General features: G+C 41.1%; 48 protein-coding genes and 2 tRNA genes (2 of these 50 only partly in view). 25 read left to right on the top strand and 25 right to left on the bottom strand.

Annotation, left to right across the window (positions count from 1 at the left end; genetic code table 11):
* Positions 1 to 485 carry the end of an aldehyde dehydrogenase (NADP(+)) gene (locus ACST13_RS01235; protein WP_459521399.1) on the top strand. The gene continues 874 nt to the left of window position 1, outside the view, so the window shows 485 of its 1359 coding nt (coding positions 875-1359); its start codon lies beyond the left edge, outside the window; it ends in the stop codon at positions 483 to 485.
* Between the two features lie 153 nt (positions 486 to 638).
* Here ACST13_RS01235 and clpB read toward each other — a convergent pair whose 3' ends face one another.
* Complete coding sequence (gene clpB / locus ACST13_RS01230; RefSeq protein WP_459521398.1) at positions 639 to 3242, bottom strand: ATP-dependent chaperone ClpB; 2604 nt, start codon at positions 3240 to 3242, stop codon at positions 639 to 641.
* Between the two features lie 112 nt (positions 3243 to 3354).
* Positions 3355 to 6522, bottom strand: coding sequence for a PAS domain S-box protein (locus tag ACST13_RS01225; RefSeq protein WP_459521397.1), 3168 nt, complete (start codon positions 6520 to 6522; stop codon positions 3355 to 3357).
* 72 nt (positions 6523 to 6594) lie between these two features.
* On the opposite strand from ACST13_RS01225, the gene rsmA reads away from it, so the two are divergent.
* Genes rsmA through ACST13_RS01205 form a run of 4 tightly spaced genes read left to right on the top strand, consistent with a single transcriptional unit; the run spans position 6595 to position 9586 of the window.
* A complete protein-coding gene (gene rsmA, locus ACST13_RS01220) occupies positions 6595 to 7377 on the top strand; it encodes a 16S rRNA (adenine(1518)-N(6)/adenine(1519)-N(6))-dimethyltransferase RsmA (RefSeq protein ID WP_459521396.1) in 783 nt (260 codons plus the stop codon).
* 52 nt (positions 7378 to 7429) lie between these two features.
* Positions 7430 to 8806, top strand: coding sequence for a magnesium transporter (gene mgtE / locus ACST13_RS01215; RefSeq protein WP_459521395.1), 1377 nt, complete (start codon positions 7430 to 7432; stop codon positions 8804 to 8806).
* 1 nt (position 8807) lies between these two features.
* Complete coding sequence (dtd, locus tag ACST13_RS01210; protein ID WP_459521394.1) at positions 8808 to 9257, top strand: D-aminoacyl-tRNA deacylase; 450 nt, start codon at positions 8808 to 8810, stop codon at positions 9255 to 9257.
* Positions 9258 to 9259: 2 nt separating this feature from the next.
* Entirely contained in the window at positions 9260 to 9586 is a 327-nt protein-coding gene (locus tag ACST13_RS01205) for a nucleotide pyrophosphohydrolase (RefSeq protein ID WP_459521393.1), read from the top strand.
* Here ACST13_RS01205 and ACST13_RS01200 read toward each other — a convergent pair.
* Complete coding sequence (locus ACST13_RS01200) at positions 9583 to 10242, bottom strand: hypothetical protein (protein WP_459521392.1); 660 nt, start codon at positions 10240 to 10242, stop codon at positions 9583 to 9585. The genes ACST13_RS01205 and ACST13_RS01200 overlap by 4 nt on opposite strands.
* A 150-nt stretch (positions 10243 to 10392) precedes the next feature.
* On the opposite strand from ACST13_RS01200, the gene ACST13_RS01195 reads away from it, so the two are divergent.
* The 3 genes from ACST13_RS01195 (at position 10393) to ACST13_RS01185 (ending at position 13794) form a co-directional block, all read left to right on the top strand.
* Positions 10393 to 11280, top strand: a complete 888-nt coding sequence (locus ACST13_RS01195) for a hypothetical protein (protein WP_459521391.1) — start codon at positions 10393 to 10395, stop codon at positions 11278 to 11280.
* Between the two features lie 70 nt (positions 11281 to 11350).
* The gene (locus ACST13_RS01190) at positions 11351 to 12553 is read left to right on the top strand and encodes a DEAD/DEAH box helicase (RefSeq protein ID WP_459521390.1); all 1203 of its coding nucleotides are present in this window, start codon (positions 11351 to 11353) and stop codon (positions 12551 to 12553) included.
* A complete protein-coding gene (locus tag ACST13_RS01185; RefSeq protein ID WP_459521389.1) occupies positions 12550 to 13794 on the top strand; it encodes an alkaline phosphatase family protein in 1245 nt (414 codons plus the stop codon). The genes ACST13_RS01190 and ACST13_RS01185 overlap by 4 nt, the downstream gene beginning before the upstream one ends.
* A 6-nt stretch (positions 13795 to 13800) precedes the next feature.
* Here the strand turns inward: ACST13_RS01185 and ACST13_RS01180 are convergent, their stop codons facing one another.
* The 7 genes from ACST13_RS01180 to rpoN all read right to left on the bottom strand — a co-directional run bounded on the left by ACST13_RS01180 (position 13801) and on the right by rpoN (position 18973).
* Complete coding sequence (locus tag ACST13_RS01180) at positions 13801 to 14673, bottom strand: bestrophin family protein (protein WP_459521388.1); 873 nt, start codon at positions 14671 to 14673, stop codon at positions 13801 to 13803.
* Between the two features lie 9 nt (positions 14674 to 14682).
* Positions 14683 to 15894, bottom strand: coding sequence for a PQQ-dependent sugar dehydrogenase (locus tag ACST13_RS01175; RefSeq protein WP_459521387.1), 1212 nt, complete (start codon positions 15892 to 15894; stop codon positions 14683 to 14685).
* A gap of 79 nt (positions 15895 to 15973) precedes the next feature.
* Positions 15974 to 16047, bottom strand: a tRNA-Arg gene (locus ACST13_RS01170).
* A 74-nt stretch (positions 16048 to 16121) separates the two neighbouring features.
* On the bottom strand, positions 16122 to 16898 hold the full coding sequence (locus ACST13_RS01165; protein WP_459521386.1) for an enoyl-CoA hydratase/isomerase family protein: 777 nt from the start codon (positions 16896 to 16898) through the stop codon (positions 16122 to 16124).
* Between the two features lie 3 nt (positions 16899 to 16901).
* Positions 16902 to 17195 carry a HigA family addiction module antitoxin gene (locus tag ACST13_RS01160; RefSeq protein WP_395617774.1) on the bottom strand — a complete coding sequence of 98 codons (294 nt, stop codon included), beginning with the start codon at positions 17193 to 17195 and terminating at the stop codon, positions 16902 to 16904.
* A gap of 1 nt (position 17196) precedes the next feature.
* The gene (locus tag ACST13_RS01155; protein ID WP_459521519.1) at positions 17197 to 17478 is read right to left on the bottom strand and encodes a type II toxin-antitoxin system RelE/ParE family toxin; all 282 of its coding nucleotides are present in this window, start codon (positions 17476 to 17478) and stop codon (positions 17197 to 17199) included.
* A gap of 67 nt (positions 17479 to 17545) precedes the next feature.
* Positions 17546 to 18973 (bottom strand): RNA polymerase factor sigma-54, encoded by a 1428-nt coding sequence (rpoN, locus tag ACST13_RS01150; protein WP_459521385.1) that lies wholly within the window; start codon positions 18971 to 18973, stop codon positions 17546 to 17548.
* Positions 18974 to 19106: 133 nt separating this feature from the next.
* On the opposite strand from rpoN, the gene asnS reads away from it, so the two are divergent.
* The 5 genes from asnS to ACST13_RS01125 are packed head-to-tail and all read left to right on the top strand — an operon-like array spanning position 19107 to position 24244.
* Positions 19107 to 20537, top strand: a complete 1431-nt coding sequence (asnS, locus tag ACST13_RS01145; protein WP_459521518.1) for an asparagine--tRNA ligase — start codon at positions 19107 to 19109, stop codon at positions 20535 to 20537.
* A gap of 1 nt (position 20538) precedes the next feature.
* The gene (locus ACST13_RS01140; RefSeq protein WP_459521384.1) at positions 20539 to 20889 is read left to right on the top strand and encodes a diacylglycerol kinase family protein; all 351 of its coding nucleotides are present in this window, start codon (positions 20539 to 20541) and stop codon (positions 20887 to 20889) included.
* Between the two features lie 12 nt (positions 20890 to 20901).
* Entirely contained in the window at positions 20902 to 21570 is a 669-nt protein-coding gene (locus ACST13_RS01135) for a DUF4290 domain-containing protein (protein ID WP_459521383.1), read from the top strand.
* 6 nt (positions 21571 to 21576) lie between these two features.
* Positions 21577 to 22884: a UDP-N-acetylglucosamine 1-carboxyvinyltransferase gene (murA, locus tag ACST13_RS01130; protein ID WP_459521382.1), complete on the top strand. Its 1308-nt coding sequence runs from the start codon at positions 21577 to 21579 to the stop codon at positions 22882 to 22884.
* A 1-nt stretch (position 22885) separates the two neighbouring features.
* Positions 22886 to 24244 carry an MATE family efflux transporter gene (locus ACST13_RS01125; protein WP_459521381.1) on the top strand — a complete coding sequence of 453 codons (1359 nt, stop codon included), beginning with the start codon at positions 22886 to 22888 and terminating at the stop codon, positions 24242 to 24244.
* A gap of 170 nt (positions 24245 to 24414) precedes the next feature.
* On the opposite strand, the gene lpdA is transcribed toward ACST13_RS01125, so the two are convergent.
* The 4 genes from lpdA to ACST13_RS01105 all read right to left on the bottom strand — a co-directional run bounded on the left by lpdA (position 24415) and on the right by ACST13_RS01105 (position 31316).
* The gene (lpdA, locus tag ACST13_RS01120) at positions 24415 to 25821 is read right to left on the bottom strand and encodes a dihydrolipoyl dehydrogenase (protein ID WP_459521380.1); all 1407 of its coding nucleotides are present in this window, start codon (positions 25819 to 25821) and stop codon (positions 24415 to 24417) included.
* A 46-nt stretch (positions 25822 to 25867) separates the two neighbouring features.
* Entirely contained in the window at positions 25868 to 27430 is a 1563-nt protein-coding gene (gene odhB, locus ACST13_RS01115; protein ID WP_459521379.1) for a 2-oxoglutarate dehydrogenase complex dihydrolipoyllysine-residue succinyltransferase, read from the bottom strand.
* A gap of 10 nt (positions 27431 to 27440) precedes the next feature.
* On the bottom strand, positions 27441 to 30170 hold the full coding sequence (locus tag ACST13_RS01110; protein WP_459521378.1) for a 2-oxoglutarate dehydrogenase E1 component: 2730 nt from the start codon (positions 30168 to 30170) through the stop codon (positions 27441 to 27443).
* Between the two features lie 252 nt (positions 30171 to 30422).
* Positions 30423 to 31316 (bottom strand): type IX secretion system membrane protein PorP/SprF, encoded by an 894-nt coding sequence (locus ACST13_RS01105; protein ID WP_459521377.1) that lies wholly within the window; start codon positions 31314 to 31316, stop codon positions 30423 to 30425.
* An 87-nt stretch (positions 31317 to 31403) separates the two neighbouring features.
* On the opposite strand from ACST13_RS01105, the gene htpG reads away from it, so the two are divergent.
* Positions 31404 to 33221, top strand: coding sequence for a molecular chaperone HtpG (htpG, locus tag ACST13_RS01100; RefSeq protein ID WP_459521376.1), 1818 nt, complete (start codon positions 31404 to 31406; stop codon positions 33219 to 33221).
* A gap of 37 nt (positions 33222 to 33258) precedes the next feature.
* Here htpG and ACST13_RS01095 read toward each other — a convergent pair whose 3' ends face one another.
* Positions 33259 to 33609 carry a T9SS type A sorting domain-containing protein gene (locus ACST13_RS01095; RefSeq protein WP_459521375.1) on the bottom strand — a complete coding sequence of 117 codons (351 nt, stop codon included), beginning with the start codon at positions 33607 to 33609 and terminating at the stop codon, positions 33259 to 33261.
* A 51-nt stretch (positions 33610 to 33660) separates the two neighbouring features.
* Positions 33661 to 35196, bottom strand: coding sequence for an OstA-like protein (locus tag ACST13_RS01090; protein ID WP_459521374.1), 1536 nt, complete (start codon positions 35194 to 35196; stop codon positions 33661 to 33663).
* A gap of 56 nt (positions 35197 to 35252) precedes the next feature.
* Here ACST13_RS01090 and tilS point away from each other — a divergent pair, with 56 nt between their 5' ends.
* The gene (gene tilS, locus ACST13_RS01085) at positions 35253 to 36587 is read left to right on the top strand and encodes a tRNA lysidine(34) synthetase TilS (protein WP_459521373.1); all 1335 of its coding nucleotides are present in this window, start codon (positions 35253 to 35255) and stop codon (positions 36585 to 36587) included.
* Positions 36588 to 36792: 205 nt separating this feature from the next.
* On the opposite strand, the gene porD is transcribed toward tilS, so the two are convergent.
* From porD to ACST13_RS01045, 8 genes are read right to left on the bottom strand one after another with little or no spacing between them, the layout of a single operon-like run.
* A complete protein-coding gene (gene porD, locus ACST13_RS01080) occupies positions 36793 to 37695 on the bottom strand; it encodes a type IX secretion system protein PorD (protein WP_459521372.1) in 903 nt (300 codons plus the stop codon).
* A gap of 31 nt (positions 37696 to 37726) precedes the next feature.
* Entirely contained in the window at positions 37727 to 38053 is a 327-nt protein-coding gene (locus ACST13_RS01075) for a DNA-directed RNA polymerase subunit omega (RefSeq protein ID WP_459521371.1), read from the bottom strand.
* Between the two features lie 48 nt (positions 38054 to 38101).
* Complete coding sequence (locus ACST13_RS01070; RefSeq protein WP_459521370.1) at positions 38102 to 38992, bottom strand: outer membrane protein assembly factor BamD; 891 nt, start codon at positions 38990 to 38992, stop codon at positions 38102 to 38104.
* 17 nt (positions 38993 to 39009) lie between these two features.
* Positions 39010 to 40761, bottom strand: coding sequence for an ABC transporter ATP-binding protein (locus ACST13_RS01065; RefSeq protein ID WP_459521369.1), 1752 nt, complete (start codon positions 40759 to 40761; stop codon positions 39010 to 39012).
* Complete coding sequence (locus tag ACST13_RS01060; RefSeq protein ID WP_459521368.1) at positions 40748 to 40912, bottom strand: FeoB-associated Cys-rich membrane protein; 165 nt, start codon at positions 40910 to 40912, stop codon at positions 40748 to 40750. The genes ACST13_RS01065 and ACST13_RS01060 overlap by 14 nt, the downstream gene beginning before the upstream one ends.
* 1 nt (position 40913) lies before the next feature.
* Complete coding sequence (locus ACST13_RS01055) at positions 40914 to 41714, bottom strand: inositol monophosphatase family protein (RefSeq protein ID WP_459521367.1); 801 nt, start codon at positions 41712 to 41714, stop codon at positions 40914 to 40916.
* Positions 41714 to 43816 (bottom strand): carboxy terminal-processing peptidase, encoded by a 2103-nt coding sequence (locus tag ACST13_RS01050; RefSeq protein WP_459521366.1) that lies wholly within the window; start codon positions 43814 to 43816, stop codon positions 41714 to 41716. Before ACST13_RS01050 ends, ACST13_RS01055 begins: the two co-directional genes overlap by 1 nt.
* A 4-nt stretch (positions 43817 to 43820) precedes the next feature.
* Positions 43821 to 44558: an FKBP-type peptidyl-prolyl cis-trans isomerase gene (locus tag ACST13_RS01045; RefSeq protein WP_459521365.1), complete on the bottom strand. Its 738-nt coding sequence runs from the start codon at positions 44556 to 44558 to the stop codon at positions 43821 to 43823.
* Between the two features lie 256 nt (positions 44559 to 44814).
* On the opposite strand from ACST13_RS01045, the gene atpA reads away from it, so the two are divergent.
* The 6 genes from atpA (at position 44815) to ACST13_RS01015 (ending at position 51118) form a co-directional block, all read left to right on the top strand.
* Positions 44815 to 46395: a F0F1 ATP synthase subunit alpha gene (gene atpA, locus ACST13_RS01040; protein WP_459521364.1), complete on the top strand. Its 1581-nt coding sequence runs from the start codon at positions 44815 to 44817 to the stop codon at positions 46393 to 46395.
* 12 nt (positions 46396 to 46407) lie between these two features.
* The gene (gene atpG / locus ACST13_RS01035; protein WP_459521363.1) at positions 46408 to 47286 is read left to right on the top strand and encodes an ATP synthase F1 subunit gamma; all 879 of its coding nucleotides are present in this window, start codon (positions 46408 to 46410) and stop codon (positions 47284 to 47286) included.
* Positions 47287 to 47290: 4 nt separating this feature from the next.
* Positions 47291 to 48112 (top strand): DUF2911 domain-containing protein, encoded by an 822-nt coding sequence (locus ACST13_RS01030; protein WP_459521362.1) that lies wholly within the window; start codon positions 47291 to 47293, stop codon positions 48110 to 48112.
* A gap of 60 nt (positions 48113 to 48172) precedes the next feature.
* Positions 48173 to 49444 carry a GTPase HflX gene (hflX, locus tag ACST13_RS01025; protein ID WP_459521361.1) on the top strand — a complete coding sequence of 424 codons (1272 nt, stop codon included), beginning with the start codon at positions 48173 to 48175 and terminating at the stop codon, positions 49442 to 49444.
* Positions 49445 to 49468: 24 nt separating this feature from the next.
* Positions 49469 to 49545 (top strand) — tRNA-Arg (locus tag ACST13_RS01020).
* 442 nt (positions 49546 to 49987) lie between these two features.
* Positions 49988 to 51118, top strand: coding sequence for a hypothetical protein (locus tag ACST13_RS01015; RefSeq protein ID WP_459521360.1), 1131 nt, complete (start codon positions 49988 to 49990; stop codon positions 51116 to 51118).
* On the opposite strand, the gene ACST13_RS01010 is transcribed toward ACST13_RS01015, so the two are convergent.
* A complete protein-coding gene (locus tag ACST13_RS01010; protein WP_459521359.1) occupies positions 51115 to 51813 on the bottom strand; it encodes a 6-phosphogluconolactonase in 699 nt (232 codons plus the stop codon). The two genes, ACST13_RS01015 and ACST13_RS01010, sit on opposite strands and share 4 nt — an antisense overlap.
* 266 nt (positions 51814 to 52079) lie before the next feature.
* On the opposite strand from ACST13_RS01010, the gene ACST13_RS01005 reads away from it, so the two are divergent.
* The 4 genes from ACST13_RS01005 to traF form a co-directional block, all read left to right on the top strand.
* Positions 52080 to 52754 (top strand): hypothetical protein, encoded by a 675-nt coding sequence (locus tag ACST13_RS01005; protein ID WP_459521358.1) that lies wholly within the window; start codon positions 52080 to 52082, stop codon positions 52752 to 52754.
* A 2-nt stretch (positions 52755 to 52756) separates the two neighbouring features.
* A complete protein-coding gene (locus ACST13_RS01000) occupies positions 52757 to 56236 on the top strand; it encodes a hypothetical protein (protein ID WP_459521357.1) in 3480 nt (1159 codons plus the stop codon).
* Between the two features lie 114 nt (positions 56237 to 56350).
* Positions 56351 to 57007, top strand: a complete 657-nt coding sequence (locus tag ACST13_RS00995; protein ID WP_459521356.1) for a fibrobacter succinogenes major paralogous domain-containing protein — start codon at positions 56351 to 56353, stop codon at positions 57005 to 57007.
* A gap of 6 nt (positions 57008 to 57013) precedes the next feature.
* Positions 57014 to 57671 carry the 5' portion of a conjugal transfer protein TraF gene (traF, locus tag ACST13_RS00990; RefSeq protein WP_459521355.1) on the top strand. The gene runs 20 nt beyond the window's last position, so the window shows 658 of its 678 coding nt (coding positions 1-658); the start codon lies at positions 57014 to 57016; its stop codon lies beyond the right edge, outside the window.

The following is a 57671-nucleotide window of genomic DNA, read 5'->3' as shown; positions in this document are numbered from 1 at the left end:
TAGATAAATTACCTTTAGGCCCGTTTTTAACGTCTGGAATTGCTGCGGCTTATACTTCCGGCGTTGCTAACCTTGCGAAACACGCAAAGAAATTAACCTCGCGCGAGCTCCCTTCCCCTGCCCTATTTGTTGCAGATGCTGCCACCTTAAATCGGGAGATTTTAGAAGAAGTTTTTGGTCCTTGCAGCGTGGCTATTTTAGTGGAAAATGAAGCAGAAATGCTGACATTTATCGAATCAATAGACGGACAATTAACAGGAACTATACATGGGACTAAAGCCGAGATTTCGGAAGAACTCGTAGATGCCTTGCTACAAAAAGTGGGTCGTTTACTTTTCAATGGTTTCCCCACAGGCGTCGAAGTGTCAGGCGCTATGGTCCATGGAGGGCCTTTCCCTGCGACAACCGACTCACGTAGTACCAGCGTGGGAACGCAGGCGATTTATCGGTTTATGAGGATGGTGTGTTGGCAAAATAGAGTATAGATTAGAGAGTAGAGATGAGTCGCCTGCGGCTTAGTCAATAAGTCGCCTACGGCTTAGTCCGGAGGAGGACTAAGCGACGAAGTCGCGACTAAGACGAAGTCGACTAAGCCGTAGGCGACTCATCTTTATTCTTTGTGCTTTATGCTCTATGCTTTACACTTCTAAAATAACGTTTTCAAATGTAAGCTCTCCTGAAGCATCCAATTCCATCATCACTGCAGAATCCTTGACGATTTTGCCGGCTAAAATAGCCTTAGACAATTCGTTCAGCACTGCTTTTTGAAGCACCCTTTTCATAGGACGACCACCGTAAATAGGATCGTAACCATCTGAAGCAAGCTTATTCAAAGCCTCTTCTGAGGCATCTAAGGTGATGTGTTGATCGGCTAAGCGTTTTTGAACTTCTTTGAACTGAATCGCTAAAATTTTGCGCGCATGTTCTAAAGTCAAAGGTTCGAATAAGACGACTTCATCCACCCGGTTCAAAAATTCAGGACGAACGACTTGCTTTAACAAAGTCATCACCTCTTCTTTAGTCTCTTCTAAAATCAGCGCATTGTTCCAGCCTTCCATCAACGCCATTTTCTCTTGAATCAAGTGGCTGCCGATATTAGAAGTCATAATGATGATCGTGTTCTTGAAGTTTGCCGTGCGACCCTTGTTATCCGTTAATCTACCTTCATCTAGCACTTGCAATAAGATGTTCCAAACATCTGGATGCGCCTTTTCAATCTCATCTAATAACACGACCGAATAAGGTTTGCGGCGTACGGCTTCCGTTAATTGTCCGCCTTCATCGTAACCCACGTATCCCGGAGGCGCTCCCACTAGACGACTTACGGAGTGTCGTTCTTGAAATTCGGACATGTCAATGCGTACCATGGCGTTTTCATCGTTGAATAAGTAGGAGGCCAAAGTTTTGGCTAATTCCGTCTTACCCACACCCGTCGTACCCAAGAAAATGAACGAACCAATCGGACGTTTGGGGTCTTGCAAACCTGCTCTAGAACGGCGAACCGCATCCGAAACCATCTCAATGGCTTGGTCTTGACCTGCCACCCGCTTATGTAATTCGTCTTCCAAATGCAATAATTTCTCCACCTCCGTTTGCAACATGCGACTAACGGGAATTCCGGTCCATTTGGCCACCACCTCTGCTACATTTTCTGCTGTCACTTCTTCTTGCAGCATCGAGTTTTCTCCCGCTGACTGCGCTTGCATATCTTTCAACTTTTGCTCCGACTCGACTAATCGACCATAGCGAATCTCTGCTACCTTGCCGTAATCGCCTTGGCGCTCCGCTTGTTCCGCCTCTAGCTTCAAACGATCAATTTTTTCCTTTTCAGCACGAACTGTATCTAGAACAGATTTTTCTGCTTGCCATTTAGCCTTCAAGGCATCTCTTTTCTCTGATAAATCTGCTAAATCGCGCGTTAAGATCGTCTCCTTCTCCTTATTATTCTCCCGGCGAATCGCTTCGCGTTCGATCTCTAATTGCATGATTTTGCGCTGTATGTCATCGATTTCCTCTGGAACGGAATCAATCTCTAAACGCATTTTGGCGGCTGCTTCATCCATTAAATCGATCGCTTTATCTGGTAAAAAACGATCCGAAATGTAGCGATTCGATAATTCCACCGCAGCGATAACCGCGTCATCCTGAATACGCACGCCATGGTGTAATTCGTATTTGTCTTTTATACCACGAAGAATAGAAATCGCATCTGCGACATCGGGTTCTTCCACTAAAACGGATTGAAAACGACGCTCGAGGGCTTTATCTTTCTCGATGTATTTTTGGTACTCTTTCAACGTAGTCGCTCCAATCGCATGCAGCTCGCCACGTGCCAAAGCGGGTTTTAACAAGTTTGCCGCATCCATCGCGCCTTCGCCTCCACCACCAGCACCGATCAAGGTATGGATCTCATCGATAAAAAGAACGATCTCCCCATCAGAATCAGTGACTTCCTTTATGACGGCTTTTAAACGCTCCTCAAATTCCCCTTTGTACTTCGCACCTGCCACTAAAAGTCCCATGTCGAGTGACATGACAATCTTAGATTTTAAATTTTCAGGTACGTCGCCAGAGACAATACGTTGGGCTAAACCTTCTACAATGGCGGTTTTACCTACTCCAGGTTCTCCTAAAAGAATGGGATTATTCTTCGTCCTACGGGATAATATCTGTAAGACACGGCGAATTTCTTCGTCCCGTCCGATGACCGGATCAATTTTTCCGGCTTTCGCTAAATCATTTAAATTCTTACCGTATTTTTCCAAAGACTGGTAAGTTCCTTCTGCATGTGGATCGTTCACTTTTCTATTTCCTCTTAGTTCTTTGATGGATTTTTTAAAATTTGCACTCGTGATGCCTAAAGACTTCAATAAGTCAGTAATGGCATCTTTGGATTCGATTAAAGCCAGAAATAGAATTTCTACGCTCACATACGAATCTCCAAATTCCGATTTCAAAGCCTCCGCTTTCGTAAACACTTGCTGCAAGGCATTGCTAGCATAGGGCTGTTGTGCGCCTGATACTTTGGGGTAAGACGAAAGGATGGTCTGTAATTTCTCCTGAATTTGAGGAACAGTCACGCCATTTTTCTTGAGTAAAAAGGCGGATGTTTGGGTGTCGTCCTGCAAGATCGCTTGCAAAAGATGCCCCGTTTCGATGGCTTGCTGGCCATTCTGGCTCGCGATTTCCATCGCGTTTTGAATGACAATTCCAGCTTGTGATGTGTAATTATTTGGGTTCATATCGGCTAGGTTTTACTCCTAACAAGCAAATGAATACCCAATCGAAAAAATCGGAAAAAATGACATTAAATTTAAAGCAAATCTATAGAAAAACACGCCAAAATGGCGCATATTAGGCGAATTTGGCTTTAATGGCGTCCTCGAAATTCTTCAAGGCAATTTGCAAATCAACAATCTCCTTAGCGAAGTGTTCGAAATCACATACCTTCGCCTTTATTTCGATCTTCTCACAAAGGGAGTGCACCTGAGAAGCGCCTAAAGTACCCGAATTCCCTTTAAGGGTATGTAGTTCGGATTGAACACCTTTGCAATTCGACTCAGAATGAAAAAGAATAGCAGCGGCTACTTGTTCTTTGGCCTCCACAATAAACTCTTCCAGCATACTTTTCACGAAAGCGGGATCGCCGCCCACCGCATCAGAAAGCGAGGCAAGAACCTCTTCGTCCACGACAAAACTAGATACCTCTAACGCATCTTCGACGGAAGCATGTCCATCAGATACCCAGCGCGACACCGTTTGAATCAGCTGTTGTGCACGGATCGGTTTGGCTAAATAATCATCCATTCCTGCAGCTAGGAATCGCTCCCGGTCTTCCTTCATCGCATAAGCCGTCATCGCCACAATCGGAGGAAGGGAGGCTAAACTCAGGGCTTTTAAACGGCGAGTCGTTTCCATTCCATCCATCTCTGGCATTTGGATATCCATTAATACTAAATCGAAATGAATGTCATTTTGCAGTACAGAAATCGCGTCCTGGCCACTAGGCACCATAATTACCTCGCAACCGGCCTTCAGTAGAATCTGACCTGCCACCTTGCGATTCGTGGCATTATCATCCACTAATAATACACGGGCGTGTACCGAATGCAGACTACCCGAAATTGAAAGATTATCCGATTTCTTCGTTTTAGTAGCTAAAGCAGAATCCCCTGCAGCAAGTTTGATGGTAAACCAAAACGTACTTCCCTTACCCTCTTGTGACTCTACACCGATCTCTCCGTCCATCATCTTACAGAATTCACGAGAAATGGCTAATCCTAGACCGGTCCCTCCATAATTTTTCGAAGTAGAATTATCTACTTGTTGGAAAGCATTAAAGAGTTTTTCTAAATTGACTGCACTAATTCCGATTCCATTATCGCTCACACGTACTTCTAATTCTGTACTATCTTCCTTTAGCGATTTAACTTTCACCGCAATTTTCACGGATCCGTTTTCGGTAAATTTCAACGCATTCGAAGTTAAATTCGAGAGAATCTGCAATAAACGTGTTTCATCCACCTTGACATAAGCCGGAACTTTGTCGTCTAACTTGTACGAAACTTTATTCCCTTTCTGATGCGCTAATGGCGTAAACAAAGCCATCAATCGATCAAACACATCTTCTAACAGAATATCTGTTGGATGCAGCACCATCTTGCCTGCCTCAATTTTGGCGAGATCCAGAATATCATTCAAAATATGTAAAAGCGTTTCGGACGACTTGCGAATCGTTTGCAAGTAATCGCGCTGATCTTCATCTAATGAAGTGTCACACAAGAGATCCACCATCCCGATTACTCCATTCATCGGAGTACGAATTTCGTGGGACATATTCGCTAAAAACTGCTCCTTCACCTGCAGCGAGTGCTCCGCCTGTTCGCGTGCCTCGACGAGTTCAATTTGGTACTTCTTCAAATCCGTAATGTCGCGCGCAATACCCGAAACCTCGGAAATTATCCCTTGATCTAAAATCGGGTTTAAATAGACCTCTAACCAACCATCGGAGTCGTCTTTCTTGTGAATACGTAATTCAAAATGCTGCTTAGCCCCCTTAAAAGCTAATTTATAATGATCCTCTAACACTTTTCGCTCCTCTGGAGACATAAGCTTGAAGCCCATCGTTTCCGAGCTAATATTTAATTGAGGTTTCATCCCCAGCTCTTGCTCTAATAAATCGGAGTAATCGTGGTTAAAACTCATTAACATTAAACGCTTATTCACGGACCACATTAAGTGGGAGGAGCTATCGAAAATAGCATTTAAGCGAGCTGTTTCTCTTCCCAAAGCTTCTTCCGCCTGCTTCCTCGATATCGCAATCGCCACTTGCCCCGATATAAAGTCTAATAATTCTAAATCTCGGTTCTCGTATTTATTCGCACGCTCATACGATTTAACCCCAATGATTCCAGTCACTCGGTCCCCGATGCGCAGGGGAACACACAGCATAACTTTGGGAACCACCCCATAGAGGTAAATCTTCTTCTCTGCAGCGAGCTGGTGAATATCGTCATCGTGCAAAATCAGCGGCTTATTTGCCATCAAAGCATATTCCGTCAAGCCATTCCCTAAACGGCGCTTAGTAAAATGCACACGGGAATTAAAGTATTCATCGATGTAGTAAGGGAAATAAATAAAACTCTTGCCTGGATCGTATTGTGCAATAAAGAAGTTCTTCACGTCAATCACTTCCCCTAATTGCTTGTGAATGTTCACAAACAAATCATCTAGATTAGACGAATTAATTGCCACCTGGGAGATGGAAGAGAACAATTTATTTGCTCGCTCTGCCCGTACTTTTGCCGTTGAATTATGTAAAATACAGCGATAAGCTGTAGGAGTACCCCGCTCAAAACGACAGGTGGCTGAACCTGTTACATATAAGCGACGTCCATCTTTACGTCTAAAAACAGCCGTAAATTCCGGAATATCCTCTCCTTTCGCTAAAGCATCGAATTGTTTCTGAGTCTGGTGTGCAAACTCAGGATGCAGCACATCCTGAATTTTTAAATCCTTCGCCTCTTCCTCGCTATAACCCATCGTCTCTAACCAAGCTCGGTTAACAAACAGAAAACGTCCGGTCACACCGGTGATTTGGATTAAGTCAGTCGTATTATTAATTAAGTCTTGTAGTTGAGCGTTTGAACGAGTCAGGGCTTCTGAGACCTTCTTCTTTTCGCTGACATCCTCCCCTATAATACTGAGAAAATTATCACTCACCACGGTAGAAGCAACTTCTACCCATTTAATGGACCCAGATTTTGTCTTATAATTCCGCTCTCGCTCTTCGAATACCCCCCCCGTCTGAATTGCTTTGTTAAATGCGACGCGACGGGTTTCACTCTCTCCATCGGGAACTAGTGTCGTAAAGAAGTCCTTTCCATTTAATTCCGATGGCTTATAACCTAGCAATTGATGCGTATACTCATTCGCATGCGTGATGGTTCCATCTAGCGCCATAATGATGCCAAAAAGCTTCAGGGAATCCAATGTTTTAATCAGGGCATTCCTATCCTCCATACCTTTAATCGGGAATTTTGCTTAAATGTACGAAAAAGGGCTTAATTTTACCCCTTAAACCCCAGAGACCCGGTGCAAGTAAGAGCAAAAAAGAGTTTAGGACAACATTTTTTAAATGATTTAGAGGCAGCGAAGCGCATCGTAGATGGCTTGCAGCCGGCTGGAGCATACACAAAAGTGTTAGAGATTGGTCCTGGAATGGGTGTATTGACTCAGTTTTTGGTCAAAAAAACCGAATACAAAACCTCGCTCATCGAAATCGATAAAGAATCTGTCGACTACCTACGTAAAAACTATCTAGAGTTTACGGGTCCACGATTAATCGATGGGGACTTTTTACGTTATCCTTTGGAGAATATGTTTGGGGAGGAAAAATTCGCCATCGTAGGTAATTTTCCCTATTTCATCTCCACCCAAATCTTCTTCCGCGTATTAGAATACAAAGACCAATGCATCGAGGTGGTGGGAATGCTGCAAAAAGAAGTAGCTGTCCGTTTAGCCGCTAAACCAGGCAATAAGGATTACGGTATTTTAAGCGTGCTTTTACAGGCCTACTACGATATTGAATACCTATTTAGTTTAGGACCAGAAGTATTTACTCCCCCGCCTAAAGTCAACTCAGGCGTCATTCGCCTCGTGCGGAATTGGGATAAAAAACTCGATTGCGATCCGGCTAAATTCAAGTCTTTGGTAAAAATGGCCTTTAATCAACGACGCAAAACATTACGCAATGCGCTAAGAGCCATGCAATTACCTGAGCATCCACTTTTATCTAAAAGAGCAGAACAATTAGGGGTTCCCGAATTCACTGAATTGACCAATTTATGGAAAGATAATGGCTACCAAGGCGCTTAATCGATCTAATTTTAGTAATTTGCATTGTTTAATTTAAAAATCACCTCAAACCATGGAAGTAGTAAACACACAACACCTTCCGTTTGAACTTACAAAAGAGTTCATAGAGGACATCCGCCTGCTGATCGAAAATCAGGCGAATGAGGAAATCTTATTGAAGCTGGATGAGCTTTTCCCAGCCGATATCACCCATATTTTAATTGAATTAACGACGGACGAGGCAAGATATCTTGTCCTGTTAATCGACACAAAAATTGCGGCTGAAATCATCTCAACACTCGATTCAGATGACCGCAAAAAATTCCTAAAGAACTTCACATCGAAGGAAATCGCCTCTTACATTAATGTAATCGATTCCGATGATGCCGTAGATATTTTAAACGAACAACCGGTAAAAGTACGCGAAGAAGTTATCGCCTTGTTGAAAGACCGCGAACAAGCTCGATTCATTATCGACTTAATGCATTACGACGAAGATTGTGCGGGCGGTTTAATGCAAAAAGAATTAATTAAGATTAATATTAGCCAAACAGTGACCGAATGTGTGGAGGAAATCCGGAAACAAGCGGAGGATGTGGAGAAGGTGTATTCGGTTTATGTAATTGATGATGATGGGCTTCTTTTAGGAACTGTTTCTTTAAAGAAAATTATCTTAGCAAAACGTGGTTCTAAGATTGCGGATGTCTACGAAGATGATGAAATCGTTTCTGTTCAGACGTATGCGTCTGGAGAAGAGGTGGCTGACTTAATGCAGAAATACGATTTAGAAGCTATTCCAGTGATTAACATTCAAGGGCGCTTATTAGGTCGAATTACGATCGATGACGTGGTCGATTTTATTACGGAATCCGCACAGGAAGATATTCAGGTCATGGCCGGTATCTCGGAAGACGTAGAAGAAGATGACTCTGTTTGGTTATTAGTTCGTTCCCGTCTTCCTTGGTTAATAGGTGGCATGGTGGGTAGTTTTATTGCGGCTAAGATCATTGACCGATTCGATGATACGATCGCGATTTTACCAGCCATCTCCGCTTTCATTCCCTTAATTGGTTCGACGGGTGGAAATGTGGGCATTCAATCATCGTCCTTAATTGTACAGTCCTTAGCAGATAAAAGTGGTTTGGATACCAGCTTAGGAAAACGTCTTCAAAAAGTACTCGTTGTCGCCTTAATCAATGCATTAATCGCTGCCATTTTTGCTTTTGGATGTTCCTTATTAGTCGATTCAGGAGAAATAATGCTATCGGCAACCGTTTCTCTTTCTCTATTTGCCGTGGTAATGCTGGCTAGTTTAATGGGAACCATTACCCCTTTGGTATTAAATCAATTGAAGATTAATCCAGCAGTGGCCTCTGGTCCTTTCATCACGACTACGAACGACATTTTAGGCTATGGAGTCTACTTCCTAATTGTTTACTGGTTGTTATAAGATGTTAGCGGTCATCCAACGCGTTAGTCAAGCTAGTCTGCACATCGATGGGACCTTATATTCCTCCATCCAACAGGGTTTTTTAGTCCTATTAGGCATCCACGTGGATGATACACCGGAAGATGTAACTTATTTAGCTGGAAAGATAGCAGGTCTGCGCATTTTCTCTGAAGAGGACGGCAAAATGAATCTCGATTTAAAGGCCGTTTCTGGTGAGCTTTTGCTGGTGAGCCAGTTTACGCTCTATGCGGCTACTCGAAAAGGCAATCGCCCTAGTTTTCTTGAATCGGCTAGACCAGAACAGGCGATACCGCTTTATGAAATGATGATTACTTCTTTATCAGAGAGATTAGACAAAGAAATACAGACAGGCTTATTCGGTGCAGATATGCAAATCAATTTAACAAACGACGGACCCGTTACCCTTATCATCGACTCTAAAAATCCCTAATTATGACGATTTCAAACGCACAACAACAAGTAGATGAGTGGATTAAAACCGCAGGCGTTCGCTATTTCAGCGAGTTGACGAATATGGCGATGCTGACAGAAGAAGTGGGCGAAGTGGCGCGCATCATCGCAAGACGCTACGGAGAACAGTCCGAAAAGGAGTCGGATAAAAACAAAGACCTGGGGGACGAAATGGCCGATGTTCTTTTTGTTTTGATTTGTTTAGCGAATCAAACGGGTATAAACCTAGAAGAGGCGCTGAAGCAGAACCTGCTAAAAAAGACGGAACGCGATGCGGACCGCCACAAGAATAACCCTAAATTAGCTTAGCGAACAGGTATTTGGCTTGATTCGATCTTCTTTGCAATCCCCTTCCCCTCTTCTTTCGTGGGGATATAAGGTTTTAAAATCGTGATTTGCTCCAGGGCTGGATTCATTAGTTGAATAAGTGCATGACGCACATCAAATTCCGCTTCTCCCGATACTTTTTTAAATTCCTCGATGGAAATATTTTGGCGCTTATTTCGAAACGATACTAGGTGAGTCAAGGTACTATCTCCGGCAAGCTTTCCACCTTCCCACGAAACGACTGAACCTCCATGTGCCCAGCCAAAACCTGAAATCGTAAAATTCTTTGCATTAATTTTTTCCACTTCTTGTAAGCTTAAGCCTAAGTAAAGTCCTGAAGCCGTTTTCCATACAGAATTCTCCCCCTGAACACTCACGTCTGAAATCTTTCCCTCATGAAAGAAAACATTCGCCTGTTTCGCCGTTCCTGGAAAAATAATAGCCCCTCGTAAGGTGTCATCGCCTGTAACTATGGACGTATCTACAATGACAGACTTTGCTCCGTATTTAGCAATTAATCCCTTTGCATCCCCGCAGGCTAAAACTTCATTTAAGTTTTCGGTGGGTAAGCTCACTTCGGAATTAGAACTGCAGGCCCCTACTATGGTAAAGGACAAAAGAAGAAGGATTTTTTTCATGGTTACAGAATTATACTTAAAATTACCTAAGCTAAAGGACAGAAGCAAGTTAGAAATATTCCAAATTAGCTTTGCAAAATAATTGCAAGCTTCGAGCGTTTATTGATTTATGAGTATATTTGTTTTTGACGTTTAAAAAATTCGCATCACATGCTACGAATAAGTTCATTTATCCTACTAATTACCTTGACTTTCAGTTCAGCAACTCACGGTCAATTTTGGAAAATAGGTAAAAAAGGAGGAACAGGTTTCAAAAAATCGACATTTAACCCACACACATCCATCGGCTTCGGAGCTGGTAGTTCACATTATTATAGTCTAAATGATGAATTGCCGATATTTAACCGATTAGTCAATGACCAAAGTCGATTTAATGTAGGGGCGCATTTAACGCGACACGTCAGCAAAAATTTTAGCATAAAGGGTAATTTGAATTATATCCGTCTAGCGGGAAATGATTATACCTTTGATAATACGGCGCTAATCCCTAGAACACCTGATTTGCGATTTCGATTCAGAAATGATATAGTAGAATTTGGTATTTCTGGACTCCTAGAATTAAATGGTAACCAACAAAATTACATGAAGCGTAACCGCTTCTCCCCTTATTTATCTGCGGGCCTGGCCTTGGTTTCAAGTAATACAGAGCTTTATCAATTAGATTCTTTAGGAGGAGCAGGAATACCGGGCGCTTCCTGGAGAAGCTATTCGGATATCATTGCGAGTGATTACCCCACTAATCCGATTCGCAATTTCAATGAAACGATTCCATCCATTGGTTTTTCAATACCCGTAGGCGTTGGATTTCGGTATCGCTTAAATGACTTTATGGATTTTGGATTTGAAGCAAGCCTAAGAACGCAACTAGGGAATCTATTTGCAGCGCCTAAAAATCAACCTCCTAAGACCGAATTAACCACCCGATTACTCATTCCGTCAGAATATGCGACGAACTTAGTAGATCATTATTTTGTTACTCAATTTCAGTTAATCTTCCATTTAGATCGAAGTATTGATTGTCCACCTATCAGAAGGTAAAATAAACACACATACTTTGACATTTGAAGAACTCGGGCTCAGCCCAAAACTATTAGACGGTATCAGTTCAATGGGATACAAAACCGCCACACCGGTGCAATCCCAAGTTATACAACCCATTTTAGCGGGCCGCGACATTTTAGCCTCAGCCCAAACAGGAACCGGCAAAACCGCCGCTTTTTTGCTTCCCATCATACACAAATTAATCACTGAACCTCACCCAGAGGACCATATTAATGCGCTTATCATTGTTCCTACCCGTGAACTAGCTATTCAGATTGCAGGCAATATGGAAGGTTTAGGCTATTTCGCAAACGTTAGCTCGATCGCTATTTATGGTGGTGGAGATGGTAATTCCTTTACGACAGAGAAAACGGCTTTGACCAGTGGTGTGGATATCGTTGTATGTACTCCAGGTCGCATGATTGCCCATTTAAATATGGGTTACGTGAACCTAAAACATTGCAGTTATTTAGTACTAGACGAGGCGGACAGAATGCTCGATATGGGATTCTCAGATGATTTGATGAAGATCATTTCCTTCTTGCCAGAAAAGAGACAGAATCTATTATTCTCGGCGACTTTTGCGCCTAGGATGAAGACTTTGGCCCAAAAACTATTAGATAATCCGGTCGAAATCAATATCGCCGTTTCAAAACCACCTGAGCAAATTGTTCAAGAGGCTTTTGTGGTGTATGAAAAGCAGAAGAGTCCGCTGGTAAAGCATTTATTAAAACTTCAGGATTATACTCGCGTGATTGTTTTCTGTTCTAAAAAGCAGAATGTCAAATCCCTTACTTCGGATTTAAAGCGTGCTAGATTCTCTGTAGAGGAGATTCACTCTGATTTAGAACAAGAGGTGCGGGAGCAAGTGATGCAGGACTTTAGAAATAAGAAGACGAAGATTTTAGTGGCGACGGATATTTTGAGCCGTGGTATTGACATCGACGAAATTGAATTAGTCATTAATTACGATGTGCCAAATGACGGAGAGGATTATATACACCGCATCGGTCGTACCGCGCGCGCACAGACAAAAGGAACGGCTTATACGCTGATCACGGAGGCTGAACAACGCAAATTTAAGACCATTGAAGATTTATTAGAGAAAGAAGTGACGAAGGCGGCTGTTCCTGAAGAGTTTGGGGAGACGCCGGAATATAATCCAGCGGCACAGAAAAGTTCTTTTGGAGGATATAAGGGTAAATCAGGCGGCGGAAAGTCGAGTGGCGGAAAGTCCGGCGGCGGAAATTTTTGGAAAAAGAAATCATGAGATTGATTGCTCTATTGTTGTTTTTCAGCTTTTCTGGCTGGGCTCAAGATACCACGCAGCATATCATCGCGGGTCGTTCTAATTCGAAAATTCAACAGGAGAAACCCTACGTTATTTTAATTTCAGCGGATGGATTTCGCTCTGATTTTTCGCATAAATACGAGGCTAAACACCTGCAATCAAAAGAATCGACAGGTGTGAAGGCAAGCTATATGCAGCCGTCCTACCCTTCTTTAACCTTCCCTAATCACTACAGCATCGCTACGGGTTTATACCCTGCGCACCACGGCTTAGTAGATAATACCTATTTAGATGTTGCTTCAGGACAAGAATACCGCCAGGCTAACAAAAAAATGGTGGGTGAAGGAAAATGGTATGGTGGAACTCCGCTTTGGGTATTAGCTGAAAAACAGCAAATGGTCTCAGCTAGTTTCTATTGGGTAGCCTCGGATGCAAACATTCAAGACACCTATCCGTCTTATTACTATGTTTATAATGAGTTGATCGATATCAAAACCCGTATCGCTCAGGTTAAGCATTGGCTTTCCCTACCGGCAGAGAAGCGACCTCATTTAATTACTTTTTATTTTCCGGAAGTGGATCACGATGCGCATGAATTTGGGCCAGAAGATCCTCGGGTAAAAAGTTCGGTGCAGTTTGTGGATCAGGCCATCGCGGATTTAGAAGCAGCTGTAGCTCCATTAGGGCTTCCGATCAACTTTATATTTGTTTCAGATCACGGAATGAAAGAGGTAGATAATGTGAATACCATCGGCAAACCTGCTCCATTGAATACCACAGCTTTTCAAGTGCCTTATGGAGATGCCTTGTTGCACGTTTATGCGAAGGATCCTTCGAAAATCGACTCGACTTATCAGGAATTAAAAAAGGACACGCGTTTTACGACCTATAAGATGGATGAAACTCCGGCACATTGGCATTACCGTAAATCAGATGATAAATTTAACCGTTTAGGGGATCTATTATTAGTGCCAAAACTCCCACAAGTATTTAACCTGTCTACCCAAAAAACCTCGAAAGGCAAACACGGTTTTGACACCGTTCTACCCGAAATGCGCGCTAGCTTTCAGGCATGGGGTCCTGCCATTAAATCAGGACTACAACTGGACGGATTTGAGAATGTGAACGTTTATCCTTTCGTGGCTAAAATCCTCGGATTAACTTACGATCCTAAATCCATCGATGGAAATGGTAAGGTATTGCAAAAAGCTTTGAAGTAAGTTAATTTATTTCGTAACGAATATTTCGTCCACGTGCTTTTTAATATTAGCAGCGATCTTTCCCATAGGCAAATCATTCGCGTCGTTACCAAACGGATCCTCGATTTCATCCGCAATTAATTCCAAACTAGCTAGTACGTAAAAAATAAAAACTACCACAGGAATCACATAGTAGCTCAGAATAAAGGTGTAGCTAAATGGCAAAGTCATCACATAGAAGAAGATAAATTTCTTAATGAAAGCACTATAGGAATAAGGGATAGGTGTATTTTTGATACGCTCACACGCACCGCATACGTCTGTAAAAGATTGTAATTCGGTATTTAAATAGAGGAGTTGATGTCCGGAAATTTTACCCGATTTATATAATTCATCTGTCTTTTTAAAGAGCATTTTCGCCACCTGATTAGGTTTATGTTTCGTGTGGTCAATATCTAAATCAAGACCTTCGAAAAGGACTAAACCTGCCTCATCATCCGCTAAATATTTTTGAAGAATGTGCGCATACAAAGGGATCACTTTTTGGAAAAAGTGACGATCTATTTCATTTTCTAAAATGACGGCTATTTTTAAGGCTAAATTTCTACTATTGTTTACTAATGATCCCCACAATTTTCGTCCTTCCCACCAACGATCATAGGCCGTATTCGTACGGTAGGCTAGCAATAAAGAGATAACAAATCCTAACATACTGTGCATTACAGAAATGTTTTTGACTAAACTGTCTTCTCCAAGATGAAAAACCTCTTCTTCTAAAAAGCAAACCAAACCTGAATACACTCCAATCAGAACCATTAATGGCAATAATTTTCGAAAAGTATCCGATTGATGAAAACGAAAAATAAAGGTTATCCAGTCTTTTGTATTGTATTGAACCATTTTAAATATTTATTTCTTGTAACTTATTTTCCAAATACTCCCATTCAAATCATCACTCACAAACAGCGATCCATCTGGCCCTTGTGCTAGTCCGCAGGGACGGTGTTCGATAGGACCAGTCGGTTTCGTTAAATCTTGTCCAGAAAAATTATCTGCAAAGATTTCCCAAGGACCCGACGGCTTTCCATTTTTAAAGGGAACAAAGGCGACAAAATAACCCTTCTTTAATTCGGCTGATTGACCATGAAAAGCGATAAATGCACCATTTTTATAACGGGCAGGAAAACTGTTTCCTGTGTAAAAAAGCAGATCATTCGGTCCCATGTGAGCTGGAAAAGCTACCACCGGATTCAAAGCATTTTCTCCTCCTGTTTTCTTTCCATCCCCACCATACTCTGGAGCGACAATTTTCTTCTTTTGAATATGATCATAATATATATAAGGCCAGCCGGCATCGTCCCCTTCTTTCTTGAATTCATACATCGCTTCTGAAGGAAGTTCTTGGCTTTGTTTTGGCGTATAATATTGTGGGTAAAAATCATGGAATTGACCTCTTCCGTGTGCCATCGCAAACAAAGACTTCGTCGAATTATTCCAAATAATCCCTACTGCATTTTTCAAGCCAGTCGCAAAACGAGTTCCATCTGCAAAACCTTGGTTCAATTTATTCGCATCAAAACGCCAAACACCCCCAGCAGAATCCAAAACCGCACACGGACTCATTCCTTTCCCAGTACCTTGCTCTCTGCACGGATCATTCCAAGAACCAATCGTCACATAGATATTTTTGCGCTCCTGATCAAACACAAAGGTCTTCGCATTATCCCGACCATGATCCGGCAAAGCATTCACAATCGTTTCGAATTTATTCCAATCCGCCACCTCACCAGTTGCATTCAAAGCATAGCGAAAAACACCCTTATTCGATGAAGCATAGAAATAATCATCGTGGATGGCGATTCCGGTACCCGTATAATTACCAAACATCGCCTGCTCCTCATATACCCCATCTTTGTCCTTATCCTTCAATAAAAGGATCCCTTTCCCATCCTTGAGTTTGGACAATTTCGCATAGACATCGCCTTGCTTCGAAACGGCTAAATGACGGGTTGAGCCGAGATCTTTCCCAATTTCACTTACGTGAAAACCGGCAGGTACTTTAATTTCTTGCGCAAAAATTAGGGAGGGTGCTAATAAGCACAGACTAAGGATTTTCTTCATGGTTATTTAATAGGTTGCTTAAAGATAGAAGAAAAAAAGAAAAAAGACCTGCACTTTCGTACAGGTCTTTTCAATTCGGTGGTCGCGTAGGGACTCGAACCCCAAACCTTCTCATCCGTAGTGAGATGCTCTATCCAATTGAGCTACGCAACCATTGCCCTTTCGGGATTGCAAAGGTAGGATTTCTTTAGCAATATGAAAAAAAAGCAGCCGAAATTTTCTAAAAATTATTTCCCCTTGAAATGAGGAGCCCTTTTTTGCATAAAGGCCATCAGGCCTTCAGCGAAGTCCTTACTCTTTCCTAAGATAGTTTGTTCCTCCGCTTCCGAAGCTAAGGTCGCTGCTAAATCCTGATTATAAGCCCTTTGCAAAGAACGCTTCATCAACGAGATAGACAAGGTGGCTTTCTTCGAAAAGGATAAGGCTATTTCATGCACCTTCGCTTCCCAATCTGATTCCGAAACCACCTCCGCCACCAATCCAATCTCTTTCGCCTCTTTTGCTCCTACTTTACGTCCTGTTGTAGCTAAATCAAAAGCACGGTGATATCCTACCGACTGCATTAAAAAGGCCGTGGAACCCGCATCCATGGCTAAACCAATTTGGACAAATAACTCAGAAAAATAAGCATCTTCTTTCGCGATGAGGTAATCACAGGCTAAAGCTAAACTACAGCCAGCTCCTGCTGCCACTCCATTTATCGCACCTATCACAGGTTTGTTTAAACCTCTTAAGGCAGAAATCATCGGATTATAAGTTGTACGCAACACATTCCCTAAATTAGGATCACTCACACCAGATTTCAAATCAGCCCCCGAACAAAAGGCCTTCCCTTCTCCCGTAATGACTAATACACGAACCTCATCGTCGATTTGAGCCGCTTCTGCCACCTCCCTGATTTCGTGAATCAAACCTGCATTTAAGGCATTATAGACCTCTGGACGATTTAAAGTTAAGGTCCAGATGGGACCGTTTCGGTGGAGCTTTAGGTAGTTGAAAGTCATAGTTTATGCAAATTCATATTTTCGAATTAAATCAAATTCATTTTTCTTTAATCTCAATTCTTCTTCAATATCATAATCATCTTGTAAACTCATCCAGAATTTTACAGAATTACCAAAAAACAAAGACAAACGCAAGGCTGTATCCGCCGTCACTCGACGTCGTCCTTTTAATATTTCTGAAATCCGGGTTTGCGGTATATTAATCTCTTTCGCTAAGCGATAGGCTGAAATACCCATAGGAAGGAGAAATTCCTCCATTAAAATCTCTCCAGGATGTATATTTTTCAAATTTTCCATATTAATGATAATCTACAATTTCTACTTCTTCCGCCGACCCATTTATCCATTTAAATATAATTCGCCATTGATCATTAATACGAATACTATAGAATTCAGATGCCGAACCGGAAAGCTTTTCTAATCGATTTGCAGGAGGAATTCGTAAGTCATTTATATTCTCTGACGCTTGAATCATACGTAATTTTCTACGCGCAATTTCTTGAATTTCAAATGGTAAGCGTTTTGACCTCTCTCCATTCCAAATTTTTAATGTTTCTTTAGAACCGAAGGATTTAATCATAATGACGCCATACGTTACTAACTCCAAAGGTAAGTAAAATTCATCGAAATCCTAATCTAGAAACTGATTATAAATGTTTCCTCAATCTCCCCACTGGAATCCCCAGCTGATCACGGTATTTAGCCACCGTTCTGCGCTTTACGACAAAGCCGCGATCAAGCAATAATTGTTCTAAATCCTCATCCGAATGAGGCTCTGAGCTCGGTTCTTGCTCGATGATCTCGCGCAAGATGTTCTTTACTTCTCGGGTAGAGAAGTCCTCGCCAGATTCATGAGTAATGCCTTCTGAAAAGAAGTATTTTAAGGGATAAATGCCAAAATCAGCTTGTACCGACTTCGCCGAAACTACGCGAGAGACCGTGGAAATATCCATTTCTATCATTGCCGCAATTTCTTTCATCTTCATAGGCTTCAAAACCGCCTCATCACCGGTCAAAAAGAACTCATATTGTTTGGCCACAATACTCTCCATCGTCTTCATCAAAGTACCCTGGCGTTGCTGGATAGCAGAAATGAACCAAGAGGCCGAATCTAATTTATGTTTGATAAACGTAACTGCCTCTTTGATATCTTTTTGTTTCTTGTCGCCCTTATCGTAGGTCTGCAACATTTCTTGAAAGGCACGGGAAACTCGAAGTTCAGGTGCATTCTTCCCATTTATCTTGATCTCTATTTTCCCGTTTTGGTTAGTAATGATGAAATCGGGCTGCAAATAAGGGGCAATGGGCGCATCGTCTCCCCCACCTGGTTTGGGATTCAAATGAGTGATGACTTGCATCGCTTTTTTTAGTTCTTCCTCTGTGATGGCTAATTTGGAGAGTAAAACGCTGAAGTGCTTTTTGGAAAACTCCTCAAAAAAATCATCTACTAAACGAATCGCTAACTGGTGAGCAGGTGCATCCGATTCCTTGCGATGCAATTGTAGCGACAAACATTCTTGCAAGCTACGCGCGGCAATACCGGCAGGATCTAACGATTGCACTTTGAATAAAACCTGTTCCACCTCGTCGTAATCCGTCTCAAAGCCTTGCATGAAAGCTAAGTCGTTCACAATGCTTTCAATATTGCGACGAAGATAACCATCCTCCTCTAAAGAACCGATGATTTGCTGGGCGAGGATTTCCTCTCGCTCGTTGCGAACGACGTAACGGATTTGGTTTAATAAATACTCTTGAGTGCTAGATTCTATGGCCAAAGGTCTTTCGCGCGTCCCCTCATTGGGATCATAAGAGTCCCCGGCCATCTTGTAACCGGCATAGTCATCTTGCAGATAATCCCCTACTTCCATTTCCTCCCGCTCCAGATCATCTAGGGTTTCTCGTGGCTCCTGTTCCTCATTATGATCTAAACCTTCCTCCAAAGCCGGATTATCCTCTAATTCCTCCTCAATCCTAGCCGCTAATTCAGCGGTAGGAATCTGCAACAACTTGATATATTGTATCTGTTGTGGCGAGAGGTTCTGTTGTTGATTCTGTTTTAAGGATAATCCCTGCATTGTCTATATAATCTACACCAAAGATAAGCCGATTTTTAATTACAAATAAATAAAATAAATCGGTTTTTTATCTGTAATTTTGAGGGTTATTGCCTCTATTGAGGCCTTTTTATTAATAATGCCCGAGTCATTTATGCAAATCAAAGAAATACTACGTTTAGCACCCACGCAGCAAAGCATTGTCGTGAAAGGTTGGGTTCGTACGAAAAGAGTTTCCTCGTCTGTCGCATTTATTGCGATGAATGATGGATCGACTATCCACAATATCCAAGCAGTCGTTTCAGAGGGAACCGTTTCAGAAGAAACGTTGAAATTAGTGACTACGGGATCTTGTATCGCCGTTACAGGTAAATTAATTGCCTCACAAGGACAAGGCCAAAACGTAGAAGTGGAAGTCGTTTCCATTGAAGTTTACGGAACAGCCGATCCGGAGAAATACCCTTTGCAGCCTAAGAAACACTCTTTAGAGTTCTTGCGCGAGATTGCACACTTGCGTCCTCGGACGAACACCTTCTCTGCGATATTGCGCATTCGCCATGCTTTGGCCTACGCGATTCACACCTATTTCAACAATAACGGTTTCTTCTATTTACATACGCCTATCATTACGGGATCGGATGCAGAGGGAGCTGGCGAGATGTTCCGCGTGACGACTTTGGACCCTATCAATCCTCCTTTAACGGAAGATGGAAAGGTGGATTATAAGGAAGATTTTTTTGGCAAAGAAACGAATTTAACAGTTTCAGGACAGTTAGAAGGAGAATTAGGGGCGATGGCTTTGTCCAAAGTCTATACCTTCGGACCCACTTTCCGTGCAGAGAATTCGAATACCACCCGCCACTTAGCGGAGTTTTGGATGATCGAGCCAGAAGTGGCTTTTAATGAGTTAGTGGATAACATGGATTTAGCGGAAGACTTCACTAAATACTGTATCAAATACGCTTTAGATCACTGTGCAGACGATATCGCCTTTTTAGAAAAGCGTCTAATCGAAGAGGAAAAGAACAAAAAGAAAGAAGAGCAATCGGAATTAAGCTTATCTGAAAAATTACGTTTTGTGACGGAGAATGAATTCGAACGCTTAACCTACACGGCTGCCATCGACATTCTATTGCAATCGAAAGCGCATAAAAATGGTAAATTCGTATATCCGGTAGAATGGGGAATCGACCTTCAATCAGAGCATGAGCGCTATTTAGTAGAGAAACATTTCAAAAAACCCGTTATCTTAACGAATTATCCGAAAGACATCAAAGCCTTCTATATGAAGTTAGATGAAGATGGAAAAACAGTTCGGGCGATGGATGTTTTATTTCCAGGAATTGGTGAAATAATTGGAGGATCCCAAAGAGAGGACAATTACGAGAAGCTTTTGCAACGTACGAAAGAGGTTGGAATTGAAGAAGAATCCATCTGGTGGTATTTAGAAACACGACAATTTGGCTCTGCACCACATGCTGGTTTTGGACTTGGATTTGAACGTTTAGTGCTATTTGTGACGGGTATGAGCAATATCCGTGACGTAATCCCTTTCCCACGCACACCTAAAACGGCTGAATTTTAAGATGTTTGGTTTAAAGCACGCAATAAATGGTTTGTTGGAACTTATCAAGAATGAGCGCAATGCGCGTTTTCATTTAGTGAGTACGCTTGTTGTGATTTATGTAGGCTGGAAAATAGGTTTTGAAGTATCAGAATGGCTTTGGATTTCTCTAGCTGTGGCTGGAGTTTGGGTAGCAGAATTGTTAAATTCTTCATTAGAAAGAATTACAGATCTAGTTTCTCCGCAGCAGAGTGAATTAGCGAAAAAGGCTAAAGATTATGCCGCTGGGGCGGTTTTAGTGATGGCTATTTGGGCGATTATCGTCTTCTTACTCGTCGCTGTCCCGCGAATTTTATTGAATTTAATGCTTTAAGAGCAACCAAATATGAAAGAATACGGATCGAGTGTTCAAAAATTAGTGAATTATATTTTGACCATTGCGGATGAAGAGCAAAGAACAAAATACGCTTATTTAATGGTCGAGGTGATGAAACAAATTCACCCGAATATGAAGGATAATAGCCAAGATTATTCGAAGAAGCTTTGGGATGATTTATACATCATGTCCAATTTTGAATTGAATGTACAAAGCCCCTTCCCTCCTCCATCACCAGAATCACTAGGAAAGGCACCTCGTAAAGTGGCCTATAACCAACATAACCTTAAATTCAAACATTACGGACGTAACGTAGAATTATTGATTCTGCGTGCGATTGCTGAGGAAAAAGAGGACGACAAAAAGATTTTAGTGGCTTATATTGCCCGATTAATGAAGGGTTTCTATGTGACTTGGAACAAGGAGTCAGTGGACGATGCGGTGATTTGGCAAAACATTAAAGAGATGTCAGAAAACCTATTAGGGACGATTGTTGATGAATTATCGCAAGAAGGATTAGGGCACGCTAAAGTGGCAAATAATGCGAGAAACGCCTATAATGCGCCAGAGTATCCGAATAGCAATAACAATAATCGCAACAATAATTATCGGAAGAACAACTTCAGAAGCAACAACAATAATAATAACCGAAATAATAATTTCCGTAAAAATAAGTAATCATTTATGGCATCATTTAAAGTAACCGGTGGCCGCCGTTTGAAAGGGGAAATTACTCCTCAAGGAGCTAAGAACGAAGCATTACAGATTTTGTGTGCTGTGGTATTGACAGCTGAGCCTGTCACCATTCACAATATCCCGAACATTCGCGACGTCAATCAATTAATTGATTTATTAGGCGATATGGGCGTGAGCATGCGTCGTTTATCGGAGTCAAGCATTGAATTTGATGCCTCCTTAGTCAATATCGATTACTTAGATTCAGATACCTACAAGAAGAAAGCTGCGGCGCTTCGCGGATCGGTGATGTTATTAGGACCGACTCTAGCCCGATTCAAAAAAGGACGTATTCCTTCCCCAGGTGGAGATAAAATCGGCCGCAGAAGATTGGATACCCACTTCTTTGGCTTCATGAAACTAGGTGCTAAATTCAATTATAGCCCCGAAGATGGTGGAATCTATGAAGTAGACGCCTCTGAATTACAAGGCGCTTACATGCTATTAGACGAAGCGTCAGTAACAGGTACAGCAAACATTTTGATGGCTGCGGTTTTAGCCAAAGGCAAAACAACCATCTACAACGCCGCTTGCGAACCTTATTTGCAACAATTGAGCAAGATGTTAAACCGTATGGGAGCGAAAATCTCTGGTATCGGTTCGAACATGCTGTCCATTGAAGGTGTCGATGTTTTACACGGAACAGAGCATACCATGCTTCCAGATATGATTGAGATTGGTTCTTTCATCGGTTTAGCGGTGATGACTCAATCGGAGATAACCATCAAAAACTGCCAAATCCCAGAATTAGGCATCATTCCTGAGGTTTTCAAGAAATTAGGTATTAAAATGGAGTTCCGCGGAGATGATATTTTCATCCCTTCTCAAGAACACTATGAATTAGAAAACTTCATCGATGGTTCGATGTTAACGATCTCTGACCACCCGTGGCCAGGTTTCACTCCAGACTTATTATCGATTATTTTAGTGACTGCGATTCAGGCCAAAGGAACGGTCTTAATCCACCAAAAAATGTTCGAATCTCGTCTATTCTTCGTCGATCGTTTGATCGAAATGGGTGCCCAAATCATCCTTTGCGATCCACACCGCGCTACCGTAGTCGGTTTTGATCGCAAGCAAACCTTAAAAGGAATCCGCATGTCATCACCAGATATTCGTGCCGGAGTTTCCCTTTTAATCGCTGCGATGTCTGCAAACGGCACTTCGATTATTGATAATATCGAACAGATCGACCGTGGTTACCAAAACATTGATACCCGTTTAAATGCCATTGGTGCAGAAATCGTGCGTATCTAATATGGAATTTCAGGCGAAGATTAAGCAAACGATTCGATTAGCGTCACCCATTGTTGTGGGTCAACTTGGCGTAATGCTCATGGGTTTAGCCGATACCATTCAGGTAGGTCAAATGTCTACAGGTGCAGCCGAAAGCTTAGGCGCGTCGGGCATGGCAGGAAGTATATTCTTCACCATTGCAGTAGTGGGTTTAATCTGTATGCAGATAGTGGCTCCGATGATTTCCAAATCAGATGCAGAAGGTGATTTCACGGAATGTGGCAATTTATTACGGGCTAATATCCGTGTAGCCCTATTCTTAAGTATAATCACCATGTTATTGATCGGGCTAGCTGGAATGAATTATGATTTATTTAAGCAGACTTCGGCTAATAAAGCATTAACCCTTCCCTACCTAGCCTTAATAGCAGTTTCGGTAGTACCCATTTTTTTATTCTCGGCTTTAAAAAGCTTTTCGGATGGTTTGCAGAAAACCTCCGTGGCCATGTATATTACAATCGCTGCCCTAATTTTCAACATCATTTTTAATCATATATTCATCAATGGACTTGGCCCAATTCCCGCTATGGGATTGTTTGGTGCTGGCATTGCAACCTTAATGGCCCGCATTTTAATGGCCATTGCCCTCGCCATTTACCTGTTCAAAATCGCCGATTTTAGTAAATATTTCCAAAAAAAGCACGTACATGCGGAAGCCAACGTGTTAGAAAAAACAATTCTCAAAATCGGTATTCCATCTGGAATGCAGGGTTTCTTTGAAATTGCTACGTTTGGGATGGCGGTTGTGATGATGGGTTGGATTTCTGTGACGGCTCAAGCGGCTCACATTGTAGCCATCAATATGGCATCCTTAACTTACATGATGGCATCGGGAATTGCGGCGGCAGGTGGAATTTTAGTGGGTGCAGATATCGGTGAGCGAAATAGACCAGGTATTTTTACCTCTGGTAACGCGGCCCTTGTATTATCCATTTTGTTTATGGGATTTTGTGCGCTAGTCTTCTTCTTCGGTAGGGACATTTTAGTGCGCGGCTACACGCAAGAAGTATCAGTCATTGCGATTGCAGTTACTCTGGTAGTTTGGGGAGCAATATTTCAGCTATTTGATGGAATACAGGCTGTTTCCCTCGGTTTACTTCGAGGTTTACAAGACGTTAATATCCCCACTGGAATTACCATTTTCTCCTATTGGGGCATTGGCATACCTCTTTCTTACTACATTGGGATATACCAGGGCGTAGGTGCCACAGGGATCTGGATGGGATTAACGGCAAGTTTAGTTTGTTCTTCTGTGTTATTGTCGTGGCGCTTTTATGCAAGGGCGAAGACTATTAATTTTGAAGAATTAGATGTTGATTAGGGATTATTTTAAAGTATAGAGCACAAAGAATAAAGCATAAAGTACGTGAAAAAAGGGCTCGAAATTCGAGCCCTTTTTTAGTATGGTGAAATGTTGATTTGCATCCTCTAAATTCATCGCCAAAGGCGATTCCTTCTTTATTCTTTGTGCTTTATGCTCTATGCTTTAAATTACGAATGTAACGCCCTCTTCGCCGTAGCCGCTAAACAAGCCTCCTTCATCGCCTCCGTATACGTCGGGTGAGCATGAGACATACGAGCGACATCTTCAGCCGATGCACGGAATTCCATGGCAACAACTGCTTCAGCGATCATATCAGCGGCGCGAGCACCAATGATGTGAACACCCAAAATTTCGTCGGTGTTTGCGTCAGCTAAAACTTTGGCTAAACCGTCTACATCCATGGATGCTACGGCACGGCCTAAGGCTTTGAAAGGAAAAGATCCTTCTTTATAAGCGATTCCAGCTGCTTTTAATTCTTGCTCCGTCTTTCCTACGGAAGCCACTTCAGGCCACGTGTAAACGACACCTGGAATGAGGTTATAATTGATATGCGGTTTTTGGCCTGCAATCACTTCAGCCACAAAAACGCCTTCCTCTTCTGCTTTATGCGCTAACATCGCTCCTCGAATCACATCACCAATGGCGTAGATACCTGGAACAGACGTTTGCAACGTATGCTCATCTACCGCGATACGGCCGCGCTCATCGGCTGTTAAACCTGCCGCAGCTAGGTTCAATCCATCTGTATAAGGACGACGACCGATACAAACCAAGCAATAATCACCTTTGATTTCCACTTCTTTACCTGAAGCGTCTTGTGCTTTCACTGTTACTTCCTTGCCTTTAACGGCTGCTGAAGTCACTTTGTGTGATAGGTAGAATTCTGCGCCTATTTTGGCAATCGATTTTTGTAATTCTTTTCCCATCGCTTTATCCATCGTCGGAATCATGCTGTCCGCGAATTCGATGAAGGAAACTTTAGAACCTAAACGAGCATAAACCGATCCTAATTCTGCACCGATAACACCGGCACCGATCACAATTAAATGCTTCGGAATTTCTGTCATTTTCAAAGCTTCCGTCGACGTGATAATGCGATCTTTGTCGACAGGGATGAAAGGTAAAATTGTGGGTTTAGACCCCGTTGCGATAATGATATTCTTGGCCGATAAGACTTCTGAACTACCGTCTTCTTTGGTTACTTTTACTGTTTTAGCGGAGTCGAATGATCCCAAACCATGGAAGGTGGTGATCTTGTTCTTCTTCATCAAATACGTAATCCCGCCGTTCATTTTCTCCACTACGCCAGACTTGCGGGCGATCATTTGAGTAAAATTGATTTTGGGTTTCGCAACGTCAATTCCATGCTCCGAAAAACTGTGTACAGCATTATAATAATGCTCTGATGAGTCCAAAAGGGCTTTAGAAGGAATACATCCTACGTTCAAACAGGTTCCACCCATCACGGCATATTTCTCCACGATGGCTACTTTAAATCCTAATTGAGCCGCACGAATCGCCGAAACGTATCCTCCTGGGCCTGAACCAATAACTACTACATCAAATTCTTGCATATAGGCAAATGAAAGCGAATAGGCCCCTGAAGGCCTATTCAATTAATTAAATATCTAATAATAAACGAGCTGGATCTTCTAATAATTGCTTTAAACGAACTAAGAAGCTAACCGACTCACGACCATCGATAATGCGGTGATCATAAGACAAGGCAAGGTACATGATTGGACGAATAACAATTTGTCCCTCTACTACCACGGCACGTTCCACAATATTATGCATTCCTAAAATAGCCACTTGTGGTGCGTTAATAATCGGTGTAGAAAGCATCGAGCCGAATACCCCACCATTCGTAATGGTAAACGTACCTCCACTCATTTCTTCTAAACTCAATTTATTCTCGCGTGCCTTTCCAGCTAAACGAGCCACTTCAGATTCAATACCCGCCAGTGACAAATTCTCAGCAGAGCGAATCACAGGAACGACTAAGCCTTTAGGCGCAGATACCGCAATCGAAATATCACAATAATCGTGGAAGACGATTTCCTCGCCATCTATTTTAGCATTCACCGATGGATACTCTTTTAGAGCAACGCAAACAGCTTTTGTAAAGAAGGACATAAAGCCTAAACCTACGCCATGCTTCTCTTTGAATTTATCTTTGTATTTACCGCGAAGATCCATCACTGGCTTCATGTCCACTTCGTTAAACGTAGTTAACATCGCTGTTTCATTCTTCACTGCCACTAAACGACGAGCCACTGTTTTGCGCAATGAACTCATTTTTTCGCGACGTGTACGTTCAGAAGTCGCAGCTGGTGCAGCCACAGCTGCCGGTGCAGAAACGCTTGCTTGCGTAGCTGATACCGCATCTTCTTTTGTAATTCTACCACCTACGCCAGAACCTGCTACGGAAGCAGCGGCGATTCCTTTTTCATCTAATATTTTAGCTGCTGCTGGAGATGGATGACCTGCGGCATACGAAGCATCACCCACGGTAACGGCTGGAGCTGTTGGTGCAGACGGCGCTGCAACTGGAGCGGGAGCCGCCAGGGCTACAGAACCACCTACCGTGATTTTCGCTAAAATTCCACCAATCGGCACCACAGCGCCTGGCTGAGCAATTACCTCTAATATACCCGCTGCTTCAGCTGGTAATTCAAAAGTCGCTTTATCTGATTCTAATTCACAAAGTACCTCGTCTAAAGAAACGCTATCCCCTGTTTTTTTATTCCAAACAGAAACCGTCACTTCCGTGATCGACTCCCCTACCGCTGGAACTTTAATTTCTAATACCGAAGTCGGACCCGCAGCCACAACTGGAGCAGGAGCAGGAGCCGAAGCCACAGGCGCTGGTGCCGCCACAGCTGCTGCTGGAACAGCTACAGCTGCCGCCGGAGCCGCATCTGCCACCGTCACCGAAGCCGTTGCTCCACCTACCTCTATCGTACAGATGATGGCACCTATCGGAAGGACATCGCCTTCTTTCGCCACAATATGCAACACACCTTCCGCCTCTGCAGGCAATTCAAAGGTCGCTTTGTCCGATTCTAATTCGCACAAAACCTCGTCTAACTTCACATGATCGCCTTCCTTCTTATTCCAAGTAGCAACGGTCACTTCCGTAATTGACTCCCCCACTGCGGGTACTTTCATTTCTATAGCCATGATAATTCTATTATTCGAATGCTTTGTTAATCAGGTTTGCTTGCTCTACGCCATGCACTTTTAAGAATCCAGTCGCAGGAGAAGCAGATTTTTTACGAGCTACTAAACCTTTGAATTTAGCCCAGCCAAATTCTCGAATCACATACGACCAATAGCCCATGTTTTCCGGTTCTTCCTGAACAAAATACACATCAGCGCCTTTGTATTTCGCTAATTCAGCGTCCACTTGTTTCGTAGGGAATGGGTGTAATTGTTCCAAACGAACAATAGCCACATCCTTGCGCTTATCTTTTTCTTGGCGATCTAAAAGGTCAAAATACACTTTACCTGAGCAAAGTAACACTTTTTTCACTTTGGCCTTATCTACAAAGCTATCACCGATTACCTCTTGGAATTTACCTTTCGTGAATTCTTCGATCGGAGAAACTACCTTAGGGTGACGGAAAATTGATTTAGGCGACATAACCACTAATGGCTTGCGGAAATCCCAAGTCAATTGACGACGTAAGGCGTGAAATATATTAGCTGGAGTGGTTAAATTAGCCACGATCATATTATTTTCAGCAGACAACTGCAAGAAACGCTCTGGACGCGCATTAGAGTGCTCCGGACCTTGCCCCTCATATCCGTGAGGCAATAACATCACTAAACCATTTTGAGTCCCCCACTTTGATTCGTGAGAAGAAATGAATTGGTCAATCATGGTTTGGGCGCCATTGGCAAAGTCTCCAAATTGAGCTTCCCAAATCACTAAGGCATCAGGGTTAGCTAAGGCATAACCGAATTCAAAACCTAAAATACCGTACTCAGAAAGTAAGGAATTGTAGATTTGGGCTAGCTCCTGACCTTCCTTGATGTGATTTAAGGAATTATAATTCTCATTCGTGTTCGCGTCGTGTAAAACCGCATGACGGTGAGAGAAGGTACCACGTTGCACATCTTGACCTGATAAACGAACCGGTTTTCCTTCTAAAAGAAGCGAACCATAGGCTAATAATTCAGCCGTAGCCCAATTTAATTGGCCTTTTTCGAAATATCCTTTGCGATCTGCGATTACTTTCTCGATTTGCTTTAAAGCTGTATAACCTTTTGGCAAAGTCGTTAAAGCTTTAGCCACTTGATCCACCACCTCTTTCGTAATCGAAGTTTTAGGGGATGAATCAAAATCAGTTTCATTCGAGAATCGTAAAGCTGACCAGCGATTATCTAACTTTAATGGAACATAGGGAGGGCTCACTTTTTGTTTCACCATCTCTAAGCGAGCCTGCAATTCAGCTTTAAAAGCTGAATCCATTTCCTCAGCTAATTTCGCCTCAATCTCGCCGTTCTTGATTAATTGTTGTGTGTAAACCTCGCGTGGGTTTGGATGATTCGTAATATTCGCATACAAAGTAGGCTGGGTAAAACGAGGCTCATCTGATTCATTGTGACCATTACGGCGATAACAAACCATATCCACAAATACATCGCGGTTAAATTCTTGACGGTATTCTGCGGCCATACGAGACACAAATACTACCGCCTCTGGATCATCTCCATTCACATGGAATACGGGGGAATCGATGATCTTAGCTACATCCGTACAATAAATCGCCGAACGTGCATCTTCAAAATCTGTTGTAAAACCAACTTGGTTATTAATCACAAAGTGAATCGTACCACCCGTGCTGTATCCTGATAATTTCGCCATCTGAGTTACCTCATAAACGATACCCTGACCCGCTACCGCTGCGTCCCCGTGAATTAAAATAGGTAATACTTTATCGTAATCTCCTGCATAATGCGCATCCGCACTCGCCCGACAGAAACCTTCCACTAAGGGATTTACTGCCTCTAAGTGAGATGGGTTAGGTGCTAATTTCAACGAAATTTCAATTCCTTTTGGAGAAATATGCTTACTAGAATAGCCTAAATGGTATTTTACGTCGCCATCGCCGTGAATCTCATTCGGAACATTTCCTTCGAAACCATCAAAGATTGATTCGTAAGATTTGTGCATGATGTTTGCCAAAACATTTAAACGGCCTCTATGCGCCATTCCGATCATCGCCTCTTTCACACCCGCATCAGCTGCCACATTGATTATGGCATCTAAACCGGCAATCGTACTTTCTCCACCTTCCAGTCCGAAACGCTTTTGGCCTAAATATTTTGTCCCTAAAAAGTTCTCAAAAACAACGGCCTCATTCATCTTCTGAAGAATATGCTTTTTCTCTTCAAACGTAGGTTTGAAAGAAAGTGCTTCCTTTTCAATCTTATTACGCAACCACTCTTTTTGTTCAACGTCACGAATATAGGAATATTCGAAGCCTACGCTTCCCGCATAAATGGTATGCAAAGCTGCTTGAATAGTACGTAATGTCGTTGCGCCTAGGCCCATAAACGAACCTGCTTGAAAAACGGTATCTAAATCAGCTTCAGACAAAGAATAGTCCACCAAGTCTAAACGTGGCTTGCGATCCTTTCGCTCTCGAACGGGATTGGTTTTAGATAATAAGTGTCCTCTGGAACGGAAAGCCTTAATTAAGGAGATGACAGCCATTTCTTTTTGAACATGACTCACATCTGTAGAAGCAGCGCCCGCAGGAGCTCCCTCACCTAACCAGGTTTGAGAAAAATCAAAACCCTTAAAGAAATCTCTCCAAGAGCTATCTACTGAATTGGGATCTTGTTTATACGCCTCATACAAATCAGCTATGACTTGTGTATCGGCATTGGCAACGTAGGAAAATGAATCCATAAGTTAATTTTCTAGGCTTTAGGCCAAAGAAATGTTTCAATGTTTTTGGTTTAGTATAAATCTTAGCATCGTCTTAATGCTAAAATCTACGCAATTTACTATTTGCTTACCAAAATACCCCTAATTAGTACCGGTTTTTTGGCTACAGGAACACAAATTTCTGAGGAAAATGAGCTCATGTACAAACGTATTTCGATTTCTTTAAAAATTTCAATTAATTCCCTTTAAATCACCAACAATTTCAGGATTCTTTTAAGGCTGAAATTGTCCTAATTTTCCTAAACCAAAATCAAGGTCATATCGAAGAAAAATTTGATGAAATCCAGACGCTTCACTCGTAGTCGAACTTCCTAAAGTAGACACATTTTTACCCAGAAAATCATAGGAATATCCCACTCTGAAATTTAAACCTAAAGGAACCTCCGCCGAACCCAATAAAGCCGAATCTCCAAACTCCGAACCTGTCTGCTGGTACCATAAACCGATTCCTAGTTTTTCTTGGTACCAAAAGGTCGCATTAAAATCAATTTTTGTCTGCTGATCCTTCCGTAAAACAGTTCCAATTTTTAGCGTATGCAGGTCGGCCACTGGAAAATAATAAGATGCTTGTACATATAGTGGCGCATCCCCTAAACTATCGAAACGATTTGAAGGCTTTGAAATGCCTAGCATGAATGCCTCTTTTCGATAGGAAACACCGATTCCGATACTTCCTAACATCTCGCTTGTGCCCGATTTACCTAAAATAGGATATTGATTGATTCCCGCATTCACTCCATAACTCAACTGATTTCCCCTACCCCATCGTAGATGTTGCGATACCACCGCAGCTAAACCTAAATTGGACGAAATCATACCGGAAGAAGTAGCATAGGATTGATCCGTATTAAATGCCAAAAAGCCTAATCCCCAGCTTCCCTTTTGTAAAGGCATATCAATGCTCATCAATTGTTGGGAAGACGACGCTCCTCCAATAGTTTGAAATAAGGGCTTTTTACGAAAAATTCCTTTAGCAGAAAATACTTGACTTACTCCGGCATCCGCTGGATTAATGGCCAAAGGCAAAAAAGGATAAGCCATCCGCAAGGATTCTTGCTGGCCTTGCGCAAAGAAAGCAAGCAATAGAAATAGGACAATTTGTTTCATAAAATCTGACAATGTGACACCTCTATGCGGCTTGGAATTAAAATTGCAAAAGGATGTTCATATTTAGAATTATTAATTTTTAAAAATATGAAAGAAACAGGTAACATCTCCATTCACACCGAGAACATTTTCCCCATTATCAAGAAATTTCTCTATTCGGATCACGAGATTTTCCTTCGTGAGCTAGTTTCCAACGCAGTCGATGCGTCCCAAAAAATCAAGCGATTAAGTTCCATTGGTGAATTTAATGGCGAATTAGGGGAACTGAAGGTGAAAGTTAGTTTTGACAAAGACAAAAAAACGATCACAATTTCGGATAACGGTATCGGTATGACCGCCGAAGAAATCAAGAAATATATTAACCAAATCGCCTTCTCTGGAGCTACCGAATTCGTAGAGAAATACAAGGATCAAGGAGACGACAAAGGTATAATCGGACATTTTGGTCTAGGATTCTATTCTGCCTTTATGGTGGCAAAAGAAGTAGAGATCATCTCTAAATCCTATCAAGACGGTGCAGAAGCCGCTACTTGGAAGTGTGACGGATCTACCGAATACACGATAGGACCAGCGAAAAAGAAAACCCGAGGTACGGATATCATCTTGCACATCGCGGAGGATTCTGAGGAGTTTTTAGAGGAGTTCAAATTAAAGTCCATCTTAGAAAAATATGGTAAATTCTTACCGATTGAAATCGAATTTGGTGATAAGGTAATCAATAATCCGAACCCGATTTGGACTAAATCCCCATCGGACTTAACGGACGAAGATTACTTGAAATTCTACGAAGAATTATACCCATTCCAAGAGAAGCCTTTATTCTGGATTCACTTAAACGTAGATTATCCGTTCAATTTGACGGGTATTTTATACTTCCCCAAAGTAAAAAACGAGATGCAATTGCAACGCGAAAAAATCTCGCTTTACAGTCGTCAAGTGTTCATCACCGATGAAGTAAAAGACATCGTACCAGAATTCTTGATGTTATTGCACGGGGTAATCGATTCACCAGATATTCCATTAAACGTTTCTCGCTCGTTCTTACAAGCAGATTCGAATGTGAAAAAAATCAACTCGTATATCACGAAGAAAGTCGCGGATAAATTATTTGAATTATTCAAAACGGATCGTCCATCCTTCGAAGAGAAATTCGCTAATATTGGCCTTTTCATTAAATACGGAATGATCTCGGATGAGAAATTCTTAGAGAAAGCGAAAGATTTTTGTTTGGTACAGGATACGAACAACAAATATTTTACGTTAGACGAATACAGTGAAGAGGTGCAAGCTACACAAACCGACAAGGATGGAAACAAGGTTTACTTGTATACCACCGATGTCGAGCAACAAGATGCCTTTATTCAATCCGCCCAAAACAAATGTTACTCCATCATTAAATTGGATACCCTAATCGACAGCCACTTCATTAACACGATGGAGTCTAAGACAGAAAAGACGCAATGGAAACGTGTCGATGCTGATGCTGTTGATAAATTAATTGACACAGGGATCACCTTAGAAGCGATTTTAACAGATGCTGCGAAAGAAAGCGTTAAGAAAGTCTTCGAAGAAACCCTGAATGACAAACAAAAAGTGGTAGCAGTAGAAGCCATGTCACCAGACGAATTACCTGCTATCGTCACTCAAAACGAGTTCATGCGCAGAATGAGCGACATGTCTAAATCTGGTGGTGGCGGAATGGGAATGTTTGGTTCAATGCCAAATACCTACAACATCACCATCAATGCGAATCACCCCTTGATTAGTAAACTAGCTGAATTAAAAGACGAAAGCGAACAAAAAGCGCTAGCGAAACAGATCTCAGACTTAGCTTTACTATCTCAAAATCTCTTAACGGGGTCAGACTTAACGGCCTTCATTAAAAGAACGGTGAGTGGGTTTTAATAAAAATGAAAGAGCCGCGATAAATGCGGCTCTTTTTTTATTGTTTTCTAACCATCAACTTCTTCGTGGCGACGGGTTTGCCATCCACTAGCAACTGATGCATATAAAGACCACTATTTAATTCCCTTAAAGAAATCTTCGCTGAGCGATCATCTCGGTCTAAATCTATTTCTTTCACCACCGTCCCTAACACATTGTAAAAAGCAATTTTTACCTCCTGGTTATTACCAGAAAATTGATAATCAACAATCGCATAATCGGCGGCAGGATTAGGGTAAAGATGAGAAACAAAGATGCGATCCCCTTGGTATAACAAGGTGTCATTTTTAAAGCCCAGCAAAGATGCTAGGACGAATAATAAAGTGATATGTCGCAATACTAATTTCATTCTCAAATCGTTGAAACGAATTTAGTACAAAAACAGACCGCTTTTATTTTTTTAAGGTTTTTTAACAAGATCTATATATTCCACTCGATTTAGAATCGTTTGCAGAGAGGGCTTTTCTGTGATTCGCCAACGGAATCCATCCAATTGCTGTAGATCTTCTTTCCATTCTTTAGGAGGCACGAATTTCGCCTCGGGCTTAGTGATGAAGGCAATTTTCTTTACCGCATTATCCTCAAAAAACAGATTCATCCGACTGCATTCCACTCGATTTAAACCCGTAGTGACTTTTTTATCGTCAATGACATAATAAATACTCTCTCCATTCCCCTCTACGTTCACTCGATTCAATTTCGAATCCTCTTTAAAATGCACCCAGATTTTGCGCCCTTTGATTTGATTGTATTGATTAGCAGAGTCGATTGAAATGACAAATGACTTACCCCTCAAACGCATTTCCTTCAGCTTTTGATTCCCCATAAATAAGGAAATCGAATCGGCTTGAGATTGTGAATCCTGGGTCCAGAGTATGGGTTTTTGGTAGAAATGAATGATGGAATCCTGGACATTATATCCTAAAGAATCGCACCTTCCTGAAAGATCCGACTTGTAAATCAATACATTTTTATAGGCAAATAGCTTCCGAATGGAATCCTTTTTGATATTAACCGATACCAGCGTATCCGCCGTTAAATACAGCGTATCCTTTTCCATGATATTTTGCATCCAAGCGTGTCCATAGACTCGAGTGATTCCTGTTTTACCCGCATATCGACCATTATCTCCCTTGAGGATTACTTTTTCTTTTTGTGACAAAAATTCAACACGACCTTTCGCTACCCCAATTTGTGTGGGAGAATCATAAAAAAGGGTGTCAGCTGTTAGAATATATTCGTCGGTTTTCGCAGTAGAACGACCGGTGAAATTCGAAACTTTGGAAATCGTATTATAAAAACCACGGCTAGTGATAACCGTATCTTTTTTCGTAATAATTTCCGTAGGTGCAATGAAATATGCCTCTTTCGAAAGGGTATTATACTTTAATGAATCCGCTCTAACCGAACCACCCTCTTTATCAATTACCCTCACTTTTTCTTTAAATAAGAAGTTTTTTGTCACCGTATTATAGAATCCTTCTCGGCTAGTTAAAGTCGATTTTTTATCAATAATTCTGGCTCCAGAATGATAAATCGCCATTTTTGAATTTAGATCATAATCTAATTTAGGCGTGTTTAATATGATCGTATGATCATCTAATTTCACCCGGCCACTGATAAATGCCTGCCGCATGTTCCCATTATAAAGTGCTGTATCCCCTGTAATTGTCACCGTATCGGATTGTATAATCCGAACGTGTCCGTAGGCTTCCACATTATTCGTTGTGGAGTTTAAAACAGCCTGATCGCAAGATAATGTTGTGGTACCCTGTTGAAGTAAAACACGGCCAATAAGCGTCTTGCGCATGATTAAATCTTGTTGCATTCCGATTAAGCTGTCCGCACGGATGACTTGCAAAAGCTGTCCTTGGGCTTGCGCAAAAAGCGGTAAGCTGAGAAGAAAAAACAGGAAAATCCAACCTTTGTAACGCATCTTGAAATTGAATCGCTAATTTCGTAACTCCATTGAACACGCAATTTACCATATTTATGCTGGAAGATTTTATCCATTTTGTCCAAAAAGAGAATTTATTCCAAGCCGATCAGAAAATTTTGATCGCAGTAAGCGGCGGAATCGACTCCGTTGTACTTATTAAACTGTTTTCTTTGGCCAAATTCAATTTCGGCATCGCCCACGTTAACTTCAGCCTACGCGGTGAAGAATCTTTAGCAGACGAAGTTTTTGTCAAAAAATTCGCTAAAACACTGAAAGTCCCTTACCATACCATTTGTTTCGATACCAACGCCTTTGCGGCTCAGGAAAAAATTTCCACCCAAATGGCAGCCCGCATCTTACGCTACCAATGGTTCGAAGAAATTCGCAGCAAAGAAGGCTATAATTACATCGCTACTGGTCATCACTTGTTAGATAGCGCAGAAACCATGTTAATTAATTTAGTCAGAGGGAGCGGAATTGCAGGCTTCCACGGCATTCCTGTAAAATCTGGCCATCTTATTCGTCCCATGTCCTTTGCGAATCAGGACGCTATTTTTGAGTTTGTCGTTTCCCAAAAACTAGCCTGGCGAGAAGATTCCTCTAACGAATCCACGAAATACCAACGTAATTTTATTCGTCATGAAATTATGCCAAAATTCCAGGAATTAAATCCCCATTTTGAGCAAACATTAGCAGCAACCAGCCAAAAAATCAAAGGTATTGAAGCTTGGATGCAGGCCGAATTAGAAACATTTATCAGCGAATCTTGCAAGACAGATTCAGCAGGTAATATAAGTGTTAAGCTACCTTCCATTTCTCCTAAAAGCACCGTATTGCTAACCGAATTATTACTCAGTTATCATTTCAATTCAGCTAGCATCGAAGCAATTCTACAAGCTGACAAAGTAGGGGCGATTTTCGAATCCCCCAGCCATAGTTTAAATATCGACCGCGGAACTTGGATCATTAGTGTAAAAAGTCAGGCCGATTATAAGCCTATCGTCATTTCTGAAGATGATGAAGTTATCCAATTAGGTAATCAAGAATTACATATTTTTATTGAAGAAAAAACGGCGGATTGGAAAGCTATTACAGACCCGAAAATAGCCTGCCTCGATGCAGATACGCTCGACTTCCCTCTAGAAATCCGTAAAGTACAAGATGGCGATTGGTTTTGTCCACTGGGAATGAATCAAAAGAAGTTAATCTCTGATTTTCTAACAGACAAGAAAGTTCCTTTGGCCATTAAAAAGAACACACAAATTCTTTTAAGCAAGGGTTCTGTAGCCTGGATTCTAGGACAGCGAATTGACAACAGGAATAAGGTGACGGATAAGACGGAGTTGGTGGCGGTGTTTGAGTTAAAATCCTCACCGGAAAAGAAGTAAGCTGAGGCATTTTAAATAACAATTTGAAAATTGTGCTGCGCAATAATTTTCTGAATTGCTTTTTAAAATACTCTCAGCCAAACAAAATTTCAGCTTCAGGAATTTCAATCAAAAAACCTCTTTTATTCTTTCGGACTTTCGCTAAGCGGCATGCGACTACTGTCTACTGACCACTGTCCACTAACTACTGCTGCGAAGCAGCTCGCTATTTTAATAATCTGCGATACGCCTCCGTCCTAATCGGATCCAATGTACTTAAATAGGTAAAAGCTTGTTGACGTTCCGCGGGAAGAGCTTCGTCCAGAATTGAAATGATTTCTTCGGATTTAGCATCGAAAAAGACGCGAATGCTCGCAGCACCTGGGCGCAAAGTATTCACTTGTCTAATCTGCTTTAGAATCTCCAAAATCCCTTTTCTCGTGGCATCTGGATTCTCCGTCATTTTATCTAAATATAGGCGATGGTAATCATAATAGATATCACGCATTGCCTGCAAATTTTGATTTAATAGATTCTCTGAAACACCCATTCTACTTCGGACATCTGAAATGATTCCCCAACCTGAACCAGAGTTTTGGGCTAAATTAGTTAGGTTATTTAATTTCTGAACAAAAGGTTCTCCCCCTTTTGGCCCAAATGAATCGTATGAATACGTCAAACTTAAATACGAATAATAAGCCATCAATGAACTCAAATTATCAGAGAAATTATTGTCGTTATAGGTGATGGGAGTACCTAGTTGATATTTGAAATTAAAACTCTTGTCGACTAAATTCAATAAAACCGTTTCATACGAGGTTCCAAAAACGGGTCTCAGCACTTGAACACTGGCAGTTGCCTCGATGTCGCCTTGTGCAGAGGACTTCGTTAAAAGTAAATTGATATTGAGTTTGATTTTTTCTTCCGTCGCAAAATTATCAGATGACCACCTGCGGCCATTCATAAATTCCTGCATCGTTCTTTGTAATTCAGCATAGACAGTAGAACCGCCTCTTTGCTGATCGAGCTGTAATTGCTCCGTACTGATAGTGATTGTAGTAGAAAGTTCTTGAGCCTGAACAGCCCAAGAACTTAATAAAAATAGGAACAGAAATCGCATTGATTTCATGATCGATCTAATTAAATCAAAATGATTTGAACTAGTTTTCAGTTGTACCTTCTTCGCGGTTTCTGAAATCAATTTTATCATTTAAAAAATCATCAATCGCTAGAGCAGATGGCTTAGGCATACGCTCATAGTATTTGGAGATTTCAATTTGCTCGCGGTTTTCAAAAATTTCCTCTAAATTATCAACAGTAGAAGCAAACTCAGATAATTTACCTGATAATTCCTCTTTCATCTTGCTCGAAATTTGACGAGCTCGTTGTCCTACAATCGAAATTGATTCGTACACATTGCCAGTTTTAGCAGCAATTTTGTCTACATCACGTGTAATGATGGATGGATTTGTTGGTGTCTTAGACATCTCTATATAATTTAAGATAGCAAATTTAATGTTAATTTTTAAGAAATACTATTGCGGGCTCGTGGCAATCTTCGAAGTGTTCGATTTCTCCTTTTCCTGTAATGCCTTGTATTCAGCTTCTATTTTAGCAATACGTGTCACTTCACTTTGACTTTGCGTATACCATTTTTCAGCCGTTTTCAAGAAGGAGCTTTGCGGGTATTTGTCAATGAATTCTAAATAGAATTTTAAAACTTCTTCAAAACGTTCCTTTTGCTTATACTCTATGGTACTTTTTGCCAAATCAAATTGAGAAATTACCTTAAAATAGGCCATCTCTTCATTATAATCTGAATCCGGGAAATCACGTTGAAAATTAGTGATCTCAATCACGGAAGACTTCAAGGACATGATATTAAAAGGGGATGTTTTGTAATATAATTTAGCCTTCTCGTAGGCTTTCTTTTCTAATTTCTTACGTAAATCCTTAATCATTACACTACAATCCTCCCGGTATTTCGATTCAGGATAATTATTTAAATAACTCTGCAATTCATTAATGGCGGATAAGGTCCCTGTTTGGTCTAAGTTAAAATTAGGGGACTCTTTATACAGCGAAAAAGCTGCCATATAAATGGATTCTTCTACATATTCACTCCTTGAAAAAACCTCTGAGAATCGCTTAAAGTGCGTATTTGCGACCGTATAGTTACTTAATTCAAAATCACATTTAGCTTGGTAAAAAGTAGCCATTTCTTGCGTAGAATCCCCTGTTAATAAAGGTAAAACCTCATCAAAAAGTATTCCAGCCTTATCAAACTCCTTTTTCTTGTAATAGTCAACAGCTGCTTTAAATTTCGTAGGAACACTCGCGCTCTTTCTGAACTTCTCGAACTTTCCACAGGCACTTAAACCAAGTAAAGCGACTAAACCAATAAGTATTTTCTTTTTCAAATTCATAAGCCGCAAAGATAAGTTTATTTTCTGAATTGTAGATGATAGAGTTGCGCATATAAACCATCCAAAGCTAATAATTCTTCCTGCGTCCCCCGCTCCTTAATTTCTCCTTTGTCCATGACTAATATTTGATCCGAATTACGAATAGTAGATAATCGATGCGCAATCACCACCGCGGTTCGCCCTTTCATTAAGGTAGAAATCGCTTGTTGAATTAGAACCTCCGTCTCCGAATCCACAGAGGAAGTGGCCTCATCTAAAACAATAATTTTAGGATTATGGACCAAAGCACGAACAAACGAAATCAACTGCCTTTGCCCAACACTCAGGGTTGCACCACGTTCTTTGACCTCATACGCATAACCTCCAGGTAAAGAGAGGATAAAATCATGTACACCTACCGCTTTAGCCGCTTCGACCATTTTATCGTAGGTGATGGATTCATCCCCTAAATGAATATTATAAGCGACTGAAGAGCTGAACAGGAAGACATCCTGTAATACAACGGCTATATTTTTACGTAAAGATCCGATTTCATAGGAGGTTAAAGGGACACCGTCGATTTTGATTTCCCCGCTTTGGCAATCATATAAACGACCTAATAATCCAATTATGGATGATTTTCCTGCACCTGTAGCCCCTACAATCGCACACGTTTTACCGGCTTCAACAGTAAAACTCACCTTTCTAACTACCCACTCAGGCTCTTGATAAGCAAACGTCACATCGGAAAACTCAATTTTCCCTTGAATCTGATCTGCCTGAATCGTGCCATTATTTTGAATATAATCGGTCGAATCCAACAGAGTTAAAATACGTTCGGTGGATACAATTCCCATTTGAAGGGTATTGAATCGATCCGCTAGCATGCGAATAGGGCGATAAAAAAGGTTGATAAACATGATGAAAGCGGTCAAGGTGCCCACTCCCATTTCTTCCTTCACAATATAAGTCGATGCCGCCCAAACGACGAGCCCTGTTCCTATCGCCGCGATAACGTCCGCCACCGGAAAAAAGACTGAATACGCAAAAATACCTCTAATATTGGCATCCCGATGCTCCTCGTTAATCCGATTAAATTTAGCCAATTCCTGCTTTTCGGCATGGAACATTTGGACGATTAACATGCCTGAAATATGCTCTTGAACGAAAGAATTCAAGTTTGCCACAGCCGTCCTCACCTCATTAAAAGACTTCTTAATGTATTCCTTAAACACATAGGTAGAAAAGACCATGAACGGAACGGTGACTAGTATTATCAAGGTCAAACGCCAATCCGCATAGAACATCACCCCTAGGATGAGAAACAATTGCAATAAATCACCTGCAATGGAGGCTAATCCTTCTGAAAATACATCATTTAAAGTTTCAATATCAGAGACCGTTCGAGTCACTAATCGACCAATGGGTGTCGCGTCAAAAAATGCTAAGCGCAGGTTGACAATCTTTTCATATAATTGAATTCGAATGTCACGAATGACGGTTTGGCCTAGATATCCAGCCAAATAGGACGTTGAAAACTGTAAGAAAGTTTGCAAAAGAAGGGCGCCAAGCATCCAGCCCAGCATGCGAAACAAATCGGACTGAAAGGTCAGACCTAAATAATGATCTAAGGTATAGCGAATTAACAGGGGGACGACTGGTGAAATACCAGCCATGCAGAGAATTAAAAAGACTAGAAACCAAAAACGAAATCGATAAGGCTGAATAAAGCCATACAAACGTTTAATGATGTGAAAATCGATTATTTTGGCTGAATTAACTTCTTTCACTGTTCATTTTATCGATAGTGGAGGAAGCCGCACACGTTCCGCAGCCTTTGGCACAATTCCCGGCATTCTTACCCCAAAACTGGTTGTACACTAACCGCACCAGATAAACTAGTGCTGCAGCAAATACGAGAAAGATGATGACGTTTTCCATGTTAATCAAACCACTTTGACTGCAAAGTTCCTAAAAATTCGGCAAAGATTGGGCCTGCTCCAATAATTTCTCCAGAAAAAATGACATTTTGACCTCCTGAGAAGTTAGTCACCATTCCTCCTGCTTCTTCGATAATAATTTTTCCGGCAGCTACGTCCCAAGGCTTCAAATTTGCCTCAAAGAAGCCTTCAAAACGCCCGCAAGCCGTATAGGCCAAATCAATGGCCGCCGCACCCATCCGTCTTAAACCATGGGATGAACGCATTAGTTCCTTTAATAATTCTAGATATCGGTCTTGATACGAAAAATCGTAATACGGAAATCCCGTAGCTAATAAGGATTTTGAGAGCGAATTTTCTGGCGAAACTCGAATAGGGGAACCATTCAGGTGAGCTCCATGACCCTTAGCTGCCGTGAACAATTCATCCCGATTAGGCTCATAGATTAAACCTAGAATGGGTTGTTTATTCAAAATCAATCCGACTGAAACCGCAAAAACAGGTAATTTATGCAAGAAATTAGTCGTGCCATCTAAAGGATCGATAACCCAATAAAAGCCATCCCCTACGTCCTCATAATTCGAAGATGTTTCCTCTGCAATAAATCCTGCCTCCGGAAAAATCTGAGAAAGTCCCTGCTTTAATTTAGCTTCCGCTTGTTGATCCACAAAAGAAACTAAATCGTTTGTCCCTTTATAAATAATGTCGGAGCTACTAAACTGAGTCGACTGTTGTAGAATCCATTGCCCTGTTTCTTTCACCAGGACGGAGGATTCTTCTAAAATGTCAACGAGAGGCTTCATTATTTTTTCGCCACCGCTTTTACAGGCGCGACAGGTCCTTTTAACCAATCCGCCAAAATCTGCTGTGTCTCCTTTAAATACGTATCCTTCGCATGCTTATCTTTTTCTTTCGACTCCACTTTCTTTCCATCCGCATCTAGCGATTCTGATCCAGCCATCGTAGCCATAACAGCTTCTGTTTCATCTGGCTTTTTCTTTTGATCATCTAATTCTTTCTTGCGCTTATCGTAATTCAAGGCAATCAAATTCGTTTCTTTCAACTTCTTCCAACGCTGTAAATCGTCTTTCAATTTCAATAATTCAGGTTTCAACTTAAGGCGTGTTTGGAAGGCCAATTGCAATTGTTTAACTGCAGCAGGATTCACTTTACCCGTTTTCGTAAAAGTAGTCGAACGAATCATATCCCAAGGCAAAGCACTTGGCTGAGAACTCTCTCCAAACTCTTCTGCCGAAAAGGCAGAGGGTAAAGCAAAATCAGGGCTAACCCCTTTATGTTGGGTAGAGCTTCCCGTAATCCGGTAGAATTTCTCCAACGTAATTTTTAATACACCTGGATTTTCTTTTTCAGAACGTACAAAACGACTTAAGTCTAACACACTCTGTACGGTTCCTTTTCCATACGATTGCTCCCCTACGATGATACCACGTTGGTAATCTTGAATCGCACCCGCGAAAATTTCAGAGGCCGAAGCTGAAAAACGATTGATCAAAACAGCCATAGGGCCATCGTATACTAAATCAGTGTTTTCATCATTTTCCTGCGTGATTTGGCCGGTAGATTCTTTACGTTGAACCACTGGTCCAGACGTAATAAATAAACCAGTTAAATCAACCGCTTCTATTAGGGAGCCTCCCCCATTATTACGTAAATCAATTAATAAGGCATCGATTCCTTCTTTTTTAAACTCCCCTAAGAACTTACGTACATCGGCTGAAGTCGATTTAAATCCGGCTTCGTTATTACGCGCGCCTTCGAAATCACGGTAAAACATGGGAATAGTAATTAAACCTATTTTGAGCGTTTTATCTCCTTGCTTTTGGAACAATATCTCCTTCTTAGCCGTCTGCTCTTCTAATTTAATCTTCTCACGTACAATACGTACTTCCGTGGTAGGCGAACCTGTTACACCCGAACCAGGTAAGATTTTTAAACGAACAACTGTCCCTTTAGCCCCTCTAATTAACTTAACTGCGTCATCTGTAAACCAACCGATGATATCCACGAATTTACCTTCATCTCCTTGGGCTACACCTACGATGCGGTCTTTCGGATTAACTTGCTTGCTACGGTAAGCGGGACCTCCAGGAACAAGGTCCACGATACTCACATAATCGCCGTCTAAACGAAGTGTCGCGCCGATTCCTTCGAAGCTTTGGGACATATCCTTATTGAATTCCTCCGCTGCTTTCGGAATCATATAGGTCGTATGTGGATCTATACTTTCCGTGTAGGCGTTCATGAAAACTTGGAAAACATCCTCCGACTTCGTCTTCGCCATGTATTTTTCGGTACGCTTATAACGCTCCTTTAATTCCCGAACAGACGTTGTATCCGCTTTTCCACCAATTTTCCAATCCAATAATTGACGCTTCAAATCTTTTCGCCAAAAATCATCCAATTCCGCTTCCGATTTAGACCAAATAGCTTTCTCCCGATTAGGCTGATAGGTTTCGTCAATTGTAAAATCTGTCGGCTTATCTAATTGTGCATTGATGAATACATAACGCGCCTTCATGCGCTTTTGATACGTATTATAAATCTGAAAAGCGGAGGTTAAATCGCCCAAATTAAGTGCTTCATCAATCGTAAAGCGATACTTTTCTAATTCCTTCATATCCTCCGCTAAAAAGAACACCTTATTCGGGTCTAATTGCTTGATATAAGCGTCAAAAATCTTCGAAGACAACGAATCATTCACCGGAATCTTACGATAATGGTAATTGCTCAAAATCTCGAATACCTTACTTTCGACTTTACGTTGTAAAGCGGATGGCTGTAAATCACCGTCCTGGTAGATGACCTGACTCTGCAAATCGGAACCATGCATAAACCAGACAACCAACAAGGAAAGTGGGATGAAAATAGGAAGTATCTTCTTCATAGTTTTATTTTTCGATCTCTAATAACTCTACTTCGAAAACCAAAGCAGAGTAAGGTTTGATTGCTTGACCACCTCCACGAACGCCATAAGCTAAATTCTGCGGGATGAATAATTTAAATTTCGAACCCACTGGCATTAATTGTAATGCTTCAACCCAGCCAGGAATTACCCCATTCACTGGAAATGAGATAGGTTCTCCACGTTGTACTGATGAATCAAACACCTGACCATCAATTAATGTTCCATGGTAATGCGTTTTTACTTTGTCCGTCGCCACCGGCTTAGGACCCGTGCCTAATTTGATGATTTTATATTGTAAACCCGATTCAGTTACGATGATGGAATCTTTCTTTTTATTACCTGCCAAAAACTTTTCTCCAGCCTCCTTGTTAGGCAAAAACTCTTTAGATTGCTCTAATGCTTGAGCTTCTTGATTTTTCATCATGTAGGCTTGAACGATGCTTTGGCATTGTTGCTCAGTCAATTTTAAAGTACCCCCTTGCGTGGCAGCTTCAAAACCTTTAGCCACCATCGCTGGATGTAAAGTCACTTTTTGGGACTTAAAATTTTGTGCCACTAATACCCCTACGGCATAGGAAACGGAATCTACTTGATTCGAAAATTCCTTTACAGGGACTTTCGTAACGGAGACTGTCAATTTAGGTTTGGTTTTCGGCTTAGTCTGAGCGATAGAGGTTAAAGACACGAAACAAGATAGAATGGCGAGTAATTTAATTTTCATATTCATTGTTAATTTAATTTCTAATCAAAGATTCGAAGATAAGCAAAATTGGCTTTTTTTCAAGAATTTTAAGAGCATTTAACTAGCGTCCTTTAGTCACCCAAATTCAATTCTTTAAAAAGTCTTATGATTATCGACTTTTATTTTGTTAAATCATGGGATTATTCAAATTTCGTAGCTAATTTTGCACCCGAAATTTGATTCAAAATAAATTAGTAGAAATCAGTATAAATATCATTAAACCCCTCCAGTTTATATGGCATCAGTAAGACCAGACGAAGTTTCAGCAATTTTAAGGGAGCAATTATCCCAAGCTAAGACTGTCGCAGAATTAGAAGAAGTAGGTACCGTACTCCAAGTGGGTGATGGTGTGGCACGTATTTATGGCCTATCGAACGTACAAGCAGGTGAGTTGATCGTTTTTGAAAACGGTCTGAAAGCTTTAGCCTTGAACTTAGAGGAGGATAATGTAGGTGCTGTATTATTAGGGGATTCTAGCTCTGTAAAGGAGGGTGATACCGTAAAAAGAACCAACCTTATCGCCTCAGTTAAAGTAGGGGATGGTATTTTAGGTCGTGTAGTGAACACTTTAGGTGAGCCTATCGACGGAAACGGTCCTATCGCAGGTGAATTATACGAGATGCCATTAGAGCGTAAAGCTCCAGGGGTAATCTTCCGTCAACCCGTTACTGAACCATTACAATCAGGTATCAAAGCGATCGATGCGATGATCCCCGTAGGTCGTGGACAACGTGAGCTAGTAATTGGTGATCGTCAAACGGGCAAAACTGCGGTTTGTATCGATACGATTATTAATCAAAAAGAATTTTATGATAAAGGCGAGCCGGTATTTTGTATCTACGTAGCCATTGGTCAAAAAGCATCTACCGTAAAGCAAATCGAGCAAACGCTTCGTAAGGCTGGCGCGATGGATTATACGGTTGTAGTTTCAGCTTCTGCTGGAGATCCTGCACCGATGCAATTCTACGCTCCATTTACGGGTGCAGCCATCGGTGAATTCTTCCGCGATACAGGTCGTCCAGCTTTAGTGGTTTATGATGACTTATCGAAGCAAGCAGTTGCCTACCGAGAGGTTTCCTTATTACTACGTCGTCCACCAGGACGCGAGGCGTATCCAGGGGACGTTTTCTACCTTCACTCTCGTTTACTAGAGCGTGCGGCGAAGATCAACAGTTCAGACGAGATTGCGCGTAGCATGAATGATTTACCAGAGTCGATCAAGCACTTAGTGAAAGGTGGCGGTAGCTTAACAGCTCTTCCGATCATCGAAACTCAAGCGGGTGACGTTTCTGCTTATATTCCTACGAACGTAATTTCCATCACAGATGGTCAAATCTTCTTAGAAACAAACTTATTCAACGCAGGTATTCGTCCAGCCATTAACGTAGGTATTTCGGTATCACGTGTGGGTGGTAATGCACAGATTAAGTCCATGAAGAAGGTAGCGGGTACGCTTAAATTAGATCAAGCACAATTCCGTGAATTAGAGGCTTTCTCTAAATTCGGATCAGATCTAGATGCCTCTACTAAATTAACGATTGACCGTGGTCGTCGTAACTTAGAGATGTTAAAGCAACCTCAATTCGCGCCACAACGTGTAGAAGAGCAAGTTGCGATGATTTATTTAGCTACAACAGGTAATTTAGATAACGTACCTGTAGAAAAAGTTCGTGAATTCGAACAAGATTACATTCAAGTATTACGTGCGACAGAAAAGGCTACTTTAGAAGCTCTTGGTCAAGGTAAATACGATGATACATTAACTGCCACGTTAAAGCGTGTGGGTAATGAAGTAGCAGCTAAATACAAAGCATAAAATTAACAGACTATGGCTTCCTTAAAAGAAGTAAGAAATAGAATTGTATCCGTCAACTCGACGCAGCAAATTACCAAAGCCATGAAAATGGTTTCGGCAGCGAAGTTGCGTCGTGCTCAGGATGCGATACACCAAATGCGTCCTTACGCTAAGAAATTAGCTGAAATGATTGCGACAGTTTCTGCTCAGTCAGAAGCCGGAGCGGAGAATCCTTTCACTGAAGTGCGCGAGATCAAAAATGCCTTAATCATTGTCGTTACTTCGGATCGTGGACTTTGCGGCGCTTTTAATGCGAACGTAGGAAAAGCGACCATGGCTTTAGTTCAAGAGAAATATGCGCATCTACAAGCAAAGGGAAATGTGGAGGTTTTATCTTTGGGCAAAAAAGGAGCAGAATATTTAGCTCGTCGTGGTTATAAAGTGAACGATGCGCATACCGACATTTTCACTCGTTTGAACTTCTCTAACGTACGTGAAATCGGTGAAGCCGTATTAAAGTCATTTACTGAAAAGCAATATGATGTAGTGGAAATCCTCTTCAACTTTTCGAAGAATGTGGCCACACAATTTATTCAAACAGAACAATTACTTCCATTGGTAGCCTCAGAAACAGGTGAAAAAGCTAGCTCAGTAGATTATATTTTTGAGCCGACAGAAGAAGAAATTATTTCTGAATTAATTCCAAAGTCTATTAAATTGTCCATTTTCCGCGCCTTATTAGAGTCCAATTCATCTGAACATGGTGCTCGTATGACAGCAATGGATAAAGCGACAGAAAATGCGGGTGAATTAATTAAAGCATTAAAATTAGAATATAACCGTTCACGTCAAGCAGCCATTACGAAGGAAATTTTAGAGATCGTAGGGGGTGCAGAAGCGTTAAGCGCATAATAAAATGAAAAAGCTATTTTTCTTACTTTTCTGGGCAATTGCTAGCAGCACATTTGCCCAAGGGCTTAAAATGCCTTCGCCAAGCCCTGCTCAAAGCATTAAACAAGATTTTTCTTTATCCTCTGTGGAGGTCAAATATTCTCGCCCTGTGATTAAAGGACGAAAAATATTTGGAGATGTGGTTCCTTTTGGGAAATTATGGCGTACTGGGGCTAATTCACCCACTAGTATTACGGTGGGAGAAGATGTGAAAATTGCTGGCCAAACGCTTAAAGCGGGAACCTACCAATTAATGACAATACCCTCTCAATTTTCATGGGAAATTATCTTCAATAAAGGCACTAATGGGGTGTTTAATTACAAACCAGAAGAAGATGTATTGAAAGTAAAGCTGGCTGTGACCACATTAACTCAATCCGTTGAATCATTTTCGATTCAGTTTGCGAATGTGATTTCAAATAAATTGGATTTAGTCCTATCCTGGGAGAAAGTAAGCGTTTCTATTCCAATAGAAACGGAGATTGATTCGAAAATTGCAACATCCATTGAAAAGGCGATGGCTGCTGATACAAGACCTTATTTTGAATCTGCCTCTTTTTATTTTGAAACTGGACGTGATTTGAAAAAGGCATTGGAATGGGTAGGCAAAGCTTCAGAATCAAATCCCTCTGCGTATTGGGTTTTGCATTTACAAGCCAAAATTCAAGCGAAATTGGGTGACAAAGTAGGTGCCAAAGCAAGTGCTGAGAAATCAATCGCCCTAGCCAAAGAAGGAAAAAATGATGATTATGTTACGTTGAACATGAAATTGATTCAAAGCTTATAAATTGAACTATATTCGCAAAAAAAGCCTTTCTTAACAGGAGGGCTTTTTTTAGCATCAGATATGAAGGAAGAAAACGGATTTAGTACGGGAGAAGAAAAAGAGACAGCAGTACTCGTTGCTGTTACGACGCAGAAACAAAATGCGGCGCAAACGTCAGAATATTTAGCGGAGTTAGCCTTTTTAGCCTCAACATCAGGTGTATTGACCTTAGCAAGTTTCACACAAAACTTAGCTAAACCTGATAACCGCACCTACGTGGGAAAGGGGAAATTAGAAGAGATTATTGCTTATCTAATCGCGAAAGATGTGGATATGCTCATTTTTGATGATGATTTAAGTCCATCACAAGTCCGTAACATCGAATATGAAATCTCACTCTTAGGCAAAGAGATGAAGGTGCTAGATCGTAGTTTATTGATTCTTAACATATTTGCTCAGCGTGCTAAAACAATTCAGGCCAAAACCCAAGTTGAACTAGCGCAATATCAATACATGTTACCACGATTAACGCGGATGTGGTCGCACCTTTCCAAGCAACGCGGTGGTGTGGGTATGCGTGGGCCAGGTGAAAAAGAATTGGAGACGGATCGTCGGATTGCCAATGACCGCATTTCCTTTTTAAAAGATAAATTAGAAAACATCGACAAACAATCTTCGACACAGCGGAAGAACCGGGACCGAATGGTTCGTATTTCGCTTGTGGGATATACGAACGTGGGTAAATCGACACTGATGCAGAAATTAGCTAAAGTGGATGTTTTCGCTGAAAATAAATTGTTTGCAACGGTGGATTCTACGGTTCGCAAGGTAGTTTGGGATAACCTCCCATTTTTATTGACAGACACCGTAGGTTTCATTCGTAAGCTCCCTACCCTATTGATCGAGTCCTTTAAATCAACTCTAGATGAGGTGCGCGAAGCGGATGTCTTATTACACGTGGTGGATATTTCTCACCCTAATTTTGAGGAACAAATCGAAGTCGTTCAAGGAATTTTAAACGAAATGGGTGTAGGTGACAAACCGTCCATTCTTGTATTCAACAAAATCGATCTCTTCCCTGTGGAAGATATTTTCTTCGAAGGATCTGAAGTCGGAATAGACGGCGAGCCGCAATTGAGTAAGATGGACCGAGTGACTGCATTTTTAAAGAACACACACTGGAAAACCAATACCCCTAAAACGGTATTCATTTCGGCAGAAAAGCGCAGTAATTTAGCGGAACTTCGCGAGACAATTATGGATATGATAAAGGACAAACACCAGCAGATTTTTCCTAACTGGTTAGAAGGAAATCACTTGATGGGTCATAATGATGGGTATACTCCAGAGTAAGAGTAGAGAGTAGAGAGTAGAGATTGGCGCTGTAGTTCAACGGATAGAATAGGCGTTTCCTAAACGCTAGATCCGGGTTCGATTCCCGGCGGGGCCACCCAGAGGGAAGCAGAAGAGCGCACCTTCTAAACGCTAGAGACGGCCGGGGTCGCGCTCGACTCGATTCCCGGCGGGGGTCGCGCTCGACTCGATTCCCGGCGGGGCCACCCAGAGGGAAGCAGAAGAGCGCACCTTCTAAACGCTAGAGACGGCCGGGGTCGCGCTCGACTCGATTCCCGGCGGGGCCACAAGACAGTAAACAGTAGTCAGTATGGAGGGAATGAGTCCGGAGCCTATTGGCAGTCATCGCTTCGCGATTCAGTCACGACTGCGTCGTTTAGTCGCCTTCGGCTTAGTCCGGAAGGAATGTTTTACCATTTACCATTCACCATTTACCAATAAGCAATCTATACTCTACTTTATTCTTTGTGCTTTATGCTTTATTCTTTACATCGGAACAATTCTCATACAAACGGTGTTTAATTTAAACTTGAATTATATTACTTGAATCAGCCTTATATTCATCAACTTTATACTAGCACTGAACAACTTCCCGAATCGTGGGATCAGGTATCAGAATCATGTATTTTCTTGCAAAGTGATTACTTAGCTATTTTGGAAAAATCGTCACCCATTAATATGTCTTGCACATTTGTGGGCATATTTTCAGACGATAAATTAATAGCGACTGCTTTATTTCAGGAGATTGATTTAGCCATGTTGACGAGTTTTGGAGAAAGAGATAATATCGTTTTAACTGCGCTTAGAAATTTCTTATTTCGCCAGTTCGCCTCCAAATTGCTTATTGTAGGAAATAATATGTTAAGTGGCCAAAACGCCTACGCCTGTTTACCTTCAGCTAATGAAGAAAAGGTTTTGGAAAAATTAAAGGAAATTTGCGACGACTGGCCTAAAAAACCTCACTTAACTATTTTCAAAGACTTCACTGAAACTCAAACAAAACCCTTCCAAACGCCTGCATTTACGTCTGATTTCCCTTTTAGTTCTCAACCAAATATGATTTTCGAGATTCGATCTCATTGGAAAAAAGAAGAAGATTATATAGCGGATTTGACGAAAAAATACCGAGATCAATACAAACGATGCCGTAAAAAAGGGAGCACGATTCGTAATCAAGAGTTGAGTTTTGAGGAAATAGTACAGAACGAAGAAACAATCTATTCTTTGTACTTACACGTTGCTTCTAGCGCCCCATTTAATACGTTCATATTACCCAAAATGCATTTTTCGAACTTTAAAAAACAGCTCGGAGATGACTTTATTCTACGCGGATACTATCTAGAAAATGAGCTTGTTGGTTTCACCACCATTATTCGCCACGGCAAAGAATTAGAAACCTATTTTTTAGGCTATGATGACTCGATTCAACGAGAGAAAATGCTTTATCTTAATATGCTATACGACCTTATTGACTGCGGCATTTCGCAAGGTTTTGAACGTATCATTTTAGGTAGAACTGCACTCGAAATCAAGAGCTCAATTGGCGCCAATCCCGTACAATTAAATGGATTTATGCGTCATTCTAATTCGCTGATTCACATGAACCTATCCTTTATTTTCCCCTTATTAGAGCCTACTACAAATTGGATACAACGCCATCCCTTTAAGGATTAAATCGCAGACGAATCAATTAAGCATTCCACATTAGGGTGCATCCATAAAAACGAAGCAGGGCAATCCGTACCAATTTTACGCTCCATTATACGTTTAACCGCATCTTGCTTTCCTTTTCCTGTAACTAAAAAGATAATTTTCTTTGATTGCATAATGCCTTCCATTCCTACACAAAGCCCATAGGCTGGCTCTGAACCTTGAGAAAGAGCTGGGTCATGCGCTATCGTAGATTCGGCTAACACCGCTTTATGGAAATCCGGATTTAAACTTGATGCTGGTTCATTAAAAGCTATATGACCATTTTTTCCTAGGCCCAAAATACAAATATCGAAAGGTCCTTTCGCCTTGATAAATTGGCTTAAACGTGCACATTCAGCTTCCACTAATTCGGGTGCCGTATCGAAAGTCGTGTATCTTTCGTCAGCTATTTCTAGTGGTCCTAACAAGTGTTTGATTAGATAAGATTCACAAGAATCAGGGTGACTTAAGGGGATAATACCCCATTCATCCATCTTAATAACACGCATTTGCGCATAAATTGCTTTATCCTTAGTCATTTCAGCATACATTCCTGTAGGACTTCCTCCAGTGGCGGCACAAAATAATAAAGTAGGATTTTCCTGCACTTCAGATGCAATAAAATGAGCTGCCTTTTCACTTAAAGCGGCATAATTCTCTAAATAGGTAATTTTCATTTTAATAATTTAGGTGGCAATATACCAAATAAAAAATAGAACATTTTTAGGATCATGTAATTAATTAATAGCTTATCCTAATCGAAAAATGAGATTATCAGTTTACTGATAATTTAACATTTTAACATTGCCCCAATTCGCTCTATATACTCACAAAAAGACATTAATAGCTATTAATCAGTTAGTTAATAATTTGTACACCATTCATTTAAAAACCGTTTACGTAAATTGCTGAGGCATTCCAAAGAATGTACTACCACTAAAACATGCTTACAATAAAATACCTAACCCCACTATTTACGTTTCTACTTTTCTGCCTAATTTCAATTTTGAGTTCGTTTACTATTTCGGCTCAAGATTGGAATTACCAGATGGGAATTAATTCCTCCAATTTCAACTACATAAGCCCATCTGGGATAGCACAAAATTCCTTTCAACCAGATGCAGGTTTGCATCTTTCCGTTCAACGATCAAATCGATTAATTGATTCCGCTAAAACACCTAGCCATTTTTTACGAAAATTAGATTACCAAATTGGCTTAGCAATTAACCAATTTAATTCATTGGGGGAAACTCAAAATATCCCCTTCTCTTATTCCTCTACTTATGCGGGACTCCAGCTAGGAATTGGTATGAAATCAAGATTAGGCCGCGGATTAAGTCTCCAGTATAGAAGTCTGGTTCAAGTACAAAAATTACTAGTAGGATCCCAAAAAATGGGGAATCAAGTATTTAACTTACAAGCAAACAAGCAATTTGATCGTATCATTTTCCAATTAGGAGGCGAAGTGAAACTAGCGAAACAAGTGAATTCCCAAACGGCCCTTTTTGCCTACATCTCCAATTCTTGGCAGCTAAATAGTATCCAACAAGATGGTAGCGATTTCGCGATAAATCCGATGTCATTCGGATTTGGCATACAATATTCTCCCCTTAAATAGCCATGAATAAATTCATCTATACTATCCTATTTATAGGGATTTCCCTTTATTCTTTTGGCCAAAAAACAGGCATTAATTACCAAGCCGTAATTCTAGACCCCAATCCTATTTCGATGCCGGGAAATAACTTTAGTGGTCAGGCACTGGCCCAAGCAGCTATTCAATTAAAATTTAGCCTTTTAACAGGATCTCAACTCAATTACCAAGAGACCCAAACTACTCAAACGGTTGCATATGGTTTAATTAACGTCATTATCGGGAAAGGACTAAAAATTACCCCGAAATCGTTTGATGAAATTTCATGGAATGATACACTAAAAACACTTCAGGTAGAGGTTAAATTCGCTTCGGCCAGTAGTTTCATTGAAATTAGTCGCTCGACACTCCTATATAGCCCTTATGCGCTCTATGCAAAGTCTGTTGATTACCGAAATGTAAAGGGGACGCCTACTAAATTATCCTATTTCCAGAACGATGCTGGTCTTTTGAATCAAACGGATTTAGCCACGCTTCGATTAGAAATCAAAAATCAAATTGACCAAATTATACTAAATGATGTTCCTTTGGCATCCGCTATTTTACCTGGTAAAATAAAACTTTCAGGGGACTTGGCTGGTGATGCTATAGCACCGCTAATTAAAGCAAACGCCATAACGCCTGAAAAGATCTTAAATGGGGCGATTCAAAGTTCGAAATTAAAAGATTCAAGTGTGGTAGATCAAAAAATTGCATTTGGCATTAATCCGGCAAAAGTGGGACTAGGGCAGGTAAACAATACCTCTGATTTAACGAAACCAATCAGCACAGCCACTCAAACGGCTTTGGACCTAAAAGGAACCGTTAAAAAAGTCAATGGTATTTCGCCTGACGCTAATGGAGAGGTCACGATTACGCTAGGTAAAAATTACACAGGAGTGTATAATGCGGGAGTTTTTATAACTAAAGCGACTCCTGTGGATGGGGATATTTTCATTGTATCTGCTGATCCAGATGGGGCTAATAATGGTCGAACATTTATCAATATTGATACGGTTTGGAATGAAATAACAAACAATATCGGTACGACTGATGCGAGGTATGTACAATTAGCAGGTAATACGATGCAAGGCAATTTAATTTTCCCTTCTGGTAAAAAAGTAACGCTCACTGACTTACCTACCTCTTCCACTGATGCGGCGAATAAAGACTATGTGGATGCAGCAAAGACATTGGATGCAACTTCATTAATCAATGGTAAAATTAGACTTTCAGGTGACTTAACAGGAACCGCAGCAAGTCCTGAAATTGCAGTAGGAGTTATCACAAATACCAAAATTACCTCTGGAATCAGCGCTTCTAAGGTGGGATTAGCTAATGTAGATAATACGTCTGATGCCGCGAAACCCATCAGCGCTGCTACACAAACTGCCCTAGATTTAAAGGCTAGCATTGCTTCAGTGAACCTGAAAGCGAACACAAGTGATCTTGCGTTGAAAGCGAACCTGACGGATTTAAATTTAAAAGCACCCATCGCCTCTCCCACTTTTACAGGTACTGTTTCTGGTATTAGCGCAGCGATGGTAGGACTAGGCTTTATAAATAACACCGCTGATCTTTCTAAACCAATCAGCACAGTTACACAAACAGCACTAGATTTTAAAGCGTCTATTTCAGCTCTTAATCTAAAAGCAAATTCCACCGATCTCGCCTTAAAAGCAGACAATACTGATTTGAATTTAAAAGCAGCGATTGCATCCCCCACTTTCACGGGTATTGTTTCAGGTATCAATGGAACAATGGTGGGTCTTGCTAATGTCAATAATACAAGTGACGCGAATAAACCCATTAGTTCAGCTACTCAAACAGCTTTAGACCTAAAGGCCAATGCCTCGGATGTAAGTACTAGTTTAGCACTAAAGGCACCTATTTTATCGCCAACCTTCACAGGAACCGTAAGCGGAATAACAGCAACAATGGTGGGCTTAGGCAATGTAAACAATACCACAGATGCAAATAAGCCGATCAGTACGGCCACCCAAACTGCCTTAAACTTGAAAGGCACCGTTAAAAAAGTGAACGGCGTATCGCCTAATGCTGCCGGAGAGATTGCTATTTCACTTGGACGAAATTATACAGGGTTATATAATGCTGGAACATTTACTACCAGTAGTACACCGGTAGAAGGGGATATTTTTATCGTGTCCGGCGACCCCACTGGCTCCAATAATGGACGTACCTTTATTTTTGTAAGTACTAGTTGGAATGAGATTACAAATAATATAGGCACCACAGATGCTCGATATGTGCAATTAGCGGGCAGTACTCTCCAAGGAAATTTAATTTTTCCAACGGGAAAGAATATCACGTTAACTGATCAACCTAGTTTATCCACAGATGCGGCTAACAAGGCTTATGTTGATGACTCAAAAACGCTAGATGCCACCACTCTTTTGACTGGAAAAATTAGATTAGCAGGTGATTTAACTGGAACGGCGACGAGTCCTGAAATTGCTAGCGCTGCTATTACCGATGCTAAAGTTGCCTCCGGAATCAGCCCAACTAAAGTAGGTTTAGGGAATGTCAATAACACGAGCGATGCGAATAAACCCATCAGTTCCGCTACTCAAACTGCCTTAGATACGAAAGCAAGTAATACTTCTTTAGCTTTAAAGGCACCGATCGACTCCCCTACTTTCACAGGCACGGTTTCTGGAATCTCGAAAACAATGGTCGGTCTTGGAAATGCAGATAATACAACGGATTTATTGAAACCCATTAGTACGGCAACTCAAGCAGCGCTTGATTTAAAAGCGACCATTACCGCTCTGAATTTAAAAGCAAATTCAACTGATGTTGCCTTAAAAGCGGATATCACCGATATGAATTTAAAAGCGCCTATTGCTTCCCCTACTTTCACGGGGACGGTGTCAGGGATCTCGAAAACAATGGTCGGTCTTGGAAATGTTGACAATACAACGGATTTATTAAAACCAATAAGTACAGAAACACAGACTGCCTTAAACTTGAAAGTTAGTTTTACTGGTATTGAGACAATGACAAATAAAACCTTAACCTCTCCTACCTTAACAGCGCCAGTGCTAGGAACTCCTGCCTCTGGATTAGCCACTAATTTAACCGGATTGCCCTTATCATCAGGTGTTACAGGAACCTTAGCCGTGGCTAATGGAGGAACAGGGTTTTCGACCTTAACGGGAATCCTAAAAGGCAATGGATCATTAGCCATGACGGCTGCCGTAATCGGCACAGACTATAGTTTAGTAAGGGATGTATCAGATGAGTATGCCGCAACGGTAGGCCAAACAGTATTTAACTTAACTCAAACTAAATCGAGCACTTCCCTTCTAAAACTCTATATAAATGGAGTTAGAATACCAAAGACAGCTTTTAGTCTTTCGGGAACAACATTCACCTACGTTCCTGCAAATAATGAGGCCTATGCGTTAATTGCAGGAGATCGTGTTCAAATTGATTACTTCTACTAAAGCGATGAGAATTTTATTCTTTCTTCTTTTTATTCCGTTTTTGAGTTTTCTCAATTGACTAAATCTGGTTTTAGGAATACGAATCCTACTCTTTATATAGATTTTAGTGGAAAAATGGGTAGCGGTAAAGGTTTAGAGCGGTTTGGAAAAAAAACATACACATTTATTTGTGGAAATACACTTACCATAGTACATGTAGCAGCAAATGGGGTGGCCGCAGAAAATAAAACCATAACCTACGGAACGGTTAAATCATCACTCAGTGGGTCAGAAAAATGCTGGATTACCCAAAACTTAGGTTCTGCAAATCAAGCTACATCTGAGACCGATGCTACGGAAGCTTCAGCCGGATGGTATTGGCAATTCAATAAGAAAAGAGGCTATAAAAATAATGGAACGTCCACATCTCCTGCTTTCCCTACAACGAACTCAAATACAGAAACCATAAATTGGAAAGCTACGACTGATCCCTATACAATTGAACTAGGCACTGGCTGGAGAATTCCGACCGTAACGGAATGGACAAACGTAAATAACACAAATTTGAGGGCGCAAGCTTATGCGGGTGCGCTAAAAATGCACGCTGCTGGATACCTCATGCAAGGAAGTGGCCTATTAACGAGCAGAGGAACTTTTTTCACCTATTGGAGCACCAATTATAGTGATGTTAATTACGCAAAAGCACTAACTATTCAAACCACGCAGACTTATAATCAAATTACAAACAATGATAAGGATGCAGGATTTTCGGTTCGTTGTATTCGAGATTAAATGGACATGAAAATTATCCTTTATCTCCTTCTCTCTTTCGTACTATCAGCGCAAAAATCGACCGAATCATTTCCTGTTTTTGAAAACCCTAAAGCTAAGAATATTTCAATTGATAGCGTTATTATTCTAATCAGAGAATTAAAAACAAAATCCTCCATTTCCTATGGAGAGGCTGTTGATTTTTATTACCTAAAAATAGCCTCTTCAGGCAAAAATCAGTGGATCGAAAAGCTAGAAGAATTCAGCATGGATCCTACTTGTCCCGCGAAACTGAAGGATAAAATCAATGCTCAAATTGAAAAGATTCGAACCTTACAAATAGGAGAAAAAGTACCAGAAATCAGGATAGACGATTTTCAATTAAGTACGTATCAACCAGATCAAGAATACTTTTTACTTTTATTTTACAGCCCATCCTGCTTTCATTGCACCGAATTACTCATTGATTTAATCCATTATTCAGAAAAAATAAAACTGCCTGTGATTGCGTTGCAGATAGATGACGAAATGAACCCTTGGCATTTTCCTGAGTTTTGGACCTTACTAAAAGCCGATGCAAAAATCAGAAAAGACTATGGGGTATTCTCCACCCCTAGCCTGTATTTAGTCAACACAAAAAGTAAACAAATTAGAGCCATTCCAGAAAATCTGTCTGAAATAAAAG

The sequence above is a fragment of the Aquirufa sp. A-Brett2-W8 genome (genome assembly GCF_054558755.1).
The sequence above is the reverse complement of the archived record's forward strand: the minus strand, read 5'-3'. Positions and strand labels throughout refer to the sequence as shown.

Coding starts and splice junctions, on each gene's coding strand:
- ACST13_RS01075 (WP_459521371.1), bottom strand. CDS start 38,053: ATGTCTAAGACACCAACAAATCCATCCATCATTACACGTGATGTAGAC.
- tilS (WP_459521373.1), top strand. CDS start 35,253: ATGCTGGAAGATTTTATCCATTTTGTCCAAAAAGAGAATTTATTCCAA.
- ACST13_RS01165 (WP_459521386.1), bottom strand. CDS start 16,898: ATGACTTTCAACTACCTAAAGCTCCACCGAAACGGTCCCATCTGGACC.
- porD (WP_459521372.1), bottom strand. CDS start 37,695: ATGAAATCAATGCGATTTCTGTTCCTATTTTTATTAAGTTCTTGGGCT.
- ACST13_RS01175 (WP_459521387.1), bottom strand. CDS start 15,894: ATGAAGAAAATCCTTAGTCTGTGCTTATTAGCACCCTCCCTAATTTTT.
- ACST13_RS01090 (WP_459521374.1), bottom strand. CDS start 35,196: ATGCGTTACAAAGGTTGGATTTTCCTGTTTTTTCTTCTCAGCTTACCG.
- mgtE (WP_459521395.1), top strand. CDS start 7,430: ATGGAAGTAGTAAACACACAACACCTTCCGTTTGAACTTACAAAAGAG.
- ACST13_RS01045 (WP_459521365.1), bottom strand. CDS start 44,558: ATGAAAATTAAATTACTCGCCATTCTATCTTGTTTCGTGTCTTTAACC.
- ACST13_RS01155 (WP_459521519.1), bottom strand. CDS start 17,478: ATGATTAAATCCTTCGGTTCTAAAGAAACATTAAAAATTTGGAATGGA.
- murA (WP_459521382.1), top strand. CDS start 21,577: ATGGCATCATTTAAAGTAACCGGTGGCCGCCGTTTGAAAGGGGAAATT.
- ACST13_RS01030 (WP_459521362.1), top strand. CDS start 47,291: ATGAAAAAGCTATTTTTCTTACTTTTCTGGGCAATTGCTAGCAGCACA.
- ACST13_RS01105 (WP_459521377.1), bottom strand. CDS start 31,316: ATGAAACAAATTGTCCTATTTCTATTGCTTGCTTTCTTTGCGCAAGGC.
- ACST13_RS01140 (WP_459521384.1), top strand. CDS start 20,539: ATGTTTGGTTTAAAGCACGCAATAAATGGTTTGTTGGAACTTATCAAG.
- ACST13_RS00995 (WP_459521356.1), top strand. CDS start 56,351: ATGGGTAGCGGTAAAGGTTTAGAGCGGTTTGGAAAAAAAACATACACA.
- ACST13_RS01205 (WP_459521393.1), top strand. CDS start 9,260: ATGACGATTTCAAACGCACAACAACAAGTAGATGAGTGGATTAAAACC.
- ACST13_RS01180 (WP_459521388.1), bottom strand. CDS start 14,673: ATGGTTCAATACAATACAAAAGACTGGATAACCTTTATTTTTCGTTTT.
- ACST13_RS01095 (WP_459521375.1), bottom strand. CDS start 33,609: ATGAAATTAGTATTGCGACATATCACTTTATTATTCGTCCTAGCATCT.
- lpdA (WP_459521380.1), bottom strand. CDS start 25,821: ATGCAAGAATTTGATGTAGTAGTTATTGGTTCAGGCCCAGGAGGATAC.
- ACST13_RS01050 (WP_459521366.1), bottom strand. CDS start 43,816: ATGAAGAAGATACTTCCTATTTTCATCCCACTTTCCTTGTTGGTTGTC.
- ACST13_RS01135 (WP_459521383.1), top strand. CDS start 20,902: ATGAAAGAATACGGATCGAGTGTTCAAAAATTAGTGAATTATATTTTG.
- atpG (WP_459521363.1), top strand. CDS start 46,408: ATGGCTTCCTTAAAAGAAGTAAGAAATAGAATTGTATCCGTCAACTCG.
- ACST13_RS01010 (WP_459521359.1), bottom strand. CDS start 51,813: ATGAAAATTACCTATTTAGAGAATTATGCCGCTTTAAGTGAAAAGGCA.
- ACST13_RS01000 (WP_459521357.1), top strand. CDS start 52,757: ATGAATAAATTCATCTATACTATCCTATTTATAGGGATTTCCCTTTAT.
- ACST13_RS01110 (WP_459521378.1), bottom strand. CDS start 30,170: ATGGATTCATTTTCCTACGTTGCCAATGCCGATACACAAGTCATAGCT.
- atpA (WP_459521364.1), top strand. CDS start 44,815: ATGGCATCAGTAAGACCAGACGAAGTTTCAGCAATTTTAAGGGAGCAA.
- ACST13_RS01195 (WP_459521391.1), top strand. CDS start 10,393: ATGCTACGAATAAGTTCATTTATCCTACTAATTACCTTGACTTTCAGT.
- odhB (WP_459521379.1), bottom strand. CDS start 27,430: ATGGCTATAGAAATGAAAGTACCCGCAGTGGGGGAGTCAATTACGGAA.
- ACST13_RS01070 (WP_459521370.1), bottom strand. CDS start 38,992: ATGAATTTGAAAAAGAAAATACTTATTGGTTTAGTCGCTTTACTTGGT.
- htpG (WP_459521376.1), top strand. CDS start 31,404: ATGAAAGAAACAGGTAACATCTCCATTCACACCGAGAACATTTTCCCC.
- ACST13_RS01055 (WP_459521367.1), bottom strand. CDS start 41,714: ATGAAGCCTCTCGTTGACATTTTAGAAGAATCCTCCGTCCTGGTGAAA.
- dtd (WP_459521394.1), top strand. CDS start 8,808: ATGTTAGCGGTCATCCAACGCGTTAGTCAAGCTAGTCTGCACATCGAT.
- ACST13_RS01200 (WP_459521392.1), bottom strand. CDS start 10,242: ATGAAAAAAATCCTTCTTCTTTTGTCCTTTACCATAGTAGGGGCCTGC.
- hflX (WP_459521361.1), top strand. CDS start 48,173: ATGAAGGAAGAAAACGGATTTAGTACGGGAGAAGAAAAAGAGACAGCA.
- ACST13_RS01125 (WP_459521381.1), top strand. CDS start 22,886: ATGGAATTTCAGGCGAAGATTAAGCAAACGATTCGATTAGCGTCACCC.
- asnS (WP_459521518.1), top strand. CDS start 19,107: ATGCAAATCAAAGAAATACTACGTTTAGCACCCACGCAGCAAAGCATT.
- ACST13_RS01060 (WP_459521368.1), bottom strand. CDS start 40,912: ATGGAAAACGTCATCATCTTTCTCGTATTTGCTGCAGCACTAGTTTAT.
- ACST13_RS01005 (WP_459521358.1), top strand. CDS start 52,080: ATGCTTACAATAAAATACCTAACCCCACTATTTACGTTTCTACTTTTC.
- ACST13_RS01190 (WP_459521390.1), top strand. CDS start 11,351: ATGGGATACAAAACCGCCACACCGGTGCAATCCCAAGTTATACAACCC.
- ACST13_RS01185 (WP_459521389.1), top strand. CDS start 12,550: ATGAGATTGATTGCTCTATTGTTGTTTTTCAGCTTTTCTGGCTGGGCT.
- rpoN (WP_459521385.1), bottom strand. CDS start 18,973: ATGCAGGGATTATCCTTAAAACAGAATCAACAACAGAACCTCTCGCCA.
- ACST13_RS01225 (WP_459521397.1), bottom strand. CDS start 6,522: ATGGAGGATAGGAATGCCCTGATTAAAACATTGGATTCCCTGAAGCTT.
- ACST13_RS01160 (WP_395617774.1), bottom strand. CDS start 17,195: ATGGAAAATTTGAAAAATATACATCCTGGAGAGATTTTAATGGAGGAA.
- clpB (WP_459521398.1), bottom strand. CDS start 3,242: ATGAACCCAAATAATTACACATCACAAGCTGGAATTGTCATTCAAAAC.